Source organism: Paraburkholderia panacisoli (genome assembly GCF_008369935.1).
Classification (GTDB): Bacteria; Pseudomonadota; Gammaproteobacteria; order Burkholderiales; family Burkholderiaceae; genus Paraburkholderia; species Paraburkholderia panacisoli.
Map to the genome: position 1 here is coordinate 56,925 of NZ_VTUZ01000035.1, position 54,371 is coordinate 111,295.

Below are 54,371 nucleotides of genomic sequence, written 5' to 3' on the forward strand. Positions count from 1 at the left end.
GTGGCGGAGACCGGCGGGAATGATCATCGCATCGCCTTGCGCGAGCATGCGTTCGACGTCAGGCGTATCGGGGCGCACCTCGAAGATCGAGCACGAGCCAAGCACCTGCAGCGACGCTTCCTCGCCGTGATCGTGCGCCTTTGCGGGCAGGTTCCTGCCCTCCTGCTCGACGAACTTGATCACGGCGACGCTCATCGTCTCGCCGATCATCGTCTTCATATAAAGGCCATTTTCGACAACGGTCTGCAGGCCGTGATCGATGCCAAACACGCGGCATTTCGCCATTTCGTGGCTCCTTCAAAAACGGGCCGGACGCGCCGGCCGATCGCGCGTGAGCGCTCAGGGCAGCGGACGCATGACAAAGGACTCGTCGGCGCGAAAGCGCGCGGACTCGTATCCGTCGATGACGGCCGGCTGGTTATAGAACTCGATCGCCGGCGCGATCTCGGCCAGCGAGAGCAACAGGTACATCAACGTCATCGCATCGGCGTGCTCATCGAGCGTCGCGAGCGCATGGCGGTTCAGATGCGCCACGACGTCGTCCACCTGCGGCAAGATCGCGTCGCGAAACGCGAGAATCGCTTCCATGCCGACGGCGTGACGTTGCGCGTTGCGCGCGGTTTCGGTTTCGAGCGCCCATGTCTCGACGAACGGAGCCAGCGACTCGAAGCCAGCGGGCAGAGATCGCGCCACAGGTGCCTTCTTGCCGATGAAGTTGATCGGCCGGGTATGCATTGCGGTACTCATGTTCGATTCCTCGTTAAACCGTCGCGCCCGTCGCGACGCCTTGTGCCAGCATGCGTTCGACGACGTGATAGGCGTGGCGCACCAGCAGTTCGTTATCCTGTAGAACCATCACTTTCTTCGCACCTGTTTCCGCGGCGCGCTGCGTGCGCTCGAGCGTGCTGAAGTCCTCGAGCAGCACGTCACGCAGGGCGACCTTCATGTATTCGAGGAAGAAGCGCCCGCCGGGCGTCGTCATTTCGGGGTAGTACACGCGCGCGTCGACGAGCGTCTGGTTGTGCGAGATCGGACGGAAGTTGTATGCCTGGCAGTAGTTCGGACGCAGCGAAACGTAGAAGTCCGGGAACACGATGTTCATGTCGAACAGCCAGTTCGGGCTCTTCGTCCAGTTCACGCCGGAGGGCAGCGCGTCGAGGGGAAACGCGTGCCTGGCGCTGCCGATGCCCGCGCGCAACGCAGCGGCCGCGATAGGACGCTTCTGTCCTTGCTCCGACAACGCGTTCTTCGCGGCGGCGCCGCCTTCGGTTACAGCCTTCGGATTGCCGTACACGGACTTCTGGTTCCCGGCCAGCGAGAGCCGCCGATGGAACTCGCCACACAGCGCGTCCAGCGGCGGCATGCTTTCGTTCTCGGCCTTGTCGATGGCGTCCGCAATCGAATTGCCATGCACGTAGGCAACGTGATACGCCTCCTGGAATGCGTCGAGCGCGAGCTTCCAGTTGCAGTTCACGACCGTCTGCCAGCCGAATCCTGCAGTGAGCTTGTCGAACGGATAGCCCTCGATGTCGCCAAACATCGGCTTCATGTAATCCGCGAGCGAGATCGACGGAGTCGGGTCCATGTTCACGAATATGAAGCCTTGCCACACCTCGCACGCGACGCGTGCAAGCCCGAACTGCTCGCGATCGAGGCCGAAGAAGCACTTCTCGTCGGGCACGCCAGTCAGGTTGCCGTCGAGGTCGTAGGCCCAGCCGTGGAACTTGCAGAAGAACTTGCGGGTGTTGCCGCACTTGTCGTAGACGATCTCGTTCATGCGGTGCGCACAGACGTTGTGCATTGCGCGGATCTCGCCCTGGCGATTGCGCACCACGATGATCGACGTGTCGCACGCAGCCAGATCCTTGACGAAGTAGTCGCCCGGTTTCGGAATCTCCTCGACCCGGCCGACCTGCAGCCACGTCTTCTTGAAGATGTGCTCTTTCTCGCGCTCGTAGTACTCCGGCGAAATGTACGGCTCGACTGGGATCGGGCCCGAGCCGAGTTCGGGATAACGGCCGGTCAGCGTGCCGGCCGGTGCGGGGACTTCGGGGGGCAGCAAGGTCGTGGACACCATGGCTTCACCTCAAAAACGAATGTCGTTTAATAATGAATGGTATTCTGTTTTGAAAAAATTCGTCCGTCAAGGCTTTTTGTTTGCCTTTTGCAAAACGCGGGACCAGCCCGCACCAACACGAGCCGGAGTGATGCAATGAAGTGCGGGAAACGGGAGCAGATCGCGCAGGCCGCGCTCTCGCTCTTTCAGGAACAAGGCTTCACGGCGACGAAGATGGCGCAGATCGCCTCGGCAGCTGGCATGACCGCCGCCAACCTGTACGTGTACTTCGATTCGAAGCTCGCGATCCTCTATGAGGTGTATCGGCCCTGGCTGCGCTCGCGGCTCGACACGTTGAGCGCGCAGGTGCGTGCGCTCGATGGGCCTGAGCGGCGGCTGCGGCAGTTGCTTGTCGGCCTTTGGCACGACATTCCGGGTGCCGACGCGAATTTCGCCAATGCCCTGATCGACGGGCTCGCGCAACGGCACGCCCGCGCCGGGCCGTCGAGCGCTTTCCTGAACGAAGTGGAAGTCGCGGTCGGCACGCTGCTGCGGGAGTGCGTCGGCACGGAATCCGCCGCGCGCGGCTCATGCCTGGACGACGCGATGCTTTCGCGCCTGATCTGGATGGCGTTCGACGGCTTCGTGATCAACCGGCGGCTCGGCGATGTGCGCGACGTCGAGGCTGTCGCGTCATTGATGGCGCCTCTGATGCTCCGCGAGGCCCCCGGCTACACGCCCATGCCGCCCGCCGGTGAAGGCGTGGCGCCTTGATAGAATGGACCGAACCAGACCACCGCCCTTCCATTAGAGAGCCCTCAAGTGCCGCAAATCAAAAAAGCCGTCAAGCGGGAAGCCATTTTGACGGCCGCGTTCAACGCCTTCAGCGAAAAGGGATATTCAGCAACGACGATGACGGAAATCGCCCGTCTCGCGGGCACCACGGTTGCCAATCTCTACGTCTACTTCGACTCGAAGCTCGTCATCCTTTACGAAATCTACGAGCCGTGGCTGATCGAGCAACTGCATCGGCTGCGAAGCGAGGTGGCGCTGCTGAACGGGCCGCGCAAGAAGATCGAGCGCATCCTGACGGGCATCTGGGGCGACATCCCGGCCGCCGACAACGCCTTCGCGAACTCGCTGATCGACGCGCTGGCAAGCGCGCCTGCGGGGCTCGCGAAACCCAACAATCTGCTGGTGTCGGTCGAGAATTTCCTCACACAACTGCTCAAGGACGCGCTGCCCGCCGAGCGCATCGCCGCGCTCGGCGGCGACCTTTTCGCTCACGTGATCTGGATGGCGTTCGACGGCTTCGTCATCAATCAGCGTATCGGCGACCACCGCGACATTCAGCGCATCACGGCGCTGACGACCACGCTGCTGCTCGGCGAAGCGCCGCGCGAGGCGGCGTGACTTCGGTATGACTTCGACCCAGGACTTTCCCGAAGCCAGCACAAATTTATTTTGAAACCTTTGACGTAACGAAAATGGAATGACATTCTTTATTCGAGCGCAGACAGCAGAGATCGCCTGCGCCGGGCTGGCAAGCCGCGCAGGGCCGGAGGGGCATTCCATCCACGCCTTGGCCACAAGGTCACGCACGAGGACTGGCATCGCGCTTGCCTGATTCTTTCCGGTAGTTCGTTCGAAAAAGTCATCCCCCATGGCCGCCATCTCCCAAAGTCCTCACGGTATCGCCCTCGATCCACCCGCGAGCACGACGCGCCGCGTGCTGGCCCTTTGTTTCCTCACGATCGTGACCGAAGGCTATGACATCGGCGTCATGGGCACGATCGTTCCCTCCATGCTCGCGGACCCGGTCTGGAAATTGACGCCGATCGAGGTTGGCGCCATGAGCAGCGCGGCTTTGTTCGGCACGTTGTTCGGTTCGTATTTCATCAGCGTTCTCACGGACCTGATCGGCCGCAAGCGTCTGCTGATTGCGTGCGTCACGCTGTTCTCGCTGTCGATGCTGGGCGCGGCCGTCGCGCCTACGCCATTCATTTTCAGCGTCATGCGCTTCATTGGCGGACTCGGCCTCGGGGGCGTCATTTCCGCGGCGGCGGCGCTCACGGTCGAATATTCGCCGGCGGCGAAGCGCAACCTCAATTTCGCGATCATGTATTCGGGCTATGCCATCGGCGCGCTGGTATCGGCCGTGATCGGTATCGCGTTTCTCGCAACACACGGGTGGCGCTTCGTCGTCGCCCTGGGCGCGTTGCCGCTGCTTGGTGTCCCGGCGCTGCTCATGATGCTGCCCGAGTCCCTTGCCTACCTCGTTGCAAGCGGCAAGCGACGCGAAGCCGATCGGCTCGCGCAACGGCTCGGCCTCTCGATTGCGTCGCTCGACAGCGTTCCGGGCGAAGCGACCGCCAAGCCTTCGCTGCGCGTCGTATTCGGCGAGGTGTTCTCGCACGGCAACTGGTGGTCGACGCTTTGCCTCTGGGTGGCGCAGGTCGCTGCCGTGCTCGTGATCTATGGGCTCGGGACCTGGCTGCCGCAACTCATGCGCAAGCTTGGCTACGATCTCGGCTCGAGCCTGTCGTTTCTCGCGATCTTCATGCTCTCTTCGGCGATCGGCGGCATCCTGATTGGCCGTGTGGGTGATCGCTTCGGGCCGCGCAAGACAATCGTCGGTGGCTATGTGATCGGCGCGCTCGCCATTTGCGGACTCACCGTGAAGGGTGGCGTCATCACGAACTACGTGCTCGTTGCGCTCGCCGGCCTCGGCAGTATCGGCGTGGCCATGGTGCAGCTCGGTTACATCGCCAGCTTCTACAGGCCGTTCGCACGAGCGAGCGCGACGGGCTGGGCCGTCGGCATCGGTCGCGTTGGCGCGATGGCCGGTCCGATGCTCGGCGCGTGGTTCGCCTCCTCGCATCTCGACGTGCGGATGAATTTCGTCGCATTCGCGGCATCGGGTCTCGTCGCCGCGCTCGCAATCGGTCTGTGCAGGCCGCGTAACGGATGACACGCCGCTAGCCGGTGCGGACCGGCCTGCGGCCTGAGCATTTCCTCTTTCCTCTCCCGATATTTGTCATCGACATGAGATTTCTACGTCATCGTTTCTGATAATGAATAAGGAATGCTTACGTTTTGGCATAAGACTATCAACTCAACACACCAAAGCTTCACCTACATGAAAACGATAAATAAGGGATTCCTTGCTGTTTCGCTGCTCGGATCATGCACCTCAACGGCCTTCGCTCAATCCAGCATGACCCTATACGGCAGTATCGACGAAGGCGTAGGCTACGTGACCAACGTGAAAGGGGGTTCACAAACAGTCATGGGGCCGATCAGCGTGCCGGACCAGTTCGGGTTCAAGGGCTCGGACGATTTGGGCGGAGGTTTGAAAGCCCTATTCCAACTGGAAAACGGATTCTTCTCGAATACCGGGGCATTCGCGGCATCGGGCATTCTTTTCAGTCGCAAGGCGTTTATCGGCTTGACCGACTCCCGTTGGGGAACGCTCACGCTCGGCAGGCAATGGGATTTGACCGACGATGTGCTGCTTCCCAATGCGAACGGCGCGGTCCAGTACAACTATTTCCTCTATCACCCCGCCAATATCGACAACGCTGCGGTGACCACAGTCAACAATTCGGTGAAGTACGCGAGCAATCCATGGCACGGCGTGTCCGCGCGCGTCATGTACGGTTTCACCGATCCATCGACGGGACAAGGCCGCTATGTCGGCGGCGCGTTGCTTTACAAGTCCTCCGCCCTGCAACTGGGCGCAGTGTATAGCGATACGCGGAACAAATCGTACGCGCTGAACACATCGCTCGGCTACGCGAGTTTCCTCGGTCAGGACCTCTCGGGCGGGGTCGCTTTCAGGGCGCGGGATTCGCAGATCTTCGGCGTCGCCGGCACCTACACCCCGAACCGTCAATGGGCGTTCCATGCTATCGTCGATACGGCGAAAATCGCAAGCAATACCGACTCCGCCCATGCAACGACCACGGAACTCGGTATCGACTGGAATGTCACGCCATTCGACACCGTACTGCTCGGCGGATATCGAACGTGGTTCGCGGGCAAGAACTACACGACTGCCGGCTTATCGAATCTCTATCACCTTTCGGTGCGGACCACGCTCTATGCCGAGTTGACCTACCAGCGCGCGGGTGGCGGTGCACACGCGGCGCTCCTCTCTTTGTCGCCGTCGTCCAGCAGCGAACAGATGTCCGTGCGAATCGGAATGCAGCACTTCTTCTGAGCATCCAGGCGGGCGCGCAAAGCCTGGTTTCGATTCACGAAAAAACCGCACGCTTTGCTGCTCCGGATTTCGCTGTTCTGCGGTCCGAAATCACTCGCGCCGGATCATATCGACGGTCCTCAAAGGATCGGGCGATTGTCGCTCCCTGTAGCACGGAGCGGCAGTCCTCCGAACGTCGCCAACTGCTGCGCCCTCGGAATAAACCTCTGCGTTGGCAGAGTCGTTTCCCGACTCATGAAGGCACCGCCATGCCAACCGTTTGATATTGCCCCCGTGATCAATAGATTTGTGTTGGATAAACGCTCGCCTGGCAATCGCGCACTGCTTGCTCAGAGCTTGTGGGTAGAAAGCAGAATGCTTGTTTCCGTATTGGCGATTCCGTCAATCAACCGGATCGCTCCGAGCACGCGGTCGAAATTCTCCAGCGTGTCGGCTCGCAGCTCCGCGATCATGTCCCAACGCCCATTGGTGCTATGAATGGTCGCCACGTTAGGGTGTCCGCGCAGGACCGTCATCACCTCTTTCGCTCGATTACCATCGACGGCGATCGACATCAACGCGCGAATCTGATGCGGCTCTGCCGCCGGTTTTAGTCGCACGGTATAACCGACGATTACCCCGCTTTTCTCGAGCCGGGTTATACGGTTTTGCACCGTTGCGCGTGCGACTCGCAAGTGCTTTGCAAGCGTCACCACGGATGTGCGGGCGTCCTGCCGCAACAGCGCAAGCAACTGCTTGTCGACATCATCGAGATTGATCACCTTCCCCACCGATTTGAATGCGCCGGCGCGGACAAGCCGCCGTCAATTTAGCAAATTGCCACTGATCGCTAGCATTTTGCTATGCAACCCACCAAAAGCGCAAACTTTGCCATCTTTTTGTTGGCTGGAGGCCGATGAATAATTTCTCCAGCGTTTTCGCCATAGCGGCCACCAACAACCTGGGAGATTCGGCAATGACCTGCTTTCTAGACGTACCCGCAACCTATCGACTCGTCGCGGACATCGGCGTCCCGCGCTTCCTGAGGGAGCTCGCCGACACGATTCGCGCCGATTACCTTCGATGGCAGGAGTTCGACAAATCGCCACGCGTTGCCTGTCATTCGAACGTGGGCGTCATCGAGTTGATGCCCGTCGCGGACTCAAACCTGTTCGCCTTCAAGTACGTGAACGGCCATCCGGTCAATGCGCAACGCGGCATCCATACCGTGATGGCTTTTGGCGCGTTGGCGAATGTCGACACGGGCTACCCGGCTTTCTTATCCGAGCTGACCTTGACGACCGCGTTGCGCACCGCCGCAACGTCGGCGATGGTTGCAAAAGTGCTCGCACGGCCCGACTCTCGCACCATGGCTTTGATCGGCAACGGGGCGCAGAGCGAATTCCAGGCGATTGCGTTTCACACCATCCTCGGCATCGACGAGATCCGCGTGTTCGACGTCGATCCTCGCGCGACCGACAAGTTGATTGCCAATCTTGCGGGGTACCCGCAGCTGCGAGTGGTGCGCGCAAGCTCGACGGCTGACGCCGTGCGTGGCGCCGACATCGTCACGACCGTCACTGCTGACAAGGCGTACGCGACGATCATCACGCCCGACATCATCGAGCCGGGCATGCACTTCAACGCGGTCGGAGGCGACTGCCCTGGAAAGACAGAACTGCACGCAGACGTGCTGCGCGCGGCGACCGTATTTGTCGAGTTTGAGCCCCAGACCCGCATCGAAGGGGACATCCAGCAACTGCCGGGCGACTTCCCCGTAATCGAATTCTGGCGTGTGCTTCGGGGCGAAGCGGCCGGCCGGGAACGCGTCGACCAGGTCACGGTGTTCGACTCAGTGGGCTTCGCGCTCGAAGATTATTCCGCGCTCCGCTATCTGCATAGTCTCGCGCAGAGCCGGAAAGTCGGCACACAGGTCGCGTTAATCCCGCCTTCTGTGGACCCCAAAAACCTGTTCGATACGCTGGCAATATCGAACGCGCCCGAGAGTGGCCCTCTTGCGCTCAATAGCGAGGCCATGGCACTGAGTCAATAAGAAGCGTCGTCGAAACTCGAAACGACATACACAACGCACTCGTCATACCGTCACCGACATGAGCACTATTTCGATTCAGGCGCCCAGCGCTGTCATCGTGATCCGGCCGCACTGTTTTCACCCCAATCCCGAAACGGCGGCTGACAACGCCTTTCAGCGGGCCGAGCACGTGCAGGATCATGCGGCGCTGGCCACCGCTGCGCGAAACGAGGTCACGGCGGCGGCGGCAGCTTTGGAGAAAGCCGGAATCCGCACCCACGTTTTTGACGATCACGGAGAACGCCAGACGCCCGACTCCGTGTTCCCGAACAACTGGCTCTCAACTCATGCGGGCGGTCATATCGCGCTCTATCCGATGCATTGCGCGAACCGCCGGCGCGAACGACGTGCCGATGTCGTCGAGATGCTCAAAGCGGAATATCGTGTCCAGGACGTGATTGATTACTCAGGTCTCGAATACGACGGTGTTTTCCTGGAGGGCACTGGCGCCATGGTGCTCGACCACGTCGCTCGCGTTGCCTACACCGCGCGTTCGCGTCGCGCCGACCCCGTTGCCCTGGAGCGCTTCTGTACTCATTTCAACTTCGAGCCCATGTGTTTCGACACGGCTGATCGCTCAGGCAGTGCCATCTACCACACCAACGTCATGATGAGTATCGGCACCGAATTTGCGCTCGTGGGGCTCGACTTGATTTCCAATGCGTCCCGTCGTGAGGAAGTTAAGCGGCGACTGCTCGAAAGTGGAAGGACCGTGATCGCACTCGATCACGAACAGATCGACAGTTTTGCCGGCAACGCACTCGAACTCACCGGAAGTAACGGCCGTGTGCTTGCATTGTCCGAGCGCGCAGCTGAAAGTCTGAGACCACAACAACGCGCACAGATTGAACGATCCGCGCGCCTGCTGCCACTTCGGGTACCCACCATTGAAATGGCTGGCGGTTCCGTGCGCTGCATGCTCGCCGGCATCCATCTCGCGCGACGCCAACGCGTGTAATCGATCCTCCTTAAATACAGCGTTTCACCTACAACATCCGATGACCGGAGAGAGACAAATGCGATATTCATTCAACAGACGGGCCCACTTCACGATCTCCGCCGTACTTCGCGTCACGTCACCCTGCATCGCACTGGCGGCCCCGGACAACATCGTCGTGAAGATTGGGCACAGTAACCAAAGGGGAACAGTTGCGACATTGGAATAGTGCTATGCGGAATCAGCATGACATAGGTGCGGGACCCCGTCTATGATGCTCCGCTTTTCAGACGCAGATGGCACCGTCGTTTCGTTATGGCACGAGACATCGCCTGCTGAAACGTCGCCTTGACCCGAGGTTTAGACTTGAAGCCCCGAACCCCCACTTCGCTATTTCGACACATCCTGATGACAGCAGGAATCGCTTCATGCCTGAGTTCTTTAGCATCAGGAGCCACCACCGCACAGCCGCCACCAGCCGTCCAGGCCGTGTCCTGGATGGTGGTGGACGGCGAATCCGGTCAGACACTCGCGGAGCGAAACGCGGACGCGGAGCGTCAGCCTGCATCGCTCACCAAGCTCATGACCGCATACATCGTGCTTGGCGCCCTGAAGCGTGGAACTTTACGCTGGGATGAGAAAGTTCAGGTCGACGCCGCGGATATCCGTTACGTCGGCAACGATGAAGCGAAGATGTTCCTGGTCCCGGGACAGCGGGTGTCCGTCAAACAGCTTGTCCAAGGTCTGATTGCTGCCTCCGCCAACGATGCCGCACTTGTCCTGGCCGCGCGTGTCGGCGGGTCGCTTGCGGGATTCGAGCAGCTCATGAACGACACGGCACAGCAACTCGGCATGAAACATACCCATTACTCGACACCATCAGGGATTACCACGCCGGGCAATTATTCAACCGCTCGCGACTTGTCCACTTTGGCGTTGCGGCTCACTGCAGATTTCCCCGATTACTACGCATTCTCGTCGGAGCAACATTTCGCGTTCGGCAAGTTTGAGAAGCGGAACAAGAACTGGCTGCTGGGTAAGGACCCTTCAGTCGACGGGATGAAGACGGGGCACACCCAAGTAGCGGGTTATTGCATCGTCGCAACTGCAAAAAGAAGCCAGCCCTCGCCGCCGATGACAAGACGCGTTTTTGCTGTGCTGCTGGGTGCGCCAACGGCTAGTGCCCGGATAACGGGTGCCAGTAACCTGCTGAACTACGCATTCTCAGCCTACAAGGACTATCTGAATTCCGACAGCACTGGAGGTCACGTCGTCACCCGCATGTCCGGGCCGAAGATCGGAAGAGCGGATGGGACCTAAAGCGTAGGTGGTTGGAGCGCGCTGGTCTTTCCCGGCTCGATGACAACCGCTTCCTCCTGCATTGCCGAAGAAGCGGTCCGGCGTAGAATCTCTCGGTCTCGCAGGCGCTACCGCCTCGTCACAGGACCAGCTATGGAAATCAAGTGGATTGAAGACTTCATCGCGCTTGCCCGATATCAAAGCTTTTCACGGGCGGCGGAATTTCGGAATGTGACGCAGTCAGGGTTTAGCCGGCGGATCCAGTCACTTGAGCAGTGGGTGGGCGCTGACCTCATCGACCGGAGCAGCTTTCCCCCGACGCTGACGCCTGCAGGGCGTTTGTTCCAGGAAGCGGCCGAAGACATTCTCGAAAAGCTCTTCGATACGCGGGCCATCATCCGCACCGAGCAACGAATGGCCGGCAAAGGCCTGCAGATTGCGGCCGGCCACACAATCGCGCTGAGCTTTCTGCCTGCATGGTTGAAGACGCTCACCGCGCATTTTGGCGAGGTACGCGCTCGGGTCATTCCGGCGAACGTACACGATTCGATTCTGATGCTCGTCAACGGTAATTGCGAACTGATGTTTGCGTATCACCATCCGGAGCTGCCGCTGCATCTGGACCCGGCGCGATACCAGCATCTGACCGTAGGCGTCGACACGTTCATGCCGGTGTGCCGCCCCAATGAACGCTCAGCCCCGGCGTTCCGGTTGCCGGGAACGGCGAACCGTCCACTCCCGTTCATTTCCTATACGGAAACCAGCTATTTCGGCCGCTGCCTTGCGCTACTTCTTGGGCAAGCAACTGCTGCCCCGGCGCTGCAGCTTCATTACGAATCGGACATGGCAGAAGTGCTGAAGAAACTTGTGATGGAAGGTGAAGGGGTCGCGTGGCTACCCAAAAGTTCCATCATCGCCGAACTCGAGTCAGGCGAACTGGTGCCTGCCGGGCGCTCCGAATGGCATCTGGAGCTCGAACTGCGCGTGTACCGCGATGCCTCGAATCGCAGCGAGTTTCTGGAGAAGCTCTGGGGACACATTCGGGCAGCCTCGCAGCCCTCCTGATAGGGTTTTCACGAGTTATGCGAAACTGGCATAACCGCATGCAGTAGTAGCATCAACGCATTTTTGACGTTCCTTAAGATCCGTCCATACACAAAAACCTGCTGATTCAGCGACGTTTTTGCCATTCATGCGCAGGTGGGGCATCCCGCCGCCGGGCGCCATTCCTGGACGGATTCAAATGAAGAATCGCCTCACACTCTATATTTTTGTCGGCATGCTGCTCGGCGTTGTCGTCGGGTACATCTGCCACCGGTCGGTCGCGGATGCCGCTGAAGCGAAGACCATGGCCGGCTACTTTTCAATCATCACCGATATTTTTCTTCGCCTCGTGAAGATGATTATCGCACCGCTGGTCTTCGCGACGTTGGTCTCCGGCCTTGCCGGCATGGCCGGGACAAGCGATGTGCGCCGGATCGGGTTCAGGTCGGTGGGGTGGTTCCTGTGCGCGTCTCTGCTCTCCCTCGCGCTCGGCCTGGTGCTGGCGAACATCTTCCAACCGGGCGCAGGGCTGCATATGGTGCAGACCAGCGCCGATGTGACAACAGGTCTGAATACTGCTGGCCTGAACTTCAAGGACTTCATTACCCACGCGTTTCCGACCAGCATCATTGACGCGATGGCCCGAAACGACATTCTGCAAATCCTTGTTTTCTCCGTGCTGTTCGGCGTCGTACTGAGCGCCATCAAGAGCGATACGCGTGTGGCGCCGCTGATTGCAGGCGTGGATGCCCTCGTGCCGGCCATGCTGAAACTGACCGACTACGTGATGCGTCTCGCCCCAATCGGTGTCTTTGGTGCGCTCGCCGCGGCCATCACGGTACACGGTCTGGATGTGTTGACCACGTACGGCAAACTCATCGGCAGCTTCTATGCAGGGCTTGTGCTTCTTTGGACGCTTCTCATCCTTGTCGGGTATTTCTTTCTCGGGAAGCAGATCTGGACGCTGCTGAAGGCAATTCGCGAACCCGCGATGCTCGCTTTTTCGACGGCAAGCAGTGAAGCGGCTTACCCCCGCCTGACCGAAAAGCTCGAAGCGTTTGGGGTTGACAAGAAGGTTGTTGGGTTCACCTTGCCGCTCGGATACGCGTTCAATCTGGACGGCTCGATGATGTACCAGGCATTCGCGGCGATTTTCATCGCGCAGGCTTTCGGCATTGACATGCCATTGGGCGCCCAGATCGTGATGTTGCTCGTACTCATGGTCAGCAGCAAGGGGATGGCAGGGGTCGCCCGAGGCTCGGTGGTCGTGGTTGCTGCTGTTGCACCGATGTTCCATCTGCCACCGTCCGGAGTCGTGCTCATCCTCGCCATCGATCAGGTTCTCGACATGGGCCGAACCGCCACCAACGTAATTGGCAACAGCATCGCAACGGCCGTCATCGCGAAGTGGGAGGCCAAACGCTCAGCCAGGCACGCGAAACGTGCCAGCGACGTCGCTTTCGTTCAACTGCAAGGTGAGATGAAATGAAAGAAGTGAAGCAGGACAACGTGCGCAAGTTCGGGGTTGTGGGGGGCTTGGGGCCGTTGGCAAGTGCCGATGTATTCTTCAAGCTCGTCAAATCGACTCCCGCCACCAGCGACGCGGAGCACTTCGACGTGGTATTCGAGCAGCACCCTTTCGGCAACTCGGGTACCGGAAATGAGGCTACGACGCAACGGAAGCTGTATATCTTCGATCTGATTAGCCGCTTCGAGAAGCAAGGCGTGACGACAGTGGTGCTTCCCTGCTTTCTCAGCCACACGTTTATTGATGAGCTGAAGGCAAATTCACCGCTTCAGATTGTTAACATGGTCGAGGCTGTTCGCAGTCACGTTCGGCGGAAATTTCCTACCGTGCGTCGAATCGGTGTATTGGCGTCCGAATACACGCGTCGGAAAGGGCTGTTTGAGAAGTATTTTTCGGCACCTGAATTTGAGGTTGTCTATCCCCGCCACCGGGAGAATCTGGACCTCGTCACAGAAGCCGTATATGGGTCTGAAGGCGTCAAGAGCGGGAACCTGAGTGGCCGACCGGTGAAGCTTTTGCGCGAGGCGTGCGAGGACCTCATCTCGCAGGGCGTCAACATCATTGTCCCAGGTCTGACCGAAATCGCTCTGGTAGCCGGGGAGATTGGCCCGCTGCAGGTGCCGCTACTCGATTCCAATCTGGCCTATGCACAATACGTCGTATCGGGGCAGTATGCTTTGCCCGAAACGCTGTTCAAGGTCGGTATAGTCGGCGGGGTTGGACCGGCGGCGACCGTCGATTTCATCCATAAGATCGTGCGCAATACGCCGGCTAAACGGGACCAGGACCACATCAAACTGTTGGTCGAGCAGAACCCGCAAATTCCGGACCGCACAGAAAGCCTGATTGGCGACGGGCCCGACCCGACCATCTCCCTTTACGCGACATGCAAGAAGCTCGAATCAGGCGACGCGGACATCATTGCTATCCCATGTAACACCGCTCACGCGTTCGTCGAGCGGATCCAGCCGTATCTCGGCATACCAATCGTGAACATGCTGACGGTTACCGTCAGCTATCTTCGCGAGAGCTTTCCGTCGCTGCGGTCAGTCGGTGTGCTGGCGACCTCGGGTACGGTCGAAAGCGGTGTCTACGAAAAGGCGCTCACCTCACAAGGGTTACAGCAAATCGTCCCGGGCCCGGCTTTGCAGGCGCGAGTGATGGACGCGATTTACGGCAAGGAAGGCGTAAAAGCAGGGTTCACGACCGGGCAGTGCCAGTCCGATATCGCTGCTGCGATTGACGGGCTCATTTCCCGGGGCGTAGACGTCATCATCCTTGGTTGCACCGAGCTGCCGCTACTGCTTCAGCAGACGGATTTCGTCGGTACTAACGGAACATCGGTCCGGCTGGTCGACCCCACAGACGTACTTGCCAGGCAGTGTGTCGCCTACGCAACTGCAGCATCGGAATCGCACCGCCCCTAACCGACCGATTGAATGACTTCTTCCCCCGACCCGTGGCGTATACGGGCGTCGGGTGTCGCACTTCGCCCCGCATTTTTTGACAGATCAAGGAAGCTATGCTCACGACCATTGAACGCATCGAACACGACCTCCTCGGCGACCTCGCCGTACCGGCGGCAGCCTACTATGGTGTCCACACGCTGCGCGCACTCGAGAATTTCCCCATCACGGGAATTCCTATTTCGGCTTATCCGAATCTCATCAACGCGCTTGCGAATGTTAAAGAGGCAGCAGCGCTGGCGAATTACGACCTTGGGCTGCTCAGCGAGCTCAAGATGTCGGCTATCGTGCAAGCCTGCAGGCAGGTCCGCTCCGGTGTCGCACACGACCACTTCGTCGTGGACGTCATTCAGGGCGGCGCCGGCACTTCAACCAACATGAACGCCAATGAGGTCATTGCCAATCTTGCTCTTGAACACCTCGGGCACCAACGAGGAGAGTACGACATTCTTCATCCCAATGAGGACGTCAACCTTGGGCAAAGCACGAACGATGTATACCCGACCGCATTGAAAATCGCGACGTACGCGGGAATCATGCAACTGATAGAAGCAATGGCCGTGCTCCGCGCATCGTTCGAGCGCAAGGCTGAAGAATTCCGGGACGACCTGAAGATGGGGCGAACCCAACTTCAGGATGCAGTTCCCATGACGTTGGGGCAGGAGTTCAGCACCTTTGCCGTCATGCTCGGAGAAGACGAGGAGCGTCTTAGGGAAGCGTCAAGGTTGATTTGCGAGATCAACCTGGGCGCAACAGCCATTGGCACGGGCATCAACACCCATCCCGAGTATGCACAAGTCGTCTGCCGTCACCTGAGCGACGTAACCGGAATTCCGCTCACGACTTCCCCCAACCTGGTGGAGGCGACCCAGGATGTCGGGTCATTTGTGCAGTTGTCTGGTGTGTTGAAACGTGTCGCGGTGAAACTGTCCAAGACGTGCAATGACCTCCGTCTTCTCTCAAGCGGCCCCCGTGCAGGTCTCGGGGAAATCAACCTGCCACCGGTTCAGGCCGGCTCCAGCATCATGCCGGGCAAGGTCAACCCTGTCATACCTGAGGTCGTCAACCAGATAGCGTTTGAGGTCATCGGTAATGACGTGACCGTCAGCTTTGCTGCGGAGGCCGGGCAGCTTCAACTCAACGCGTTCGAGCCTATCATCGCGCACAGCCTCTTCAAGAGTGTGGCCCATCTGCGGGCAGGATGTTTGACGCTGGCGTCGAGGTGCGTCGACGGAATCACCGCCAATCGGGACCGGCTGCGGTCAATCATTGAAAATTCGATCGGTATCGTGACGGCGCTTAACCCATACATAGGCTATACCCACGCGACGGATGTAGCACAGGAAGCGCTTGCATCCGGTCGAAGCGTGGCGGAGATAGTGGTTGGAAGAGGACTGCTGAGCCAGTCCCAGCTCGACGAGATTTTGCAGCCCGCCATGCTGACCCAGCCGAGGAAAATCGCGTCCGCGGCTTGAGGCTGGGCTGATCAAGTCCGCCATTCGTACGTTTCATGCGTTCTAGAGCTGACACGCATCGGGAAAGGCGAAGGACGATAAAGCAGCAAACTCGACACGCCCCAGTTCGTCGCGGGCGGCGGCGACCGACAGTTGCGCTTCGGCGCGCTGCGCCGCGACCTCGCCGCGTAGCGCGCCGAGTGCGGCGTTCGCAGACGCGGAGACGCGCGCCCAGACAACCGGTTCGCGGTCGACGTGACGTCGCAGTCCGTTTAAGGGCACATCCGACTGCCGACTGGGGAATACCACTAAGCGAGCAGCTCAAGCCATCCTCTCCCGTCCCGCCTCAGTTCCAGCGTTCAGCCGAAACGATCATTACCCTTGGGATAACGGACTCGCCCTGAACGTGATTGAACCCTGTCCCCTCGCTCCATAGACTCGTTTCATGTCCAGAGCGAGAGCACCCATGTCCAGTCAAAGCCCGTCTCACTCCCGCTGGGCCACGCGCCGTGCGGAAAAACATCGGCGCCTCGCGCGCGTTGCGTCGATCGCCGATGGCGTGGTATTGCCCACTACCCGTATCGTCGAAGTCCTGCAAAAGCTGATCGTTCCCGGAGACCGCGTGGTCGTCGAGGGCAACAACCAGAAGCAGGCGGACTTCCTGTCGCGCTCGCTGGCGAAGGTCGATCCGGAACTCATCCATGACCTGCATCTGATCATCCCGAGCGTGAGCCGTGCCGAACATCTGGATCTGTTCGAACGCGGCATTGCCCGAAAGCTCGATTTCGCGTTCGCCGGCGCGCAAAGCCTGCGCATTTCGCAGTTCCTGCAAGACGGCATCCTCGAGATCGGTGCGATTCACACCTACATTGAGCTGTACGCGCGGCTCTATGTCGATCTGACGCCCAACGTCGTGCTGGTCGCCGGCTACAAGGCGGATCGCAATGGCAACCTCTACACCGGCGCGAGTACCGAAGACACCCCGGCGCTCGTCGAAGCCGCGGCGTTTCGCGATGGCATCGTGATCGCGCAGGTCAACGAGATCGTCGACGATCCGAAAGACCTGCCGCGCGTCGACATTCCCGGTTCGTGGATCGACTTCGTGGTCCAGTCGGACAAGCCGTTCTTCATCGAGCCGCTGTTCACGCGTGACCCGCGCCTCATCACGCCGATCCATGTGTTGATGGCGATGATGGCCATTCGTGGCATCTACGAGCGGCATCAGGTGCAGTCCCTCAATCACGGCATCGGGTTCAACACTGCGGCAATCGAACTGATCCTGCCGACCTACGGCGAAAAGCTCGGCCTCAAGGGCAAGATCTGCCGGCACTGGACGCTCAATCCGCATCCGACGCTGATCCCCGCGATCGAAACCGGCTGGGTCGACAGTGTGCATTGCTTCGGCGGCGAGATGGGGATGGAAGCCTATGTCGCGCAACGGCCGGATATCTTCTTCACCGGCCGCGACGGTTCGATGCGCTCGAATCGCGCGATGTGCCAGCTCGCGGGCCAATACGCCGTCGACATGTTCATCGGTTCGACGTTGCAGATGGACGGCGCAGGCAACTCGTCGACCGTCACGCACGGACGGCTCACCGGCTTCGGCGGCGCGCCCAACATGGGCCACGACCCGCACGGCCGTCGCCATGCGACACCCGCCTGGCTCGATATGCTGGAAACCGACGACCCGCTCGAGCGCGGCCGCAAGCTCGTCGTACAAATGGTCGAGACGTTTCAGGCAGGCGGTCAACCGACCATCGTCGAGTCGATCGATGCGGTGGAAGTCGGACGCGAAACCGGCATGCCGATCGCACCGGTGATGATCTACGGCGACGACGTCACGCATGTGCTGACCGAGGAAGGCATCGCGTACCTGTACAAGGCGCGTTCGCTCGAGCATCGCAAGGAGATGATCGCGGCCATCGCGGGCGTAACGCCTATCGGCCTCACGAGCAGCGCGGAGAAACGGGCGGCGCTGCGGCGCGATGGTTTCCTCGCGCTGCCCGAGGACCTTGGCATTCATCGCAGTGAGGCGACCCGGTCGCTGCTCGCGGCGAAGAGCATGGCGGACCTCGTCGACTGGTCGGACGGACTGTATGAACCGCCCGCACGCTTTCGGAGCTGGTGATGCGCGAGAACCTCGCAATGAACGAAGCGCAGCCGCGCCGCCAGGAGCCGGACCTTGCCGGGCGTTACGGCGCGCTGGTGGTCGCGGCGCTGATCGACGAAGTCACACTCGCCCCGAAACCCGGACTTGTCGATATCCGCAGCCAGGGCGCACATCACGATCTCGACTGGAAGCTGATGTGCACATCGGCGCTGGCACTGCAGCCTACCTTCGCGGAACTGGCGCGGGCCGGGCTCGAAACGCGGCCGCTGTTCGCGCTGCGTGAACGGATCGGCGCCATCGGACGCGACGGCGAAGCGCGCATGCTGGACGCAACGCACGGCGTGAATACCCATCGCGGCGCGATCTGGGCGCTCGGGCTGCTCGTGACCGCGGCGGCACGCGGACCGGACGACCTCGCGCCGGCAGCGGTCGCCGCGCGCGCCGGATCGATCGCGCGGATTGCCGACCGGCGCGCGCCGACGCGCACCGGCCACAAAGGCGAGCAGGCATGCCTCGACTACAACGTAGGCGGCGCACGCGGACAGGCACAGGCGGGCTTTCCGCACGTCGTGCAAGTGGCGCTGCCGGAGCTCGCTCGTTCACGCGGGCGCGGCGACAGCGAAACGGCCGCCCGCCTGAATGCGCTGATGGCCGTCATGGCGAGCCTCGACGACACCTGCGTGCTGGCGCGCGGTGGCCGCGGCGCGCTCGCCGAGATGCGGCGCGGCGCGCAAAGCGTGCTCGCGGACGGCGGCGCAGCGAGCCTCGCTGGCCGCCGGCAGTTGAAGGCACTCGACCGGCGTCTCGTCGAATTGCACGTCTCGCCTGGTGGCGCAGCCGATCTGCTCGCCGCCACCCTCTTTCTCGACCGGCTTCAAGCCAACGCCCCTCATCGGTCCAAGCCTCTTACGACCAGGGCATAGGAACGCACATGGAAACTATCGTCCTCGAATTCCCGGCCGGGCAACCCGCGCAAGGTCGCGCGGTGGCCGGCGTGGTCGCCTCGGGCGACCTCGAAGTCCTACTCGAAGCCAACACCGCGCAGCGCACCGTGGTGAACATCACCACTTCTGTCGACGGCAAGAGCCGCGTATGGGAAGCCGTGCTCGCGCGCATTTTCGGCGATAGCTCACTGCCGGCCATGAAGCTCGAAATCAACGATTCCGGCGCGACGCCCGGGGTCGTGCAAATACGTATCGGACAGGTACTCGAACAACTGCAATCAACCGGCGGAGCATAACGATGACCGATACCCAGCAATTGCTCGAGCGTCAGAGCTTCATCGAACTCGATGCGCGCAGCCGGGCCAGCAGGCTGCTTGACCCGGGCACCTTTCGCGAGCTGCTCGATCCGTTCGACCGCATACGCTCGCCATGGCTCGCCCGGCAAGGCATCGTGACCCAGGCTGACGACGGCACTGTTGTCGCCAAAGGCGAGCTCGATGGACAACCAGCGGTCGTGCTCGCAGTCGATGGCGGCTACCAGGGTGGCAGCATGGGTGAAGTGTCGGCGGCGAAGATCGCGGGCAGCCTCGAACTGGCCGCCGACGACAACCGCAACGGCATCCCGACCCGGGCGGTGATTCTCTTCGAGACGGGTGGCGTGCGCCTGCAGGAAGCGAACCTCGGGCTCGCCGCGATCGCGGAGATTCACGCGGCGATCGCCGACCTGCGGCGCTATCAGCCGGTGATCGGCATCACCGCCGGCCCGATTGGCTGTTACGGCGGCATGTCGATCTCGGCGGGACTGTGCAGCTATCTGATCGGTACGCGCGAAGCGCGTCTTGGACTGAACGGACCGGCGGTGATCGAGCAGGAAGCGGGCATCGTGGAATTCGACTCGCGCGATCGTCCGATGATCTGGAGCTTCACCGGTTGCGAACAGCGCCATCGCACGGGCCTCGTCGACGTGTACGCCGCCGACGACACCGATGCGATCCGCGCGGCCGTCATCGACCTGTTTCGCACGGGACGTCCGCAAACGTGCCGCAGCGAACGCGTCGCAGGCTTTTTGCAGCGGCTTTCGGAAATCGATCCGGGCGTGCAGGCGACGCCGGAACACGTGACCGCCATCTACGGCAAGGGGTTTTAGTCATGAGCACACCAGAGCTTTCCGCGCGCGGCGCAGTCTGGCTGGACGCACTCACCTGCAGCGCGCCGTTGCAGCCGGGCTATCCGCCGTCAGTGCGGGTCGTCGATGCGCGGCTTGGCGAGCATTCCGCGCGCTACGTCGCGGTGGTGCCGGACCCAGACAACCCGTTCCCTCGCGCACGTGGCGGCGAGGTCGGCCTTATCGAGGGATGGGAGATTGCGCGGGCGGTGCGCGAAGTGGTCGATGCCGATGCCGGGCGTAACGAGAAACGCGCGATCGTCGCGATCGTCGACGTCGCGAGTCAGGCGTATGGACGACGCGAGGAAGCCTATGGCATCCATCAGGCGCTCGCCGGGGCCGCTGACGCGTACGCTAGCGCGCGTTTAGCGGGTCATCCGGTGATCGGGCTGATCGTCGGGCGCGCGATGTCCGGAGCGTTTCTCGCACACGGCTACCAGGCCAACCGCCTGCTCGCACTCGGCGATTCGCAGGTCATGGTCCACGCCATGGGCAAGGAATCTGCCGCCCGCATAACGCTGCGCTCAGTGGCCGATCTCGAAGCGTTCACCGCGCACGTGCCGCCAATGGCCTACGACATCGACAACTATGCGTCGCTAGGGCTGCTGTGGAAGTTGCTTGGCGTGCGCAACGCCAATGCGCCGACTGCGGCCGATCAAGCCAGCGTCGAAAAAGCGCTGCAAGACGCGTTCGACGACATCCGCGCCGATCCGTCGCGCGGCCTCGACGGGCGGCTTCACAGCGCCCACCGCGCCGCGTCGGTAACGGTGCGCCAGAAGTTGCGCGAGCAATGGCGATGAATCCGCCCTGACCTCGGCCACATGCAGCGCAGCGCGTCGCAACTTGTTATCGATTCGCCGTAAGCCAATAGAGCAAATTCAGGAGACAGCACATGATCATCTACGGAACCGCACTGCTTGCGTTCTGCCATCTGGCGGGACTCTTTCTCGGCGATCTGCTCGGGCTCGCGATCGGCGTCAAGACGAATGTCGGCGGCGTCGGCATCGCGATGCTGTTGCTGATTTTCCTGCGCCTCTATCTGCACAAGAAGGGGCTGCTGCCTAAGGAAACCGAAGCGGGCGTGGGCTTCTGGGGGGCGATGTATATCCCCGTGGTGGTCGCAATGGCCGCCAACCAGAACGTCGTTGCAGCGCTCAAGGGCGGCCCGGTCGCGCTGCTGTCGGCACTCGGCGCCGCCGCCGTCTGCGCGTGCTGCATCGCCGTCCTTGCCCGTACCGGTCGCGACAACACCTCGTTCGTGAACGCCCCGCAACTCGAAGAGATCTGAAGCAGGAGTCCATCATGTTGCACATGCTCGAAAAAGTATTCGTTCAGAACGGCCTCGTGACTTCGTTCGCGCTGGTGGGTCTCATCATGTGGGTGTCGTCGTTGATTTCGCGCAAGCTGACGTTCGGGCGCGTGCACGGCTCCGCCATCGCGATCGTGATCGGCCTCGCGCTCGCCTATTTCGGCGGTCTCTTCACAGGCGGCCAGAAAGGTCTCGCGGACTTGCCGCTCTTCACGGGAGTGGGCCTGATGGGCGGCGCGATGCTGCGCGATTTCGCGATCGTCGCCACCGCGTTCGAGGTGCAGGCCGACGAGGCACGTAAGGCCGGGCTCATCGGCGTGGTATCGCTGCTGCTCGGAACCCTGTTGCCGTTCATTGTCGGCGCGAGCATCGCTCATGCGTTCGGCTACACCGACGCGGTCAGCATGACGACCATCGGTGCAGGCGCGGTCACTTATATCGTCGGCCCGGTGACCGGCGCGGCGATCGGCGCGAGCTCCGACGTGATTGCGCTCAGCATCGCGGCCGGGCTGATCAAGGCGATCATCGTGATGATCGGCACGCCGATCGCGGCCGGCTTCATGGGACTGAAGACACCACGCTCCGCGATGATCTTCGGCGGCCTCGCGGGCACGGTAAGCGGCGTGAGCGCCGGGCTCGCCGCGACCGACCGGCGGCTCGTGCCGTATGGCGCACTGATCGCGACGTTTCACACGGGCATCGGCTGCCTGCTCGGACCCTCGCTGCTGTTCTTTGCGACGAGGGCCTTGGTAGGCTCGTGATAGCAGGGGCAGAGAGAATCCTGATGTCCGCTCCATGAACATCCTCTTCACCTTTCCCGGCCAGGGCTCGCAAAAGTGCGGCATGCTGCACGCGCTACCGGATGACGTCGAAGCGGCTCGCACGATCGAAGAGGCCAGCGACACGTTGGGCTACGACGTCCGGTCCCTCGACGACGCGGACTCGCTACGCTCCACCATCGCCGTGCAACTGTGTCTGCTGGTGGCGGGCGTTGCCCAGGCGCGCATATTCAGCGCCAGTGGCCATGAGCCCGACATGGTCGGGGGGCTTTCGATCGGCGCGTACCCGGCTGCGGTGACCGCCGGCGCCCTGCCCTTCGCCGATGCCGTCAGGCTCGTCGCGTTGCGCGGCCAGTTGATGGAACACGCTTACCCCAGCGGCTACGGGATGATGGCGATCGTCGGCCTCGAGCAGCGCTCGCTCGAACCCTTGATCGCGCAAGTCAACAGCACGGTCACGCCCGTCTTTCTGGCCAACATCAACGCCGAGACGCAGATGGTGGTCGCGGGCAGCGACGGCGCGATGCGCGAACTCGCGGCCTTGGCAGTCGAACGTGGCGCGCAACGTTGCGAACGTCTCGACGTGCCCGTGCCGTCGCATTGCGCACTGCTCGACGAGCCGGCGGCCGCGCTCGCCGATGCGTTCGAAGAGGTTGTCCTGCGTGCGCCTCGCGCCGTGTATCTGAGCAGCAGCGCCGCCCGCCCGCTCTTCGACGGCCCACGCATCGCGGCCGACCTTGCCGGCAACATGGCGCGCCAGGTACGCTGGTCCGACACGATGCGGCTCGCGTGGGAGCGAGGCGCCCGCCTCGCGATCGAGATGCCGCCCGGCAACGTGCTGACCCGCTTGACCGGCGCGGCATTCAGCCAGGGCATTGCGGCAAGCTGCAGCGACACCGCGCTGCCGGACCTTCGCGTGCTGATTGAGCGCGAGCGGGCGCGCGACTGACGGCTCAAATCTCAGCCGGCGCTTCTGGTGCGCAGGCGGCAGACGGCCATCAGCGCGAGCAGATTCGGATCGCGCTCGCGTGCGCGCAGGAAGCTGACGCCGATGGTCTGGCGCATCAGGTATTGCGGCTTGAGCGGGATGAACTGCACCTTGTCGCCGAACACGCCGCGCACCCGGCCCGGCAATAGCGTACAGCCGACCCCGCCGCTCACCAGGTTCATCAGTGAGAAGATGTCGCCGACTTTCATCGTCACGTTCGGCGTGAAGTCCGCGACACGAAATGCGTCCAGAAAGCCGTGATAGGTGACGAAACCCTCGCCGAGCGAAACGAATGTCTCGTCGCGGCAGTCACGCAAATCGACCGCTTCAAGTTTCGCGTACGGCGAATCGGCAGGTGCGGCGAAAAAGATGTCGTCTTCGAAAAGAGGCAGCGCCTCGACTTCGGGTTCGGTCTCCGGCACGGCCATCAGGGCCGCATCGACGGCGCCTTGCTTGAGCTTGTCGAGCAGCTCGGCATTCGAACCGAGCACGAGTTCGACCTGAAGCGTCGGCCGCCGCACCTTGAGATCGATGACGATGCCGGGTACGGTCTTGATGGTCAGCGAGTACAACGAACCGATCTTCAGGCGGTCCGACGAATAGCCCGCGGCCTCGCGCGTCGCGCGAATGCCATCGGACATCAGCGTGAGCACTTCTTGCGCGACATCGGCGAGCATTTGCGCCGCTTCCGTCGACTTGAGGTTGCGGCCTTCGTGCCGGAATAGCGCACAGCGCACGCCCTGTTCGAGCGAATGCAGCGCCCGGTGCACGCTGACCGTACTCACGTTCAACGCCTCGGCCGCCTTCGACAGGTTGCCGGTCTCCATGAACGCGAGCAGAACCTCCAGCTTGCGGAAGGTAATCTCTTCATCGATTCGGTCGCGCATCTCAGGCTATCGAATGGTTGAATCGAGCCATTATCGGCGGATGACCGTGCGGGGCCAATAGCGACAACCCCGCATGTTTCGTGTCGGGCGCCCGCTGACCGTTGGGTCGTCTTGCATGTCGCGACGAAGCGGGGTATCGGACAGGCCGACGACCATGCGATGGGGTCGAGCCGGCAAGGCGTGCGCTGCAACGCGGTGGCACCTGGCCTCTTCCTGACCGAGACCGTGGCCAGGACCTATTCGGATAGCGCGGTGCTCGACCTCAAGCGCATGAACCGCATCTTCGAGGTCAGCGACACCAATTACTACGCGATCGTCGAACCGGGCATCAGCGACTTCGACCTGTACAACTACATCCGTGAGCGCGGACTCAAGGTCTGGCTCGACGTCCCGGATCCTGGTTGGGGCAGCGTGGTCGGTCGGCAATTCGCCCGATCATGAACTGTCCGAATTCTCGAAGCCACCTCTCCTACTATTCCCAGTTCAAACTGAGTTGTCGTTTACCCTCCTGAACGACCGTGCGGCAAGCTGGCAAACCGTGCGTCTGAATATCTTGAAACGCTTTACTGACGGGGCACCTGCTCACCTGCGGGCAGGTGGCGGCCCACCGCACGAACACAATCGTAGGGAAAAAGTTAATTCCCACATATTGATTATGCGGATGGGGAAACATTAAGATGGCTTCCCCGGCGCGCAGTCGGCTTCCGGTCAGCATGAATCATGCACAAAGTCCTATTTCGCTGGACGCATTCACGGTCGTCACGCAAGAACGGTTGAGCTTTTCATCAAATTGACGCCTATCAACAGGAGACAAAGATGCTGAGCCCTCATGAGTTCGCAACCTTGATGCTGGTCAAGGACGCTCCCGATCAACTCGGGCTGGATCGTGCAGATCTGGATATGTTGCTCGAACATCAACTCGTCGCATTGGAAGCACTCCCATGCGGCCAACAACGCCACCAGATAACCCGCGACGGCGTTTCCATGCTCAAAGCTGTGACGCGGTTCGGCTGATGACTTTCATTAGCGGATCAGCGTCCGCCCCATAGAATCCAGCGCTCACCTCCGAAAGCAAGCAGTGCGGTTCCTTACCACCGGAATAAGTGATCCAATAGTGCAATCAGTACTGCTATGAATTGTTCTGGTGTGTGCGATGCGCGGTCCGCATTGCACTCGTGCTTCCCGCCAGTCCATCCACGCAACCACCGCGCTCCGCACTGGGTGTCAACATCACCCAGTTCCAAACGAGACCGTTTTGCAGGACAGGGTCAGCGACGAACTCCCCCGGCCGAGCGGCGCCTTTTCGGCTTCCCATCTGGCTTGACGAGAGTATTGATAAAAACTGCGTCGCGTTCCAGCGCGAGCGGCAGTTCTGCCTTCAAAAGCTCGATCCACGCCCGCGTCTTCGCTTCGAGAAACTTCCTCGAAGGCATCAGCACATAGACACCGACATCAGGCGAGCGCCACTGAGGCAAGACATGCACGAGGTCTCCTCTGCGTAATTCGTCCAGCACAGCAAATCCCGGCAACAGTGCAATGCCTAATCCGCTGCAAGCCGCGCGCCGAACCACTTCCGGATGATCGCCGACCAGCGGCCCCGCAGGCTGAATCGAATGCGTCGTCCTCCCATCCGTCAACTGCCAATCGAGCGTGGTCGACGGGTTGACGAGGCGCAGGCATGCATGGGCCGCCAGATCGCTAATGGTCTTCGGCGCACCGTGCCGCGCAAGGTAGTCCGGCGCGGCGCACAGCACTCCGTGAACCGCGCCCAACCGTTGCGCAACGATGCTCGAGTCCGGCAGTCGCTGCGTGAGATAGACGCTTACATCCACGCCTTCCGCGAGCAGATCCGGCACGTATTGGGCGGTGCTGTACTCCACGCTCACCGCGGGATACATCGAACAGTACTTCGCCACGAGCGGCGCCACGTACCGATCCCCGAAACTCGCCATGCAGAGCACCCTCAGTCGCCCCGTCGGCTGGATGCGCGCCCCGCTCGCTTCGTTTTCCGCTTCCGTCACCAGTTCGAGGATCGTTCGGCATTGGTTCGCGTAGCGCTCGCCAGCTGTCGTGACCGACATGCGCCGGGTCGTCCGCTGGAGCAGCTTCGTCTGCAAACGATTCTCCAGCTCGGAAACGAGCCGCGATACCTGTGCTGTCGTCAACTCCATCTGCGTGCTTGCCGCCGTGAAGCTGCCAGCGTCCACTACCCGCACGAACGCCGTCATCGCGTGCAGCAATCCATAGTCGAGATTCTTGCGCATGACGTAACAATTTTTCGGATCAGACGGTATTTTCTCATGAAGAGCGAATAGTTAGGATCAGCCCGTACGTCGATGCACGACGTCTGGGCCCCTGAAACAAGCAGGGTGCAAAGCCTGATTGATTCGTTCGATATCGAGGTGATACTTATGAACGGCGCTGAAAGTCTGTTGCGTTCGCTGATCGCGAGTGGTGTGGATGTTTGCTTCGGGAATCCGGGCACGTCCGAGATGCATTTTGTGGCGGCACTGGATGAAGTCGACGGCATGCGCCCTATTCTTGGTCTGTTCGAAGGCGTCGTCACCGGCGCCGCCGACGGCTACGGAAGAATGGCGGGCAAGCCCGCCGCCACGTTGCTCCATCTCGGCCCCGGCCTTGCAAACGGGCTGGCCAATCTTCACAACGCACGCCGCGCGTCGAGCCCGGTCGTCAATATCGTCGGCGATCATGCATCGACGCATGCTCGCTTCGAAGCGCCGCTGACCTCCGATATCAAGGGCTTCGCGCGGCCAGTCTCGCACTGGATTCACTCGTCGAGCAGTGCTTTGACCGTCGGTGCCGATGCCGCCCGGGCGGTGCAGGCTTCCATGGAAGGCGCGGGCCAGATTGCGACGCTCATCCTGCCTGCCGACACGGCCTGGTCGCAAGCCGACGCCGTTGCCGCGCCGCTGCCCACGCCGGCGCCTGCGCTCGCGAGCGGCGAAGCCATCGACCGTATTGCCGCGCTTGCCCGCACCGGCGTGCGAACTGCTTTCCTGCTGCGAGGCAAGGCCTTGCAGGAACGAGGGCTTCGCGCGGCGGGCCGCATTGCTGCCAAGACGGGCGCCCGCCTGCTCTGCGACACCTTCGCTCCGCGTTTGCAGCGTGGCGCCGGACGTGTGCCGGTCGAGCGCCTGCCCTACTTCGCCGAACAGGTCGTCGACTTCCTCGCGGGCACGGAACTGCTAGTGCTGGTCGGTGCGCAACCGCCCGTCAGCTTCTTCGCCTACCCGGACAAGCCGAGCTCGCTGACGCCGCAAGAATGCCGCGTCGCGGTCCTGGCTCATCCGCATGAAGACGGCACGGCCGCACTCGAATCGCTGGTCGAAGCGCTTGGCGCACAACATGCCATCGCACGGGCAATCGATCGTCAGGATATCGAATTTTCTTCGAACGGCCCCCTCGACGGCGAATCGATCATGCGTAGCGTCGCGAGACACCTGCCCGAGAACGCCATCATCACCGAAGAGGCATCGCTGGCAATGGCGCATTACGCCCTGACCGAGTCGGCCGCTCCGCATGATTTCCTGACCCTCACTGGCGGCGCGATCGGCAGCATGATGCCCGTTTCGATCGGTGCCGGCGTTGCGTGCCCCGATCGCAAGGTCGTCAATCTCGTGGGCGATGGCAGCGCGATGTACACGCTTCAATCTTTGTGGACGATGGCGCGCGAAAACATCGACGTCGTGACCGTCATCTACTCGAACGGCGGCTACAGGATTCTCGCGAACGAGCTCAAGCGCGTGGGCGCCCGCACGGATGGCGCTCATGCCGCCTCCATGTTCGATCTCGGCAATCCGTCGCTCGATTGGGTCGCCCTTGCACGGGGCATGGGCGTCGAGGCCTTCCGTGCCGAATCGCGCGAAACCTTCGATACCTCACTCGCGCACGCGATGAAGCGTAGGGGCCCAATGCTGATCGAGGCGGTCATCTGAGCGGCCCGTTCGTGCCCAATCGTTTGCTTGGGTCATTGAAAACCAAGGAGAAGTCAATCATGCCGATTAATTTCAGGCTGCCGGCGGAGCCGTCTGCCGCCCGGATCCACGTCCAACTCGCTACCATGAAAGCGGCGCAGCTCAGGGACGGAGCGCCTTCGGCCGCACTGCGCAAGGACCGCATCGATCGCGCAATCACCCTACTGCGCTCGAACAAGGACGCACTCGTCGACGCGATCAACGCCGACTACAGCTGCCGCGGCAAGCAGCAGACCTTGCTCGCCGATATCCTCGCGTCGATCGAGGGATTGCGCTTCAATCGCGAGCATCTCGATGCATGGATGGCGCAGCCGGCCACGACCGAGCCGTTTCCCGGCGTCAAGGCAAAGGTCGAGTATCAGCCGCTTGGCGTCGTCGGGATCATCAGTCCGTGGAATTTCCCCATCGTGCTGGCATTCGGTCCGCTCGCGGGCGCGTTCGCGGCGGGCAACCGCGCCATCATCAAGCCGTCCGAACTGACGCCCGCCACTTCGAAGCTGCTGGCCGAGCTGATCGCAGGTGCCTTCGACAGCGACGAGTTGACCACCGTGCTCGGCGGGGCAGAAACCGGCGCGGCGTTCAGCGCGCAGCCGTTCGACCATCTGGTGTTCACGGGCAGCACGCAGGTCGCGCACCACGTCATGCGCGCGGCATCGGGCAACCTCGTGCCCGTGACGCTGGAGCTTGGCGGAAAGTCGCCCGTTCTCGTAGGCGAAGACGCCGACCTGCAACGCGTCGCGGAGCGCGTGATGACGGTGAAGACATTCAACGCCGGGCAGATCTGCCTCTCGCCGGACTATGTACTGATCCCCGCCGGGCGCACCGATGCGTTCGTCGAGCACGCGAAGGCGGTGGTCTCGCAGATGTATCCGTCCATTCGCGAGAATCCCGATTACACCGCGATGATCAACGTGCGAGGGTTCGAGCGCCAGCTCTCGCTCGTCGACGATGCGCGTCAACGGGGCGCCAAAGTCGTGAGCCTCGCCCCTGCGGACGAAGACCTCTCAGATGCCGCCGTGCGCAAGATGGCGCCGACCCTCATCACCGGGACGACCGATGCGATGCGCGTGATGCAAGAAGAGATTTTCGGTCCGGTACTGCCGGTAGTGACCTACGAAACGTTCGACGAAGCGCTGGCGTATATCAATGCGCGCCCGCGCCCGCTCGCACTCTACTACTTCGGCGATGACGCGGCCGGGCACGAGCAGGTTTCGACGCGGACCACGTCGGGGGCGCTCGTCGTGAATGATGCGATGACGCACGTGTTCTTCGACACGCTGCCGTTCGGAGGCGTAGGCGCATCCGGCATGGGCCACTATCACGGTGAGTACGGCTACCGCACGTTCAGCCACGCGAAACCCGTCGTGGTTCAAAGCGCAGGCGGCGAATCGAATCTCCTGATGCGCGCGCCGTATCTGGCGGCTACCGAGGCCGCTGTCAACGGCATGATCGACGGCTGAGGCCTGGTCCGGCCGCCACGATCACGCAGCGAGGGGCAGGTCTCCGTCCCGACCGCCCTCGTTGAAGCCCTGATCCCGCTATTGAGTCGCGACAAACCTCCCCTGAACGGGGGATCGCCGTGGCGACGCAAAAGCGCAGAAGATCGGAGTGCGAAGCGATCCGTCTTTCTGTCCGCGAAGATTTAGAAATCTCATCGCAGCAATGCGGCGCGATTGTTGGACAAGATCGGCGAGCCGCCTAAGATTTGCCGCAGCAATCTCTAAACGGAGTTTTCCATGCCAATGACAAATGTCTCGATGCGCACCGGTCAGTCTGCGCAATTCCGCACCGCCGTCCTGAAGGGCATTCATGAGTCGCTTCACGAGGCCCTGGGTATCCACCCGGAAGCGTTCTTCATGACGATCACCGAACATGAGGAAGCCAACTTCCTCGCGAACATGACGTTCCCGTTCGAACGGAGTCCGGACCTGCTGCTGATCCAGATCACGCTGACCGCCGGCCGGGACGCCGAAGACAAGAAGCGCTTCTACGAGCACCTCGTCGAGAAACTACAAGCCAGTCCCGGTGTAGATCCGGCGGATGTCTTCATCAACATCATCGAGGTCGCCAGCGAGAACTGGTCGCCCGGTAGAGGGCTAGCGGGCCGCAACTCCGTCATTCCCGCCACCGGCGCGCCGGCAACGACGGCCGCCAGCTAATCCGCGCACGCGCCCCCCTTTACGTCGTTCCTCATTCAATCTGGAGTCACCATGCCGAAGCAGTACGCCGTTCCCCTTTCGCCCCGTGGTCTTTCGAGCATCGCGCCCCCGCCGCCCTGGCACTATGCCGGCGACTTCATCCTCGTCGAGTTCTGGGCCGATCCCGCCGCTGCGGCGGCCGTGCTTCCCAAAGGTCTCACCGCCGATCCGGCCTCGCCAGGCCATGCAACGGCCCTCTTCATCGACTGGCAATTCACGGCCGGTGACGATGAGATGCTCGATCCGGCGCGCTATCAGTACCGCGAGTTCTTCATCCTGATCGACGCCCTCCACGACGGCAAGCCGGTCTCGTATTGCCCATATATCTTCGTGGACAACGATTCCGCCATGATGCGCGGCCTGATTCAAGGCTTCCCGAAGCGCTATGGCCAGGTGCATCAGACGCGCACGTTCGCTGCGCGAAGCGCGGCAGCTGCGCCGGTCGCTGCCGGTACGCGCTTTGCCGCCACGGCATCGGCCGCGGGCCAGCGTCTCGCACGCGCCGAGGTGAAGCTGGAGTCGGCTGTCGAAGACGTGTCGAAGCTGAGCCTCGCCGGCCGCCCGGTGGTCAATCTGCGCTACTTCCCGCGCCTCGCCGCCGGCCAGCATGAAATGCCGGCCGTCAACGAACTCGTGCTTTCGATCATGGACAATGCGCAGATCGCCGACGTGTGGACCGGAGAGGGCAAGCTCTCGCTGCCGCTCGCTGAAGGCGAGGAGATTTCGGATCTGGCGCCAGTGCGCGTGGGCGCCGGCTTTCGCGGCTCGATGGCGTACAGCGTGACGGACCTCAAGACGCTCGTCGACAACTCGAAGTAAGCCGCAAAGGCAATCCGAGGGCTTGGCGCCTCCGTTCACGCGGGGGCGCCTTTTTGATTTCTCCTGCAATGCCCCTCTCCACGATCAAGAACGTGCTGCCGTCGTACCGAAGCGGAGGTAGCCAGAGACGCGCAGGACTTTTGACGGCGTTCGCAGGATAATATGCCATTGGCGCAGGCGAATGGCACCGCGCTTGAACATCGATACGCCCTCATCGCCTCAAATGGCTCTCATGACCGACATGTCCGAAGCAATGCGGACGAACCAGTGGTTCAGCGCCCTGCCAGTTGCGGAGCAAGAGGCACTGATTCGACGAAGCGAATCGATCACGCTGCACCCAGGGGAATATCTGTTCCACCGGGGCGATGCGCCAACTGGCTTCTACGGGATCGTGAGCGGCCGGCTAAAGGCGTTCACACTTCGCGAAGACGGCAAGGAGGCGATCCTCTCCGTGATCGAAGCGGGTAACTGGTTTGGACAGACGTCCTTGACGAGCCGGCAGCCTCGGCCACGCGATGTCGTGGCGCTCGAACGTTCCTCTCTCTTGGTGGTGAGAGCGGCCGCCTTCGAAGAACTGATGCGGAGCACCGCATTCGTGCGTGCGATCGCCGAGCTGCAGTCGATTCATATGAACTGGCTGTACCGCATGGTCGAAGACGCCACGCTTCATTCGACGCGCGCACGCATCGCCCGCCGCCTGCTGCTGGTGGCCTCAGGCGACGTCACGCTCTCACCGCAGTGCCGACAGGACGTGAGCCTTTCGCAGGACACGCTGGCGATGATGCTCGGCATCACCCGCCAGACGCTTTCGCTGGAGCTCAAGGTCATGGCGGAAAAAGGCGCAATCATGTTGCGGTACGGTCGAATCGAAATCTGTTCGAAAGACATACTCGCGTCCTTTCAGGACGATTAATGATTGCGCCCGGCAATCGCATCCAGCGCTCAAAGCCAAAGAACTTTTGCCGGCCTAGAAGAGGTGCCGCAAGCCAGCCGTCACGCCAAGCTGCGTGGTCTTGAAGGCCGAGCTCAAGGCGTTGATCCCCTGGAATTGCGCGCCGACCATGCCGCCCCGGTACTGGGAGTAGTCGACCTCCAGATACGTATCCGTGCGTTTCGACCAGTTATAGTCGGCGAGAAGCTGGAATTGCGTCGCGTTGCCGTCCGCGGACGGGGTCTTGCCGGTCTGGATCGTGCGCCAGACATTGGCCGAAAGATGCGTCGCAAGGCCGATTTGCTGGGTCACACCGCCAAAGAACATTTGCCGCACGCTGAAAGTGTTGAACTTCAGTGCGGTCAACGCGGGCTCCGAGAACGGGCCGTTCGGGAAGTTCCCGACAAAGCCCGCATCCTGCCGATTGACGGCCCAGCCGGCGGACACCGTCGTCGAGTCGAAGGTGTATGACCCGCCGGCGGTCCACGATTTGAGGTGCGCCGAGGCGTTCACGGCGTCGCGCGAGTCGAGATAGGCGACAGCCAGGTTCAGCGGCGCCCCGGGCAGATACAGGAGCGACGCGCCAATCTGACTGCCCGCGCCGAAGTGGCCCGCCGTGCCGCCGAACGCATAGGAGACTTCACCGGTCAGGTACTGCCAGCGCGCTGCGTATTTGACCATGTTGCTCGCCCATACGCCTTGGGCCATCATGACTTCGGGACGGAACTGATAGAACGTGGGCAGCCAGCGGTTCGTCGCGAAGGCGCCGACCACAGCGTCGGACAGGGGATTGGTCTGGCGTCCCATCGTCAGTTTGCCGAAGGTGTTCGACTGGAGCCCGACAAAGGCGGTGTTGAAGAACGGATAGGCCGGGTCGGTCTGCCCAGAATTCGGGAAGAACCGGTTCTCCATGTTAAACACAACCTTGGTGCCGCCCCCTATGTCTTCCGCGCCCTTGATGCCGAAATTGCTCTCGCTCGCGCCACTCACCATCTGAACCTGAGAGTCGCCTGCCGGATTCGCATGCGTCGTATAGCGGACGCCGGCATCGACCAATCCGTAGAGCGTCACTGACGACTGTGCAGCCGCCGAAACGGAATACAGCGCCGCGACCGAGATTGCGCCGGCCAGTGCGTGCTGGCGCAGCCCTGCTGTATGGCCGCGATTTCTCCTCTCGTTACGGTTACGCCTTCCCGGAACAGCGCTGCACAACAATCTCCCTGCCTTCCTCATGTGAAATCTCCAACCTTATGTTTATATTGGACTACGAATCATTCAGAATCGAATCTTCGCTCACGCACCTGGACTCGGTGCAAGGTGAGCTTCGCTAGCGCGCGTCGCTCCCACGGACACACCTTGCCCGGGAAGTCGCGCTCAAACCGTCAGAAAATTTACATTTCTCGACAGGCTTGCGCTGCGGTCCGCGACGCAACGCGCGCACTGGGACGGACTCGGTCGGGATAACCCCGAAAAGGCAAGAAATCTGGCAGAGTTCGACGCAAGCAGCGCGGTACCCTTCGGGGCCGTCCGGCACACACGTCGAGGCTGGTGTGGCGCAACGGCGACAACGCGTTTCAAGGCGCGCACTCTTTACGCGCCGTGCGTCGCGAGAATCGCGGGGCCGACCGCAGCAATATCCGTGCATCCGCATAGCGCCATGGTCGTATCGAGTTCGGCCGCGATGATCTCGAGACTCTTGTGCACGCCGGCTTCTCCCGCTGCCGCGAGGCCATACAGGAACGCCCGGCCGATCATCGTGCCGCGTGCGCCCAACGCCACGGCCTTCAGTACGTCCTGGCCGGTCCTGACGCCGCTGTCGAGCCACACCTCGACGCGCTCGCCCACGGCGTCCACGATGGCGGGCAACGCCTGAACGGAAGAAACCGCGCCGTCCAGCTGGCGCCCGCCGTGATTCGACACGACGATGACATCGGCCCCGGCTTCGACGGCACGCCGCGCATCGCGCGTATCGAGAATCCCCTTCACGATCAGCTTCCCCTTCCAGAGCTTGCGGATCCATTCGATGTCCGCCCAGGTCATGGTCGGGTCGAACTGGTCTTTCACCCAGGAGGCCAGTGAAGACATGTCGTCGACACCCTTGACATGGCCGACGATGTTGCCGAAATGACGGCGCTTCGCCCGCACCATGCCCCACGACCAGGCAGGTCGCGCCGCCATGTTCAGGAGATTGGCGAGCGTGATGCGCGGCGGCGTGGAAAGGCCGTTCCTGACGTCCTTGTGGCGCTGGCCGCCGACCTGCAGATCCATCGTGACGACGAGCGCGGTGCAGCCCGCGCCAGCGGCGCGCTGAATCAGGCGCTCGATGAACGCCCGGTCGCGCATGACATAGAGCTGGAACCAGAATGGCGCGGCAACACTCTGCGCGACGTCTTCGATCGAGCAGATGCTCATGGTCGACAGCGTGAACGGCACGCCAAAGCGCTGCGCGGCGCGCGCCGCGAGGATTTCGCCGTTCCCTCTGATCATCCCGGCAAGCCCGGTCGGCGCGAGCGCGACCGGCATCGCGACCTGGCGGCCGGCCATCACGGTCTCGAGTTTCCTTGCGTCGATGCTGACGCCGACACGCTGGCGCAAGCGGACTTGTTGTAAATCGGCCTCGTTGGCGCGATAAGTCGACTCCGTGTACGAGCCGGAGTCCACGTAGTCGTAGAACATACGCGGAATGCGCCGCTCAGCCACGGCGCGAAGATCTTCGATGCATGCGATCGGGTTGGACATTTGTCTCACTCCAGTTGAATCGGAGTGATGCTACTTGCCCGCCTCGCTCGCACCCGCGACATTTTTTCCGGAGCGCCCCGAAAGATATTCCGAGGCCTGCGCGCTCGCCCGCGCGCAAATGCCAACCAGCCAGTCCGCGAACTCGCCCGCGGCCCCGTACGATGAGTGAGGCATCAGATAGTACGGCGGCACGGGGCACGTGATCTCGGGAAAGAGGGGCACGAGTGAGCCCGCCGCCAACCAGGGAAGCGCCAGCGTCGGCCTCCCAAGCGCAATGCCCTGGCCGCTCACCGCAGCTTCGAGCAACAAGCCCAGATCCATCAGCCTTGGGCCACTCTCCGGTTCCGCCCAGTCGAGACCTGCCGCGTGAAGCCATGGCGTCCAGGGTTCCAGCGAGGTTCGCAGCAGAGGCGCCGACGCCATATCCGGCGGCTTGCGCAGCGGCCCGATCGAGCTCAGGAGCGTTGGCGCGATCAGCGGTGTCGCGCAATCGCACATCAAGATCGTGCAGCCCGCTTCGACGGGGTCGCCGCCGCGAATCCACAAATCGGTATCGCCGGGCGGGCTGTCCGGATAGGGCGTACTCAGGACGAGTTCCAGGTCCATTGACGCGTACCGCCCCGTGAACTCCTGGAGCTTCGGGGCGACGATCTGGCGTGCGAAGGTAGGCGGCGCGCACACGCGCAGGCGCTCTTTGCGCTTGTCATCGGGCTGATGCAACGGCACCGCCGCCAGCAGCCGCAAAGGTCCAACCACTTGTTGAAGATATTCTCGCCCGATGTCGGTCAGCACCAGCGTTCTGCCGCTTCTGTCCAGCAGTTGCACGCCAAGCAACTGCTCGACCGCGGCGACGCGCTTGGCGGCCGCACTGCCAGTCACGCAAAGCATCTCGGCCGCGCGCTCGAACGTGCCATAACGGGCGGCGGCCTCGAATGCCAGAAGCCCATCGAGAGAGGGAACGCGAAGTCGGGCGAGGTTCATATCCGAGGATCCAGCGGAACGATCCATAAGATTATCGACGCAAAGCGAAACGGCAGGAACGGCAACGCGTCAGCAGAAAAACCCCGAACTGTTGGATTTCTTGCAGTCTGGCTGTTGACGTCAGGGTAACTTCCTCGACTTGCTCTCCCATTGTATGCGGCAGGCTCGACATGAAAAAGCTGTTCTCCCCAGACCCAACCCGTATTGGCCGCCCCAAAGGTCCGCCTACCGATGACGCCCTGCCCGAGGCGCTACTCGATGGCACGCCGGCCCCGTTGAAGTCCGCGCTGGAGAATCTGCTGGGAAACGGGCGCGTGCTCCATCGCGTGGTCGACCTCGTTCGCTACGCGTCGGACGCAAGTCCCTACCGGCTCATCCCCCAGGTGGTGATCGAAGCGCACGATGCCAACGACGTCGCGAAGGTGCTGAAGTTCTGCAGCGAAGCGGGGCGCCACGCGACCTTCCGGGCTGCCGGCACGAGCCTCAACGGACAAGCCCAGTCAGATGACATTCTGATCGACGTTCGCAAGCATTTCGCCGGTATCGTGTCGATTGCGAAAGACGGCACGCAGCTCAAGGCGCGTGCGGGTACCATCCTTGCCCACGCGAACGTCCACCTCTCATGCCACGGACGCAAGCTCGGCCCCGATCCCGCCAGCGCCAATGTCTGCACGCTGGGCGGCGTCGTGAGCAACAATGCGGGCGGCATGCGCTGTCGCGTCAGTCAGGATGCCTATCACACGGTCAGCGCGATGAGCTTCGTGCTCGCCTCCGGCACGAAGATCGACACGGCAAGCGCCGACGCCGAACAGCAATTCGCCGCGCAGGAGCCCGCGCTCGCCGCCGGCCTGATGACCCTCAAAGCCGAGATCATGGCCGACCAGGCGTTCGTCGAACGAATCCGCCAGAAGTACGCTATTCGCAACACGCACGGATTCAGGCTCGACGCCTTCCTCGATGGCGATACGCCGCTTGAGATCTTCCGACGCCTGCTGATCGGCTCGGAAGGGACGCTGGGATTCGTCTCCGACGTGACCTTCGAGACCGTTCCGAGCGCGCCCGTCACAAGCGTAGCCTGGCTCGCGTTCCCGTCGATCGATGCCGCCATCGCCTTGGTGCCGGAACTCGTGGAACGCGGGGCGCAGGCCGTCGAGTTGATGGTCGCTCCCGCCTTGCGCGCCGCCGCCGAGGCCTTTCCCGGCACGCCGGATTATTGGCGGACGCTCGACCCCGAAGCCGCGGCGCTGCTGGTGGAAATAGGCGCCCAGGACACCGCGGCGCTGACGGCCAGAGCAGCGAATATCATCGAATTGGCCTCGAAAGCGAACCTGATTGCGGACCCGATCCTGACGAACAGCGCGGAGGCGATCGAGCTTGCCTGGTTCGTGCGCGAAGGATTGCTCGGCCTCGTCGGCAAGCAGCGCCCCGTCGGATCGATGCTGATCGTAGAAGATGTCTGTTTTCCGCCGGCGCGACTCGCGCATGCCGCGCGCGACCTTCAGGCGCTGCTGCGGCGGCACGGTTTCATTCCCGGCGTGGCAGGTCATGCGGCGCACGGCAATCTGCACTTCACGCTGACCGCAAAGCTCGACGAAGAAGAAGGACGGGCGCGATACTCGAGGTTCATGGAGGAACTGGTCCAACTCGTCGTCAAGCAATACGACGGTTCGCTGAAGGCTGAACACGGAACCGGGCTCAACATGGCGCCGTTTCTCGAGCAGGAATGGGGCGAGCGCGCGACCGCGATGATGTGGCGGGTCAAGCTGCTGGCCGACCCGCATGGTGTGCTCGCGCCCAACGTCATCCTCACACGGGACAAGCAGATCCATCTGAAGGGCCTGAAGACCCAGCCCGGCATCGAGAGCACGGCCAACGCGAGCTTGTGTATCGAATGCGGCTTTTGCGAGTCGGTCTGCCCAAGCCGCAACGTCACGATGACGCCGAGGCAACGTATCGTTGTACGAAGGGAAATGGCGCGCCAGCCGGAGGGGTCGGCGTTGCTTCAACGCCTTCAGGAACAGTACCAGTACGACGCGATTCAAACGTGCGCGGGAGACGGCACCTGCGCGCTCCCCTGTCCGATTGAAATCAATACGGGCGAACTGATGCGCGAGTTCCGTCACGCGACGCAAACCCGCAGGTCGGAAGGCGCCGCACGCTTCGTCGCGCAGCACTGGGATGGCGTCGAACGGGCGAGCAAAGTCGCCCTGCGAGGCGCCCGCTACATGGGCGAAGCGCTTGGCTGGAAGACCGTGCGAGCCGTGGCCGACACGGCCCGCCGGGTGGCCAGCAACGACATCGTGCCGACCGTGCCCGGCCCGCTGCCGAAACCGGCCCGCGCCCTGCCGGCCACGCGTCGCGACAACGCGGACGCCGTCTACTTCACCGCGTGCGTCAACCGGATGTTTGGCCGTGATCCCGATGCGCCCGACGACGCCCTCTCGATCCAGCAGGCGCTCATCGCCGTATCGAAGCGTGCGAGCAAGAAGCTTTGGATTCCCGAAGACATTGCCGGCACCTGCTGCGCCACGCCCTTCAGCTCGAAGGGCTTCTCGTCGGCCCGACAGCTCATGGCCGAGACGGTTCTCGAGCGCCTCTGGCGGTGGAGCGACGAGGGACGACTGCCGGTCGTGGTCGATGCTGCGTCCTGCACGCACGGCCTCGTCGGCGGGCTGGACGACGCGCTGCCGCCGGCGTTGCTCGCTCGCCGGCAACGGCTCGACATCATCGATTCGATTACCTGGTGCGCGAATCTCCTGCCCGATCTGAAGGTCGTTGCGCCGCTCGGAAAGATAGTGATTCACCCGACCTGCGCGATGTCGCATCTCAAGCTCACGCGGGATCTCAAGCGCATCGCGGAGCATATGTCTGCGCAAGTCGAAATCCCCGTTGGCGCGACGTGTTGCGGAACGGCTGGCGATCGCGGCCTGCTCCACCCGGAGCTGGTGATCTCGGCGACGCGCGATCAGAAGGCCTATCTCGAGAATGTGCACGCAGACGCGTACGTTTGCGCGAACCGCACGTGTGAAATGGGATTGAGGCACGCCATGGGCCGCCCCTACGAGTCTTTCGTTTTCAGCCTTGAAGCGGCCACGCGATCATGAGCGCGGGATCCCGGCACTCTGGCCGCCTGCTCGACCTCGATGCCGTTCAGGCCTTCGTGCTGGTCGCCGATCTCAGCAGCTTCACGCGCGCGGCCGAAGTGCAGGACACGACTCAGTCGGCGATCAGCCTGAAAATCAAGCGGCTCGAAGAACGGCTCGACCGGCGTCTGCTCGAACGAACGCCGCGCCACATCCAGCTGCTGCCCGAAGGCGTCGCTTTTCTCTCGGCCGCGCGCGACCTGCTGAGCGCCCACGACCGTGCGGTGGCGACCGATGTCCGCGAGCAGCGCAGTCTGCGCCTTGGCATCATCGATCACACCACCGCCGACGACCTGATTCCGCTGCTCGCGCGCGTCTCGAGTTACGACCCCACGTTGCGCGTCGAACTCAGGATTGGCGCTTCCAGCCAGATGATCGAGGCATACGACGCCGGCGAACTCGATGCGGCCTTCGCCAGGCACGACCCCGCGCGGCGCGATGCGCAGCGTCTTTTCGTCGAGCGGTGCGGATGGTTCGCGGCGCCGCAGTGGACCCGCCATCTAAACGAACCGCTGCGCGTTGCTTCGTTGTCGGCGCCCTGCGGCGTACGGGCCAACTCACTCAAGGCGCTGGACGAAGCGGGCATCAAATGGACCGAAGTCTTCGTGGGCGGTGGAATCGGGACAGTCGGCGCGGCCGTCATGGCGGGCCTTGCCGTCGCGCCAATGACCCGCCACGGCATTCCGGCGCGAGCGGTGGAGGTGGGAAGCCGCTTTGGACTGCCAGTGCTCGCGCCGATCGAGATTGCCGTGTATACGCGGGTGCGGGACGCGTCGATGAAGGAAGCCATCCGACTCTTCGGTGCGGCTCTGAGCAGCGCGCATGCCGCGTTCTGACGGAAGCCGGACGTGAAAGACGTGACTGGAAACCGCGCTATCAAGACAATCCTTCTCATCCGCGACACTCTTATGGATTCCTACGCGTACAGTGTCATCGCCGCACTTCCCGTCACGTCAACGCCACCAGAGTTCAGGGTGCAGGGATAAAGCGTTGCCTGGTTCGGCATCGGAACACCAGATTGCGCCGAATCGACGGGGCGCACGACGTGCGGCAAAGTCGAGGCGGCAACGCCGCAACCCTGGAAGAGAAAACGCCCCCTCATCGGTGCTGCACTTTCCGCGTCGCCATATACGTGTCAAACAGGCCTGCATGCAGCCGGCTGAGTTCCTGGCGCAGGTTCACCAGTTCGCGCTGTTCACCTTCATGCTCCCGGCGCAGGATCTTGCCCAGCAGCGCCATCGCCCGCGACCCCGCCTGGTCGCGCTGCACGCGCGCCTCGCCCAGCCGGCCCGCCAGTGCGGGCTTGACCACCAACAGCCACGCCGGAAACCACGCGTAATCGTCCGTCTCGCCCGCGCCCGGAAACTCTGCATCGAAGCGCCGGCGTAACGCGTCAAGCGAAGCGTCGCTGAGCATCGGCAGTAATGCCGCGAACCGCGGAGGTGCCAGCCACGCCAGTTCCGCGAGCAGCGGCCATGCGGCCTCCAGTCCACCTGTCCGGTAGCGCGACTCGGTCATCCACGCGAGTGGCGCCGGGATGCGCCACCACGATTCAATGCTCCCGATCGCGTCACTCGCGGCCGCCCAGTCGCCCGCCAGCAGCCACAGCGGTGCAGAATGGCTGTCGGCATCGGCACGGAGAAAGGCCAGGGTCGCGGCCCGGTCGGCGAGCGCTCGCCAGCAGGGTGCGAGCCATGCATGACCGGTCTGCGCGGGCAGCACCCGCCGGGCGGCGGGCACCACCTCGTCCTCCAGGTGACGGCGGGCGATGGCGAGCGCCGCGTGATCCGCAAAGGGCGACGTCGATCCGCGCTCAAGTCCGCGTTCGAGTTCGCACACCAGCACGCTCATCGCGGGCAGCGCGCCATCGTCCGGGTATCCGGCAGCCAGCCGTTCCAGTGCGGTGCGAGCGGACACCGCATCGCGCTTCTGCAGTTGCTCCAGCACGTCGTTGCGCAACATCACGTCGCGGCTGTCGGCGAAGATATCCAGTTGCTTCACGGTCCGCTGCATGGTCATCGCGCTCAGAAAAGTTGCCTTTCAGGACGGGCCAGATTAGCCCACTTCACCGTGCTACGGAAGGTGCGACCGTCGTCGTCGACTGACTCGATGATCACGCGCTGGCCGCTCGCTTCGGCGATCACGCGCACAGTGCGCTCGCCGTAGCGCATCAGCGCGCCGATCGGCGGACAGGCCGGGGCCTGACGACGGGTCCGCCTGGTTCGTCCTTTCCCCTCTTTCGGCGGGCGGCGGCTGCCTGCCATGCTGACTACCCCCGCTTGCGGCGTGCCGCCGTCTTGCCGGATGGCATGGAGACGGCCGGCGCCTTGCGCGGCGGGCCCGGTGTCCGTGCCGGACGGGTCGCGGCTGGGCGTGCCGTGACGGCCTTCGCGCGAACGGGTCGTATTTCGTGGGCATCGGCCTCGCGCCGTGCCGCCAGTTGTTCTTGCAGCGTCGCGTTCGTGGCCTGGACGGCATCGAGCCGTCCCTGCAGCACGCCCGCCTGATGGCGGGCGTCACCCAGTTGCGCCTGCATGGTTTCCAATGAACGGCGATGGTCGGCGTCCTTCCGGTCCGCACGACGCGTGGCTTCTTCCAGTTCCTTCTGCAGCTTCGCGACGGCGCCGCGCTCGCGGTCGATCTCGAGCAGCGCCCGTTTCTCCGCCGCACGCAGTCGTTCCTCCGCGCGTTCGGCCGCTTCCCGCAGCTTCTCCAGATCCCGCGAAAAAGCTTCTCTCACCTCCACGATCTCGCGATCGCGCGCCGCCAGCGCCGTGCTCCTCCGCCCGAGTTCCGCCTCCAGCGCCTGTCGCTGCGCGTGGCCTTCGGCCTGCGCCTTGTCCAGATTCCGCACCTCGACCTGCGCGGCCAGCAGCGCGGCGGTGCGCTGCTCGAGCGCCGTCTCGACGCGAGCCAGTTCGTCGCGGGCGGCGGCGACCGCCTGCTGCGCCTCCGCGCGCTGCGCCTCGACCTCGTCGCGCAGCGGGTCGAGCGCGGTCCCGGCTGATGCGCTCGCACGTGTCCAGAGGGTAGCGACCAGTTCGCCGGCGGCCGCGCCGAGATCGGCCGGCAGATCAGGATGCTCGATGCGCACCCGGCTCTTTTCGCGCAGTTCGGTCCAGAACTCCCCCAGCACCTGGGTGGGCGTGCTCATGCTCCCCCGCTTCACCAGCTGGTACAGCCGGTTGGCGGTTGGCGTGATGCCGAAGCGGAAGAACAGCAGCGCGCAGGCCTCGCGATAGAGCTCGCGCGTCTTCGGGAATTCGGCCTTCAGGCGCTCGATTTCTGCTGCCAGGCGGGTTTCATCAGGAACTGCGTCGGACATCGGGATCGGTCTCGGTTATTTCGACAAATAATATAACGTAAACCGACTGATTTCTAATGGACTTTGGCCGAGATTTTGACATTATTCGTATAATGTTGAAATTAAAACCCGACGATGGGACAATCAGCACGTCACCCTCCATTCCGACTACTCATGCAGATCATGCTGAGCGCGCCGCGGCCGCTCGACACGCTCGTGCTGCCCGCTGCGCTCGACGGCCAGCACGGCGTCAACCGCGTTGACGGCCGTCGCCAGATCGCCGCCAACGACGACCTCAACGCGATCCGGGCATGGCTCGCGCGCGTGGCCGACACGCCGACCACGTTCGGGAGCTACCGCAAGGAAACCGAGCGGCTGCTGCTGTGGTCGGTCGTCGAGCTGGGCAAGCCGCTGTCGTCACTCACCCACGAGGATCTGCTCGTCTACCAGCGTTTCCTGGCCGACCCGCAGCCGCGCGAGCGCTGGGTCGCCAGCGGTCGCAAGTGCCCCCGCGACGATCCGCGCTGGCGCCCGTTTCACGGGCCACTGGCCGCCACCAGCCAGCGCCAGGCGATGGTGATCCTCAACGCCCTCTTCGCCTGGCTGGTCCAGGCGGGCTATCTCGCCGGCAATCCGTTGTCGCTCTCGCGCCAGCGGGCCCGGCGCGCCCCGCCCCGCGTGACACGCTTTCTGGAGCGGGACCTGTGGCAGGAGGTCAAGCACCATATCGACAGCCTGCCGCGTGACACGGACCGCGAACGCGAACGCTACGCGCGTGCGCGGTGGCTGTTCACCCTGCTCTATCTGGGAGGCTTGCGGATCTCGGAAATCAGCGGCAACACGATGGGCCGCTTCTTCTGCCGGCGTGACGCCGACGGGCACGAGCGCTGGTGGCTCGAGGTCACGGGTAAAGGAGAAAAGGACCGGCTTGTGCCCGTCACCGCGGAGATGATGGTCGAGCTCGGCCGCTACCGGCGTGCGCGCGGACTTGCGCCACTACTGTCCCAGCATGAGGACACGCCGCTCGTGCTGCCCCTCGGACAATCCATGAAGCCGCTCACACGCGCCGCCCTGCACGGGATCATCAAGGACATCTTTGCGGGCGCTGCGAAAAAGCTGCGCCTGCGCGGCGAGGACCACGCTTCCCGTGCGGCGCAACTCGAGCGGGCCTCCGCGCACTGGCTGCGCCACACCGCGGGGTCCCACATGGCCGACGGCGATGTTGACCTGCGTCTGATCCGCGATAACCTCGGCCATGCCTCGCTCACCACGACCAGTCTCTACCTGCACGCCGATGACGACCAGCGACATCGGGAAACGGAGCAGAAGCATCGCATCGACTGGTAGCCGCTTGGACGAAGGTGGCCACGAAGCGACGTTCGACCGCGTAGTCGCGCGGTGGTGGCCAGTTGTGACAGGGCAATGGCATGCTGCACATGTCCCGCCGCCGCTCAGGCTGCCTCACTCTTTCTCCAGGTCAATAGAATCTGCTGCTTCGCCTTGACCAGCGTTGCCACGTGCTCGTGCAAATGCTCACGGATTCGCTCTGTCGGACCACCGATCGAAAGCCCGTACAGGTCGCCGCCGAAATCGAGCGCCACGGCCACCGCTGAAAGCTCGGGCGCGCTTTCGCCAATATTCGCGTACCAGCCGCGCTCGTGCGCAGTGCTGATCTGATCGATGAATGTCGCGCGATCAGGGGCGGTCGCACTCGTGTAGCGCTCGAATTGAAGCTTGGCACCGAGTGCCTCCTGCGTCGGCAGATCGAGTTCGCCGAAAATCACCTTGCCGATCGAGTTCGCGTGTAACGGCCGCAGCGTGCCGGGTGCGCACGAATAGCGCACTGCCTTCTCCGATTCGACTACATCGAGGTACACCACCGCTGCGCCGTGGATCTTGCCAAGCACGATGGTTTCGCCAGTCGCGTCGCGCAGTTCCACAAGTCGGGGATGCAACATTTCGACCACGGGATCGACTGCGTTGATCGCGTTCGCAAGCAGTTGCAGACGCCGCGTGGGATAGTAGCCGCCCCGCTTGCGCACTTCGTAGAGATAGCCGCGGCTCACGAGCGTGCGGGCAAGCGCAAGGCAACTTGACGAGGGCACGCTCAGGAGCCGCGCCATTTCGGCGAGCGGCAGCGGCCGCTGTTCGGTGGCGAAGAGCTCGAACAGGTCGAGCGTGCGGGCAACGAGTTTGACGTCCATGGGGGCAGGCGGTTGATCGCAAGGTGGCGCGGTGCCTCTTGCGCTGATCAGTACGACTTCGGCAGCCCGAGCACCTTTTCCGCGATGAAGCACATGATCATCTGCGGGCTGACGGGCGCGAGCCTTGGAATCATACACTCCCGCAGATAGCGTTCGACGTGGTACTCCTTCGCGTAACCCATGCCGCCCAGCGTTGCAATGGCCGTCTGGCACGACTGGAACGCAGCTTCGGCGGCGAGGTATTTCCCGGCGTTGGCTTCCGCGCCGCACGGCTCGCCCGCGTCGTAGAGCGTGGCGGCTTTCATCACCATCAGGTTCGCTGCCTCGAGCGCCATCCACGCCTGCGCGAGCGGATGCTGGATTGCCTGATTCTGTCCGATGGGGCGCCCGAACACGACGCGCTCCTTCGCATACTGCGTTGCGTGGCGCAACGCCGCCTGGCCGAGACCCACAGCCTCCGAGGCGATCAGGATGCGCTCGGGATTCAGGCCATGCAGCAGATAGTGAAAGCCCTTGCCCTCTTCGCCGATGCGGTCCTCCACCGGTACGCGCAGCCCATCGATGAACAGCATGTTCGAATCGACGGCCTTGCGGCCCATCTTCTCGATCTCGCGGACTTCGACGTGCGTGCGGTCGAGATCGGTATAGAAGAGGCTCAGACCTTCGGTGGGCTTCGTCCCCTGGTCGAGCGGCGTCGTGCGCGCGATGATGAGCATTTTGTTCGCGACCTGCGCCGTCGAGATCCAGATCTTGCGGCCCGTGAGCACGTAGTGATCGCCAATGCGCACGGCCTGCGTTTTCAGGTGCGTCGTGTCGAGGCCCGCGTCGGGCTCGGTGACAGCGAAGCAGGCCTTGTCCCGGCCCTCGATCAGCGGTGGCAGGAAGCGCTGCTTCTGCGCCTCGCTGCCGAACACCTGCACCGGATTGAGTCCGAAGATGTTCATGTGCACGGCCGATGCACCCGAGAGCCCCGCGCCGGAAGCGCTGATCGTGCGCATCATCAGCGCGGCCTCGGTCATGCCGAGCCCGGAGCCGCCGTAGTCGGGCGACATCGCAATACCAAGCCAGCCCGCGTCGGCGAGTGCACGGTGAAAGTCGTGCGGGAAGCGACCCTCACGGTCACGTTCGAGCCAGTAACTGTCGTCGAAGCGTTCGCAGATCTTCTCGATTGCCCCGACAATCGACTGCTGGTCTTCATTGAGGTTGAAATTCATCGGGGACTTCCTCTCAAGGCATAAACGAAAGCATGATCAAAGCGGAAATACACCTACCAGCAAGGCGGTGAATACCATCAGCACAGAGGCGGCAAACAGGAACGGAATCGTGAACTTCTGATGCTCGGCAAGCTCGACGCCCGTCAAGCCGACAATCAGGAAGGTCGCCGGCGTGAGCGGGCTGACGGGAAAGCCCGTCGTCATCTGGCCGAGCAGAGCCGCCTGCGCCATCTGCACGGACGGCACACCCAGCAGTTCCCCGCTCTTCGCCAGGACAGGCAGAATGCCGAAGTAAAACGAATCGGGGTCGAAGAGCAGGCTGAGCGGCATCGAGACGAGCCCCAGCACGAATGGCATGTGGCGCGCGTTCTCGGCAGGCACATGGCGCACGACTACTTCGGCCATGGCAGTGAGCATGCCGGTGCCGGTCATGATGCCGGTAAACGCACCTGCCGCAAGCAGCACGCTCGCCATCATCAGGGCCGCCTTCGCGTGCGCATCGACGCGTTCGCGCTGCTGTTTCACATCCGGATAGTTGATAACCAGGGCGAGCACCGTTCCAATCATGAACATGACCATCGGATCGACGATGCCTGACACCAGCGTGGTGAGTACAATCAGGATGAGCACGAGATTGATCCAGAAACGCTGGGGCCGGCGCAGCGCAAGCTCCTCTGGCGTGAGCACCCGCGGCGTGACGGCGATGCCGGCGGCATGCTCGCGCGTGAGACCGAGACGCTTCTCCTCGCGCTTGCCGAGCACGTATGCCGTGCCGAATACGAACACAAGCCCGACGATCTGCACGGAAATCATTGGATAGAAGATCATGGTGCCGGGAATATGCAAAGCCGCGGAAGCGCGCAGCATCGGCCCGACCCAGGGGAGGAAGTTGACGCCCGCGGCCATTGACGCGACGCAGGCGAGAATGCGGCGGTCGAGACCCAGGCGGGTATAGAGCGGCATCATCGCGGGCAGTGTGACGAGAAATGTGACTGCGCCCGAACCATCCAGATGGATGAGCAACGCAAGCAGTGCCGAGCCCATAACAATGCGCGGCGGATGGCAGCCCACCACGCGCAGCACACCGTTGATGATCGGGTCAAGCATCCCGGCGTCAGTAAGGACTCCAAAGAAAAGAATCGCAAATACGAACATGCCCGCAACCGGACCGATGTTCTGCACCCCGTGAACGATGAATTTCGCGGTGGAGAGTCCGAAACCCGCTGCGAGCGCCGCGACGATAGGCACAGAGATCAACGCGACGAGTGGCGAAAGCCGCTTCGTGATGATCAACGTGAAGAGAGCAACGATCGCCGGCGTACCGATTAGCGCGAGCATGATCCAGTCTCCCTGTGCGCGAGGCATCTTGCCTGGTTGGTAGATGTCACTGTTGTCTCCTGCGCGGCGTCACGTATGCCGCAGTTGTGGTTATATCGAACTGCCGGTTGATGTGCGGGCTACGCGTCGCCTGACAGTTCTCCGAAGACCTGCGTGGAGTGTTCGTCGAGTGCCGGTGGCACGCTTCGGTAAGTGGCCGGTGTGCGACCCAGCTTGATGGGCGACGCGATTCCGCAATAGGAACCCATCTCAACCTTCATCCCGCGATGGGCCGTGTGGGGATGCGCGAGGGCCGCACCAAGTCCGAGCACCGGCGCACATGGCACACCGTGGCGCACGAGTGTGTCGGCGAGCTGTGGTCCATCCCAGGCGGCGAAACGTTGTTCAAGTTCCGCGCGCAGATCGCTCCGGTGCTGGCTGCGCAACCGGTTGTCGGCGAAATGCGGATCGGCAGCAAGCTGCGGTGCCTCGATCAGCCGGCAAAGCGCCGCGAACTGCGTGTTGTTGCCAACAGCGAGGAAAATGTCGCCACTGCCGGTATGAAACATGTCATAGGGCGTGATGTTCGGATGCGCGTTGCCAGTTCGTCGCGGCTCCTTGCCCGAATAGAAGTAATTGGGGGTGTGCGGGTGCAGGATCGAAAGCGCACAGTCGAACAGCGTGGATTCGACAAACTGGCCGCGGCCGCTTGTCTCGCGCTCGCGCAGTGCCATGAGGATACCGAGGGCGGCATTCAGGCCGGTCACGAGATCGACAATGGGTACGCCCACGCGTAGCGGCGCACCACCCGCCTCGCCGTTGACACTCATGAGGCCTGTCATCGCCTGGATCGCCGCGTCATAGCCTGGCAGCGCGCCGAGTGGGCCGTCCGCACCGAAACCTGAAACCCGGCAATGCACGAGCCTCGGAAAGCGTGTAGCGAGCACGGTGTCGTAACCGAGCCCCCATCGCTCGAGGGTGCCGATCTTGAAGTTCTCGACCAGTACGTCAGCGGTTTCGAGCAGCGCGAGCAGACGCTCTCGCTCCGATGGCTGCGTAAGATCGAGCACGACGCCCAGTTTGTTGCGATTGAGGCCCTGGAAGTACGAAGCTGTCTCGCCGTCGAACGGCGGCCCCCAGCCGCGCGTTTCGTCGCCACCCGGCGGTTCAATCTTGATCACTTCTGCGCCGTGGTCGGCGAGGATCTGCGTGCAGTACGGGCCGCCGAGGACACGGGACAGATCCACAATGCGCAAGCCGTGCAACGATCCTGCTGTTGAAGGTAAATGGAAGCCCATTATGATCTGCACTACTGATTGATTAAAATTGAAATGGCAAAGCCACCCTTGCAGCACGAACAGCTACCGAGCTGTCAATAGCCATCTGACGTCGCCCACGTCCGGATTCGACGTGAGCGTGCGGTCTTTATTTCACCGCCATGAATGAATATTCACACACAGGAATATGGAAGGTCAAGCTGGATACTGGAAACCTGCCCCAGGAATGTCCCTGGTACCGGGTGGCCAGCGTGAAACCTGCAATAGTAGGCCTTCTGCGGACGGGATGCGCTCTCTTGCCGCAGTTCCAGGAATTGGGGGACACGGTTGTTTCGGACTTGATCCGGTACCAGCCGGAGCCCCGCAGGTTCATCCTCTCATTGAACATTTTTGAGACCTACACGGAGACTGCTCTGAGCGCCTTTTTCCTGAATGCAGCGAGTGAAGCGATGCGTCAGCACAGCCGCGCAGGCATTACGCGCCACAGCCACTTCCGCCTGAACCCATCGCGCCTGTTTTCCATGCTGCGAAAGCTGTTCGCTTCACAGCGCCCGGCCTGCAATTGCCGCTGAATAAGGCAGAACACAATATGAACCCCTACTCGTAGTAGCCTTGCTGGATGAGGAAAGACGCGGCTTGTCCCCGTTTCCGCGGAGATGATGGAGGAACTGGGTCGTTACCGGCGCGAACGTGGCCTGCCAGTGCTGCCTATGCAGCACGAGGACCTCCCGCTCGTGCTGCCCCTCGGAAAATCCGTGAAGCCCCTCACGCGAGCCGGCCTGCACACGATCATCAAGGAGATCTTCGCGGGCGCGGCTGCAGCGCTACGTCTGCGCGGGGGCGACCACGACGCAGGGGCGGTCCAGCTCAAGAGTGCCTCCGCGCACTGGCTGCGCCACAGCGCGGGCTCCCACATGGCCGAATCGTCTGAAAAGCGGGTTCTAATCTCACGGATGGTTTTGTCGAGTGTCGCGACGTGACTGCTATCTGTGATCGCCACAATGCTGTCAAGGTCATGCGCGCGTCGACGCCATAGAGTCCGAGAAACGTCGTCACCACCGAGACCGGCGCCAACGGATTGTCGGCGTCGTAGCGGACCGCGTCGATCTCGCGCCCGGGAAAGCCCAGTTGTGCGCGCGAGCGGAACCGGATGAGTTCGCCGTCGGCCCAGTCGTAGAGCGCGAGCGAGCCGCGCAGGATCTCCGCATCAAGTAGCGACAGGTAGTTCGGGGCGAGGTGCGAGAGCACGCGCCACTGGAACCGGTCGCCGGTGGGTGGATAGACCGGCAGGGTCGGCGCCGTGAGGTTGCGCACCGCGCCGATGTTGGTGAAGCCGCCGCGCATTCGCGTGATGCCTGCTTCGCGCAGGGCCTTGCGGGGCAGCATCCCGTTGGTGCCGGTGACCGACAGCGACAGCGTCTCGGTGGGCAGCGTGTTCGCCTGATCCCAGGCGTGGCCGCCGAGCACAATCCAGGTATCGAAGCGGCCTGACGGACCGCGGCGCATCCTTGTGTGGTAGTACCGTTCAGGCATGTCGTGGCGCAGCATGCCGCCGCGATGGCGAAACGCCGCGAAAGGCACATATTCATAGCGCCGGCCACGCTCGAAGTAGTCCACGGCATCAACCGAATAGATGTCGACCAGCGAGCCGTGTTCGGCTCGCGCACGTACCCGGTACTCGGTTTCGTGCTGCGTGACCGTGACAGGATCGGCGCCCACCGGGAAAAGATTGATGACGGGCGTGCAGTTCAGGCGAACGTTGTCCACAGTGAAACGCATGTCATCCGGATACGGCCGCTCGAGCACGACCTCGACATCGAGCGACGTCGCCGACGCGGGAATCGCCTGAATATCGAGCCCAAGCAGGTCGACGAACATGAACTTCTCGGGGAACGTAAAGTACTCGAGCAGCAGCTGGTATCCGCCGAATGCGTTGTCAGCCTTCGGCCAGAGCCGTTCTTCGGCCGCAAAGCCTGCGGGTGCGAGGCGCAGTCCCGGCATCGGCATCGGGGCACCGGGCCGGTCCTCGGGCCAGCCCGGCACACGAACCTGCAACGCAACCGGCTTTGCCGTGAGCGCGGCGTATAGGGCAAGCGCAACGGGCCGGTCTGCATTCAGGTACAGGCGCAAGCGTGGCACCTGCAGCCGCTCGCGTTCGGCCTGGGTCTGGATGGCCAGCCGCAGGCGGATCACGGACCGTCCATCCTCGCGCGCGTAGACCCCCGCTTCACTCAGGGCGAGCGGATACAGGTCGACTTCCTGCGTCGTGCGATAGACGCACTCGATCGCGGCATCGCCCATATTGGACCCTGCTTCCACCCGGTCAGACGTGGCCTCTAGACCCGCTTCGAGCGTTTCATGTTTCTGCAACGCGCCCTTCTCCGGGATGAGCTCGAGAATTGCGAGCGACGGGATCATGCGCAGGTAGTGCGGCCACAACATGCTGACGAGCCCTTCGGTCAGTTCAGGCAACTCGTCGTCAAGCTTGTGACGCAGGCGCCCCATCAGGAAGGCGAAGCCTTCGAAGAGCCGCTCGACATGCGGATCGCGTTCGCCGACGCGATCGAGATCCAGTTCTCGAGCGCGATCGGGGAACGCCTGCGCGAATTCCTTGCCGGCTTCGCGCAGGTAGCGCATTTCCGCCTCGTAGTAGCGCAGGATCTCGTTATCTCGGGTTGGCTCTGTCATGGTAGGGGCAATCAGTCTGGCAATGTGCGGGCTTGTCCTGCGGCTGCGCAGGCGCTTCTGAGGATTTACGTTGAGGGCCTCGGGGCAGTCGGCTAATCCGGCGATTGGCCCGGCCCGAGGCCCAGGCCAGGTAGGTGCCGCTGCCGAGCGCCCATCCCTTGAGCGTCGCGGCCATGAGGGTGGCGATCTCTCCTTCATCGAGCGGCTGGCCACACAGGTGCTTCCAGGCACGGTGGCGCTCGAAAGGCGTGCTGCCAAGCGCTTCGAAGAGAGCGTGCTCGCTCACAATCGGATCGGTGCAAAGGCCGGCATGGTGCCGGTAGCTGGACCAGCGGTAGTGCTCAGGTGCAGTCGCGAGGCCGGCGCGCACCGGAGCAAGCTCGACCAGCCGGCTCGCCATCAGCAGGTAACGCTCGGGCTCGATGACTGTTGCCCGGTAACTTCCTGCCCAGAGCGGGCCGCTCCTGTCATACCGTGCGTTATAAGCGGCAACGTACCGTCGGCCAATTGCCTGCATGGTCAGGCGATCGCGCGCGTGGTGGCCGAATGGACCGGCGTGCCGGTCGGCAATCTCCTCGAAGATGAGCTGCAGGGTCTGCTCACCCTGGAAGACCAGCTCGCGAAGCGCGTCGTTGCCCAGGACGACGCGCTGGCCGCACTTGCGGAAAGCCTGCGCACTGCGAAGGCCGGCCTGAAGAACGAACACGCCCCGCTCGGCGTATTTCTGCTCGCGGGTCCCTCGGGTGTCGGCAAGACGGAAACCGCACTCGCCCTCGCGGACCTGCTCTTTGGGGGCGAAGCCGCCCTTACGACGATCAACATGTCGGAGTACCAGGAATCGCACACGGTATCGCAACTCAAGGGCTCGCCGCCGGGCTATGTCGGCTACGGACGCGGCGGCATCCTGACAGAAGCGGTGCGTCAGCGCCCGTACAGTGTTGTACTGCTCGATGAAGTGGAAAAGGCTCATCGTGACGTGCTGGACATCTTCTATCAGGTCTTTGACCGCGGCACGATGCGCGATGGCGAAGGACGCGAGATCGACTTCCGCAACTGCGTGATCCTGATGACGTCCAATCTCGGCAGCGCCCAGATTGACGAGGTAACCGCAGACAGCCCGGATATCGCGCAGGCAGCACTCCTCGAGGCGATCCATCCGCAACTCGTCGCACAATTCCAGCCCGCCCTGCTCGCGCGCTTCCAGACGTTGGTGTACCGGCCGCTTGATGTGACCGCGCTCGCCGCAATCGTGCGTCTGAAGCTCGAGAAGGTCGCCGAACGCCTGCGCCGGCAGCACGATGTCGAGTTGGTCTGTGACGACTCGCTCATCGGCGCGATGGCCGAACTGTGCCTGGCGCGAGAATCCGGCGCACGCAACGTGGACGCGTTCCTCAACCAGTGCATCCTGCCGTCGGTTTCCCGTGAGCTGCTCACGCGTATGGCTGCCGGCAACGCGCCCGCGAAGATTCGGCTGTCCAGCTCAGCCGAAGGCAATCTGACGATCGACTTCGTCGATCATGGCGAGCCGGTCGTAACTGCGGCAGAAGTATCAACTGCCTGAGGAAAACAGGACCATGCCGGCGCGACAGTTCGATAAAGAACTGCCTGCCGGCAGCGTCAATAGCAGGATGAATAACATGAAACGACGCTACACCACGTCCGGGATAATTTTTGGCCTGCTGTCAGTGCTGAACACCGGTGCTTATGCTGCATACCAGGAAGAATGGTTGAGCCCGCAGGCATTAAAGAAGGAAGAAGCAGCAAGGGCCAGCAGTCACACATCGGCTCATGTGTGTAAAAGCGCAGACAGCCACTGCGCTAGCGTTCGCCCAAAGTCAGCAGCCGCCAAACCGCGTTCTGAAATTCGCGGTCGTCCGGCAGGTCGTTCAGCCGACCCTATCGCGGACTTCGCAAAGAAGGGCAATGCCGCCAGACCAGCGCGCGTCGCGGCCAGGTGACCTGATGCCCACTGTCAACCGAACCTGACCCGATGCGACCACCGGACCTTTGGCGCTGTTTCCTGGCATCCGTAGCGGCCCTCGCAGCTGCATCGATTACGCCTGAACGCCTCTTCATACACCTCTTCGTCGCCGCAGACGGCAGACCCGGCGGTCAAACGAACTCGTGATTCCGGACTTTCCCATGACACCAGATACCACGCCCGCGATAGCCAGTGACCCTAACGGATACTCCATCGAAATCGGAGACAATCTACATCTCGTTCTGAAGGGCATTCAGGGTAAGTTTCCTTACGGTGTCTTCATGGTGACGCTCGGATCATCAACAATCCGCGGTGGACTCAATCATGATTTTTGATCACTCCGGGTCATCCGCAGAAGGGGCCAGCGAACGTTGGCTGACGTTCGTTGCTCCCAGGGAGAGCATGAAGAAAAAGAACAGGCTGTCTTTTTCCCAGATGCGCATACAGATCGACGACGAGTCCATGACGATCCGCCAGGCCGCCGGGAGATATTTTCGTTCGCCCGATGACGAGCTGGATGATGATGACGACGACGGACCTGGATTCTGGACCAGGGTGCTGAGCTATGCTTTCAAGGTCCTGTTCTACCTCTCGAGCGAACAACCACGGATCACCCAGGACAATGCCTACAGCAACGCACCGAGGAATTTCAGCGGTCTTGGGAAGCGCAAGAAGAACGAACGCCTGCAGGAGATCGAACAGCTTTACGATCGTTATATCGTGTGGCCAGAAGTTTTACCTTCACTGCATCAGCGCGGCGCGGCGCACACGGATACCGGCGAGGGTGGAGAACTCTCCCCACACTGGCGGCGAGGGCACTTCCGCGTGCAGCGCCACGGACCCGGTCTTTCCATGCGTCGCGTGGTCTTCATCATGCCGATCATCGTCCGGGCCGATCTGCTGAATCCCGATGGCGTCCACCGACAAGCGGTAGAAAAATGGACAGAAATACTGCCGCGCTCGAGTGAACCGGGAACTGACCACTAAACCACGATGACATCGACGTGTTTTCGGCGCGCTGGTGCGATCACGGCCGCAGCCGCCGTGAGAAGGAAAAGCTGAAATGGAAATGAATCTTGCAACACGGACGCGATGGGGACGGGCAATCCTTTTGGGCGTACTGTCCACGATACTGGTCGCCTGCGGCACTGTCGATAGCACTGCCCCCGGTCCGATGCCAGCAGACGCCCAGTTGAATGTATGCGGTCCTTTACGGACGCCCTAGCAATGAACGAGTGATTCTCTGATGCTACCTGTCCACGTGGACAGCTGGGATGAGAGTACATGTCAGAAGATCGAGATTTGCGTAGCCGCCTGGTAG

53 protein-coding genes and 1 pseudogene (1 of these 54 only partly in view) are annotated in these 54,371 nt (G+C 62.4%); 35 read left to right on the forward strand and 19 right to left on the reverse strand.

The window, feature by feature from the left end; genetic code table 11:
• The 3 genes in view from FVF58_RS36315 to FVF58_RS36325 are tightly spaced (at most 54 nt apart) and all read right to left on the reverse strand, a layout consistent with a single transcriptional unit that may run on beyond the window.
• Positions 1-285: the 5' portion of a cupin domain-containing protein gene (locus tag FVF58_RS36315; protein ID WP_149674539.1), read on the reverse strand. 120 nt of this gene lie to the left of the window's left edge; the window shows 285 of its 405 coding nt (coding positions 1-285); it begins with the start codon at positions 283-285; its stop codon lies beyond the left edge, outside the window.
• Positions 286-339: 54 nt separating this feature from the next.
• Positions 340-747 (reverse strand): hypothetical protein, encoded by a 408-nt coding sequence (locus FVF58_RS36320; RefSeq protein ID WP_149674540.1) that lies wholly within the window; start codon positions 745-747, stop codon positions 340-342.
• A 13-nt stretch (positions 748-760) separates the two neighbouring features.
• A complete protein-coding gene (locus FVF58_RS36325) occupies positions 761-2,077 on the reverse strand; it encodes an aromatic ring-hydroxylating oxygenase subunit alpha (protein WP_149674541.1) in 1,317 nt (438 codons plus the stop codon).
• A gap of 135 nt (positions 2,078-2,212) precedes the next feature.
• On the opposite strand from FVF58_RS36325, the gene FVF58_RS36330 reads away from it, so the two are divergent.
• The 4 genes from FVF58_RS36330 (at position 2,213) to FVF58_RS36345 (ending at position 6,278) form a co-directional block, all read left to right on the forward strand.
• The gene (locus FVF58_RS36330; protein WP_188131031.1) at positions 2,213-2,830 is read left to right on the forward strand and encodes a TetR/AcrR family transcriptional regulator; all 618 of its coding nucleotides are present in this window, start codon (positions 2,213-2,215) and stop codon (positions 2,828-2,830) included.
• Positions 2,831-2,878: 48 nt separating this feature from the next.
• Entirely contained in the window at positions 2,879-3,469 is a 591-nt protein-coding gene (locus FVF58_RS36335) for a TetR/AcrR family transcriptional regulator (RefSeq protein WP_149674543.1), read from the forward strand.
• A gap of 250 nt (positions 3,470-3,719) precedes the next feature.
• Complete coding sequence (locus tag FVF58_RS36340; protein WP_149674544.1) at positions 3,720-5,027, forward strand: MFS transporter; 1,308 nt, start codon at positions 3,720-3,722, stop codon at positions 5,025-5,027.
• 168 nt (positions 5,028-5,195) lie between these two features.
• A complete protein-coding gene (locus FVF58_RS36345) occupies positions 5,196-6,278 on the forward strand; it encodes a porin (protein WP_188131032.1) in 1,083 nt (360 codons plus the stop codon).
• 329 nt (positions 6,279-6,607) lie between these two features.
• Here the strand turns inward: FVF58_RS36345 and FVF58_RS36350 are convergent, their stop codons facing one another.
• Complete coding sequence (locus FVF58_RS36350) at positions 6,608-7,039, reverse strand: Lrp/AsnC family transcriptional regulator (RefSeq protein ID WP_149674546.1); 432 nt, start codon at positions 7,037-7,039, stop codon at positions 6,608-6,610.
• A 194-nt stretch (positions 7,040-7,233) separates the two neighbouring features.
• Here FVF58_RS36350 and FVF58_RS36355 point away from each other — a divergent pair, with 194 nt between their 5' ends.
• The 7 genes from FVF58_RS36355 (at position 7,234) to aspA (ending at position 16,098) form a co-directional block, all read left to right on the forward strand.
• Positions 7,234-8,310 carry an ornithine cyclodeaminase gene (locus FVF58_RS36355; protein ID WP_149674547.1) on the forward strand — a complete coding sequence of 359 codons (1,077 nt, stop codon included), beginning with the start codon at positions 7,234-7,236 and terminating at the stop codon, positions 8,308-8,310.
• A gap of 58 nt (positions 8,311-8,368) precedes the next feature.
• The gene (ctlX, locus tag FVF58_RS36360) at positions 8,369-9,307 is read left to right on the forward strand and encodes a citrulline utilization hydrolase CtlX (RefSeq protein ID WP_149674548.1); all 939 of its coding nucleotides are present in this window, start codon (positions 8,369-8,371) and stop codon (positions 9,305-9,307) included.
• Between the two features lie 387 nt (positions 9,308-9,694).
• Positions 9,695-10,606, forward strand: a complete 912-nt coding sequence (locus tag FVF58_RS36365) for a D-alanyl-D-alanine carboxypeptidase family protein (protein ID WP_149674549.1) — start codon at positions 9,695-9,697, stop codon at positions 10,604-10,606.
• 132 nt (positions 10,607-10,738) lie between these two features.
• Complete coding sequence (locus FVF58_RS36370; RefSeq protein ID WP_149674550.1) at positions 10,739-11,650, forward strand: LysR substrate-binding domain-containing protein; 912 nt, start codon at positions 10,739-10,741, stop codon at positions 11,648-11,650.
• A 178-nt stretch (positions 11,651-11,828) separates the two neighbouring features.
• A complete protein-coding gene (locus FVF58_RS36375) occupies positions 11,829-13,118 on the forward strand; it encodes a dicarboxylate/amino acid:cation symporter (protein ID WP_149674551.1) in 1,290 nt (429 codons plus the stop codon).
• Positions 13,115-14,584, forward strand: a complete 1,470-nt coding sequence (gene cuyB / locus FVF58_RS36380) for a cysteate racemase (protein WP_149674552.1) — start codon at positions 13,115-13,117, stop codon at positions 14,582-14,584. The genes FVF58_RS36375 and cuyB overlap by 4 nt, the downstream gene beginning before the upstream one ends.
• Positions 14,585-14,679: 95 nt before the next feature.
• Positions 14,680-16,098 carry an aspartate ammonia-lyase gene (gene aspA, locus FVF58_RS36385; RefSeq protein WP_149674553.1) on the forward strand — a complete coding sequence of 473 codons (1,419 nt, stop codon included), beginning with the start codon at positions 14,680-14,682 and terminating at the stop codon, positions 16,096-16,098.
• 42 nt (positions 16,099-16,140) lie between these two features.
• On the opposite strand, the gene FVF58_RS51755 is transcribed toward aspA, so the two are convergent.
• Positions 16,141-16,359: a hypothetical protein gene (locus FVF58_RS51755; RefSeq protein ID WP_188131035.1), complete on the reverse strand. Its 219-nt coding sequence runs from the start codon at positions 16,357-16,359 to the stop codon at positions 16,141-16,143.
• On the opposite strand from FVF58_RS51755, the gene cas5 reads away from it, so the two are divergent.
• From cas5 to mdcH, 9 genes are all read left to right on the forward strand, one after another.
• Positions 16,278-16,481: a CRISPR-associated protein Cas5 gene (gene cas5 / locus FVF58_RS54925; protein ID WP_149674554.1), complete on the forward strand. Its 204-nt coding sequence runs from the start codon at positions 16,278-16,280 to the stop codon at positions 16,479-16,481. The genes FVF58_RS51755 and cas5 overlap by 82 nt on opposite strands.
• Before the next feature lie 62 nt (positions 16,482-16,543).
• Entirely contained in the window at positions 16,544-18,205 is a 1,662-nt protein-coding gene (gene mdcA / locus FVF58_RS36400) for a malonate decarboxylase subunit alpha (RefSeq protein WP_149674555.1), read from the forward strand.
• Positions 18,205-19,110 carry a triphosphoribosyl-dephospho-CoA synthase gene (locus FVF58_RS36405; protein ID WP_149674556.1) on the forward strand — a complete coding sequence of 302 codons (906 nt, stop codon included), beginning with the start codon at positions 18,205-18,207 and terminating at the stop codon, positions 19,108-19,110. The genes mdcA and FVF58_RS36405 overlap by 1 nt, the downstream gene beginning before the upstream one ends.
• 8 nt (positions 19,111-19,118) lie before the next feature.
• Entirely contained in the window at positions 19,119-19,427 is a 309-nt protein-coding gene (locus tag FVF58_RS36410; protein ID WP_149674557.1) for a malonate decarboxylase subunit delta, read from the forward strand.
• Between the two features lie 2 nt (positions 19,428-19,429).
• Positions 19,430-20,278, forward strand: coding sequence for a biotin-independent malonate decarboxylase subunit beta (locus tag FVF58_RS36415; protein ID WP_149674558.1), 849 nt, complete (start codon positions 19,430-19,432; stop codon positions 20,276-20,278).
• 2 nt (positions 20,279-20,280) lie between these two features.
• On the forward strand, positions 20,281-21,096 hold the full coding sequence (gene mdcE / locus FVF58_RS36420; RefSeq protein WP_149674559.1) for a biotin-independent malonate decarboxylase subunit gamma: 816 nt from the start codon (positions 20,281-20,283) through the stop codon (positions 21,094-21,096).
• A gap of 92 nt (positions 21,097-21,188) precedes the next feature.
• Positions 21,189-21,584: a malonate transporter subunit MadL gene (gene madL / locus FVF58_RS36425; RefSeq protein ID WP_149674560.1), complete on the forward strand. Its 396-nt coding sequence runs from the start codon at positions 21,189-21,191 to the stop codon at positions 21,582-21,584.
• Positions 21,585-21,598: 14 nt separating this feature from the next.
• Positions 21,599-22,366, forward strand: a complete 768-nt coding sequence (gene madM / locus FVF58_RS36430) for a malonate transporter subunit MadM (RefSeq protein WP_149674561.1) — start codon at positions 21,599-21,601, stop codon at positions 22,364-22,366.
• A gap of 34 nt (positions 22,367-22,400) precedes the next feature.
• Positions 22,401-23,333 (forward strand): malonate decarboxylase subunit epsilon, encoded by a 933-nt coding sequence (gene mdcH / locus FVF58_RS36435; protein WP_149674562.1) that lies wholly within the window; start codon positions 22,401-22,403, stop codon positions 23,331-23,333.
• Positions 23,334-23,344: 11 nt separating this feature from the next.
• On the opposite strand, the gene FVF58_RS36440 is transcribed toward mdcH, so the two are convergent.
• Positions 23,345-24,259 carry a LysR family transcriptional regulator gene (locus FVF58_RS36440; RefSeq protein ID WP_149674563.1) on the reverse strand — a complete coding sequence of 305 codons (915 nt, stop codon included), beginning with the start codon at positions 24,257-24,259 and terminating at the stop codon, positions 23,345-23,347.
• A gap of 111 nt (positions 24,260-24,370) precedes the next feature.
• Between FVF58_RS36440 and FVF58_RS36445 the strand changes: the two genes are divergently transcribed.
• Both FVF58_RS36445 and FVF58_RS36450 read left to right on the forward strand, forming a co-directional pair.
• A complete protein-coding gene (locus tag FVF58_RS36445) occupies positions 24,371-24,700 on the forward strand; it encodes an FAD-binding protein (protein ID WP_246217332.1) in 330 nt (109 codons plus the stop codon).
• A gap of 375 nt (positions 24,701-25,075) precedes the next feature.
• Entirely contained in the window at positions 25,076-25,273 is a 198-nt protein-coding gene (locus FVF58_RS36450; RefSeq protein ID WP_149674564.1) for a hypothetical protein, read from the forward strand.
• 254 nt (positions 25,274-25,527) lie between these two features.
• Here the strand turns inward: FVF58_RS36450 and FVF58_RS36455 are convergent, their stop codons facing one another.
• Positions 25,528-26,523 carry a LysR family transcriptional regulator gene (locus FVF58_RS36455; RefSeq protein WP_149674565.1) on the reverse strand — a complete coding sequence of 332 codons (996 nt, stop codon included), beginning with the start codon at positions 26,521-26,523 and terminating at the stop codon, positions 25,528-25,530.
• 147 nt (positions 26,524-26,670) lie between these two features.
• On the opposite strand from FVF58_RS36455, the gene FVF58_RS36460 reads away from it, so the two are divergent.
• The 5 genes from FVF58_RS36460 to FVF58_RS36480 all read left to right on the forward strand — a co-directional run bounded on the left by FVF58_RS36460 (position 26,671) and on the right by FVF58_RS36480 (position 32,184).
• Complete coding sequence (locus tag FVF58_RS36460) at positions 26,671-28,215, forward strand: acetolactate synthase large subunit (RefSeq protein WP_149674566.1); 1,545 nt, start codon at positions 26,671-26,673, stop codon at positions 28,213-28,215.
• A gap of 59 nt (positions 28,216-28,274) precedes the next feature.
• On the forward strand, positions 28,275-29,714 hold the full coding sequence (locus FVF58_RS36465; RefSeq protein ID WP_149674567.1) for a coniferyl aldehyde dehydrogenase: 1,440 nt from the start codon (positions 28,275-28,277) through the stop codon (positions 29,712-29,714).
• 276 nt (positions 29,715-29,990) lie between these two features.
• The gene (locus FVF58_RS36470; RefSeq protein WP_149674568.1) at positions 29,991-30,413 is read left to right on the forward strand and encodes a tautomerase family protein; all 423 of its coding nucleotides are present in this window, start codon (positions 29,991-29,993) and stop codon (positions 30,411-30,413) included.
• A gap of 51 nt (positions 30,414-30,464) precedes the next feature.
• A complete protein-coding gene (locus FVF58_RS36475; RefSeq protein ID WP_149674569.1) occupies positions 30,465-31,271 on the forward strand; it encodes an acetoacetate decarboxylase family protein in 807 nt (268 codons plus the stop codon).
• Between the two features lie 193 nt (positions 31,272-31,464).
• A complete protein-coding gene (locus tag FVF58_RS36480) occupies positions 31,465-32,184 on the forward strand; it encodes a Crp/Fnr family transcriptional regulator (RefSeq protein ID WP_246217333.1) in 720 nt (239 codons plus the stop codon).
• Positions 32,185-32,238: 54 nt separating this feature from the next.
• Here FVF58_RS36480 and FVF58_RS36485 read toward each other — a convergent pair whose 3' ends face one another.
• From FVF58_RS36485 to FVF58_RS36495, 3 genes are all read right to left on the reverse strand, one after another.
• A complete protein-coding gene (locus tag FVF58_RS36485; protein ID WP_149674570.1) occupies positions 32,239-33,435 on the reverse strand; it encodes a porin in 1,197 nt (398 codons plus the stop codon).
• Between the two features lie 357 nt (positions 33,436-33,792).
• Positions 33,793-34,941 carry an alpha-hydroxy acid oxidase gene (locus FVF58_RS36490; RefSeq protein ID WP_149674571.1) on the reverse strand — a complete coding sequence of 383 codons (1,149 nt, stop codon included), beginning with the start codon at positions 34,939-34,941 and terminating at the stop codon, positions 33,793-33,795.
• A gap of 30 nt (positions 34,942-34,971) precedes the next feature.
• On the reverse strand, positions 34,972-35,922 hold the full coding sequence (locus tag FVF58_RS36495) for a LysR family transcriptional regulator (protein WP_149674572.1): 951 nt from the start codon (positions 35,920-35,922) through the stop codon (positions 34,972-34,974).
• A gap of 170 nt (positions 35,923-36,092) precedes the next feature.
• Here FVF58_RS36495 and FVF58_RS36500 point away from each other — a divergent pair, with 170 nt between their 5' ends.
• Together FVF58_RS36500 and FVF58_RS36505 are read left to right on the forward strand one after the other, a co-directional pair.
• Positions 36,093-39,026, forward strand: coding sequence for an FAD-binding and (Fe-S)-binding domain-containing protein (locus FVF58_RS36500; protein WP_149674573.1), 2,934 nt, complete (start codon positions 36,093-36,095; stop codon positions 39,024-39,026).
• Positions 39,023-39,901, forward strand: a complete 879-nt coding sequence (locus FVF58_RS36505; RefSeq protein WP_149674574.1) for a LysR substrate-binding domain-containing protein — start codon at positions 39,023-39,025, stop codon at positions 39,899-39,901. The genes FVF58_RS36500 and FVF58_RS36505 overlap by 4 nt, the downstream gene beginning before the upstream one ends.
• A gap of 262 nt (positions 39,902-40,163) precedes the next feature.
• Here the strand turns inward: FVF58_RS36505 and FVF58_RS36510 are convergent, their stop codons facing one another.
• The 3 genes from FVF58_RS36510 to FVF58_RS36520 are packed head-to-tail and all read right to left on the reverse strand — an operon-like array spanning position 40,164 to position 42,390.
• Positions 40,164-41,066 (reverse strand): hypothetical protein, encoded by a 903-nt coding sequence (locus FVF58_RS36510; RefSeq protein ID WP_246217334.1) that lies wholly within the window; start codon positions 41,064-41,066, stop codon positions 40,164-40,166.
• A gap of 23 nt (positions 41,067-41,089) precedes the next feature.
• Entirely contained in the window at positions 41,090-41,329 is a 240-nt protein-coding gene (locus tag FVF58_RS36515; protein ID WP_149674576.1) for a hypothetical protein, read from the reverse strand.
• Between the two features lie 5 nt (positions 41,330-41,334).
• Positions 41,335-42,390 carry a DNA-binding protein gene (locus FVF58_RS36520; protein WP_149674577.1) on the reverse strand — a complete coding sequence of 352 codons (1,056 nt, stop codon included), beginning with the start codon at positions 42,388-42,390 and terminating at the stop codon, positions 41,335-41,337.
• Between the two features lie 153 nt (positions 42,391-42,543).
• On the opposite strand from FVF58_RS36520, the gene FVF58_RS36525 reads away from it, so the two are divergent.
• Positions 42,544-43,716, forward strand: coding sequence for a tyrosine-type recombinase/integrase (locus FVF58_RS36525; protein ID WP_149674578.1), 1,173 nt, complete (start codon positions 42,544-42,546; stop codon positions 43,714-43,716).
• Positions 43,717-43,820: 104 nt separating this feature from the next.
• On the opposite strand, the gene FVF58_RS36530 is transcribed toward FVF58_RS36525, so the two are convergent.
• The 4 genes from FVF58_RS36530 to FVF58_RS36545 form a co-directional block, all read right to left on the reverse strand.
• Positions 43,821-44,573, reverse strand: a complete 753-nt coding sequence (locus tag FVF58_RS36530; RefSeq protein WP_149674579.1) for an IclR family transcriptional regulator — start codon at positions 44,571-44,573, stop codon at positions 43,821-43,823.
• 47 nt (positions 44,574-44,620) lie between these two features.
• Positions 44,621-45,787 carry an acyl-CoA dehydrogenase family protein gene (locus FVF58_RS36535; RefSeq protein ID WP_149674580.1) on the reverse strand — a complete coding sequence of 389 codons (1,167 nt, stop codon included), beginning with the start codon at positions 45,785-45,787 and terminating at the stop codon, positions 44,621-44,623.
• Positions 45,788-45,823: 36 nt separating this feature from the next.
• Positions 45,824-47,125, reverse strand: a complete 1,302-nt coding sequence (locus tag FVF58_RS36540; protein ID WP_149674581.1) for a CitMHS family transporter — start codon at positions 47,123-47,125, stop codon at positions 45,824-45,826.
• Between the two features lie 119 nt (positions 47,126-47,244).
• On the reverse strand, positions 47,245-48,402 hold the full coding sequence (locus FVF58_RS36545) for a CaiB/BaiF CoA transferase family protein (RefSeq protein ID WP_149674582.1): 1,158 nt from the start codon (positions 48,400-48,402) through the stop codon (positions 47,245-47,247).
• 275 nt (positions 48,403-48,677) lie between these two features.
• On the opposite strand from FVF58_RS36545, the gene FVF58_RS36550 reads away from it, so the two are divergent.
• Positions 48,678-48,953: a hypothetical protein gene (locus FVF58_RS36550; RefSeq protein ID WP_149674583.1), complete on the forward strand. Its 276-nt coding sequence runs from the start codon at positions 48,678-48,680 to the stop codon at positions 48,951-48,953.
• A gap of 295 nt (positions 48,954-49,248) precedes the next feature.
• Here FVF58_RS36550 and tssF read toward each other — a convergent pair whose 3' ends face one another.
• Positions 49,249-51,069, reverse strand: coding sequence for a type VI secretion system baseplate subunit TssF (tssF, locus tag FVF58_RS36560; protein ID WP_149674584.1), 1,821 nt, complete (start codon positions 51,067-51,069; stop codon positions 49,249-49,251).
• Positions 51,047-51,586 carry a transposase gene (locus tag FVF58_RS51760; protein ID WP_188131036.1) on the reverse strand — a complete coding sequence of 180 codons (540 nt, stop codon included), beginning with the start codon at positions 51,584-51,586 and terminating at the stop codon, positions 51,047-51,049. The genes tssF and FVF58_RS51760 overlap by 23 nt, the downstream gene beginning before the upstream one ends.
• Positions 51,587-51,589: 3 nt before the next feature.
• Here FVF58_RS51760 and FVF58_RS36565 point away from each other — a divergent pair.
• The 4 genes and pseudogenes from FVF58_RS36565 to FVF58_RS36575 all read left to right on the forward strand — a co-directional run.
• Positions 51,590-52,630 (forward strand): annotated as a pseudogene (locus FVF58_RS36565) (AAA family ATPase); the annotation flags it as partial.
• A gap of 13 nt (positions 52,631-52,643) precedes the next feature.
• On the forward strand, positions 52,644-53,027 hold the full coding sequence (locus FVF58_RS36570) for a hypothetical protein (protein WP_149674585.1): 384 nt from the start codon (positions 52,644-52,646) through the stop codon (positions 53,025-53,027).
• 184 nt (positions 53,028-53,211) lie between these two features.
• On the forward strand, positions 53,212-53,385 hold the full coding sequence (locus FVF58_RS51765) for a hypothetical protein (protein WP_188131033.1): 174 nt from the start codon (positions 53,212-53,214) through the stop codon (positions 53,383-53,385).
• Complete coding sequence (locus FVF58_RS36575) at positions 53,375-54,037, forward strand: AcrVA2 family anti-CRISPR protein (RefSeq protein WP_149674586.1); 663 nt, start codon at positions 53,375-53,377, stop codon at positions 54,035-54,037. The genes FVF58_RS51765 and FVF58_RS36575 overlap by 11 nt, the downstream gene beginning before the upstream one ends.
• Positions 54,038-54,371: the final 334 nt, after the last annotated feature.

Excerpts from the sequence above, each read along its gene's own strand:
- FVF58_RS36515 (WP_149674576.1), bottom strand. The coding sequence starts at position 41,329 with ATGGCAGGCAGCCGCCGCCCGCCGAAAGAGGGGAAAGGACGAACCAGG.
- cuyB (WP_149674552.1), top strand. The coding sequence starts at position 13,115 with ATGAAAGAAGTGAAGCAGGACAACGTGCGCAAGTTCGGGGTTGTGGGG.
- madL (WP_149674560.1), top strand. The coding sequence starts at position 21,189 with ATGATCATCTACGGAACCGCACTGCTTGCGTTCTGCCATCTGGCGGGA.
- madM (WP_149674561.1), top strand. The coding sequence starts at position 21,599 with ATGTTGCACATGCTCGAAAAAGTATTCGTTCAGAACGGCCTCGTGACT.
- FVF58_RS36495 (WP_149674572.1), bottom strand. The coding sequence starts at position 35,922 with ATGAACCTCGCCCGACTTCGCGTTCCCTCTCTCGATGGGCTTCTGGCA.
- aspA (WP_149674553.1), top strand. The coding sequence starts at position 14,680 with ATGCTCACGACCATTGAACGCATCGAACACGACCTCCTCGGCGACCTC.
- FVF58_RS36340 (WP_149674544.1), top strand. The coding sequence starts at position 3,720 with ATGGCCGCCATCTCCCAAAGTCCTCACGGTATCGCCCTCGATCCACCC.
- FVF58_RS36570 (WP_149674585.1), top strand. The coding sequence starts at position 52,644 with ATGCCGGCGCGACAGTTCGATAAAGAACTGCCTGCCGGCAGCGTCAAT.
- FVF58_RS36405 (WP_149674556.1), top strand. The coding sequence starts at position 18,205 with ATGCGCGAGAACCTCGCAATGAACGAAGCGCAGCCGCGCCGCCAGGAG.
- FVF58_RS36365 (WP_149674549.1), top strand. The coding sequence starts at position 9,695 with ATGACAGCAGGAATCGCTTCATGCCTGAGTTCTTTAGCATCAGGAGCC.
- FVF58_RS36410 (WP_149674557.1), top strand. The coding sequence starts at position 19,119 with ATGGAAACTATCGTCCTCGAATTCCCGGCCGGGCAACCCGCGCAAGGT.
- FVF58_RS36345 (WP_188131032.1), top strand. The coding sequence starts at position 5,196 with ATGAAAACGATAAATAAGGGATTCCTTGCTGTTTCGCTGCTCGGATCA.
- ctlX (WP_149674548.1), top strand. The coding sequence starts at position 8,369 with ATGAGCACTATTTCGATTCAGGCGCCCAGCGCTGTCATCGTGATCCGG.
- FVF58_RS36505 (WP_149674574.1), top strand. The coding sequence starts at position 39,023 with ATGAGCGCGGGATCCCGGCACTCTGGCCGCCTGCTCGACCTCGATGCC.
- mdcA (WP_149674555.1), top strand. The coding sequence starts at position 16,544 with ATGTCCAGTCAAAGCCCGTCTCACTCCCGCTGGGCCACGCGCCGTGCG.
- FVF58_RS36355 (WP_149674547.1), top strand. The coding sequence starts at position 7,234 with ATGACCTGCTTTCTAGACGTACCCGCAACCTATCGACTCGTCGCGGAC.
- FVF58_RS36520 (WP_149674577.1), bottom strand. The coding sequence starts at position 42,390 with ATGTCCGACGCAGTTCCTGATGAAACCCGCCTGGCAGCAGAAATCGAG.
- FVF58_RS36415 (WP_149674558.1), top strand. The coding sequence starts at position 19,430 with ATGACCGATACCCAGCAATTGCTCGAGCGTCAGAGCTTCATCGAACTC.
- FVF58_RS51760 (WP_188131036.1), bottom strand. The coding sequence starts at position 51,586 with ATGCAGGCAATTGGCCGACGGTACGTTGCCGCTTATAACGCACGGTAT.
- FVF58_RS36470 (WP_149674568.1), top strand. The coding sequence starts at position 29,991 with ATGCCAATGACAAATGTCTCGATGCGCACCGGTCAGTCTGCGCAATTC.
- FVF58_RS36575 (WP_149674586.1), top strand. The coding sequence starts at position 53,375 with ATGATTTTTGATCACTCCGGGTCATCCGCAGAAGGGGCCAGCGAACGT.
- FVF58_RS36525 (WP_149674578.1), top strand. The coding sequence starts at position 42,544 with ATGCAGATCATGCTGAGCGCGCCGCGGCCGCTCGACACGCTCGTGCTG.
- FVF58_RS36500 (WP_149674573.1), top strand. The coding sequence starts at position 36,093 with ATGAAAAAGCTGTTCTCCCCAGACCCAACCCGTATTGGCCGCCCCAAA.
- FVF58_RS36440 (WP_149674563.1), bottom strand. The coding sequence starts at position 24,259 with ATGCGCGACCGAATCGATGAAGAGATTACCTTCCGCAAGCTGGAGGTT.
- FVF58_RS51765 (WP_188131033.1), top strand. The coding sequence starts at position 53,212 with ATGACACCAGATACCACGCCCGCGATAGCCAGTGACCCTAACGGATAC.
- FVF58_RS36460 (WP_149674566.1), top strand. The coding sequence starts at position 26,671 with ATGAACGGCGCTGAAAGTCTGTTGCGTTCGCTGATCGCGAGTGGTGTG.
- FVF58_RS36375 (WP_149674551.1), top strand. The coding sequence starts at position 11,829 with ATGAAGAATCGCCTCACACTCTATATTTTTGTCGGCATGCTGCTCGGC.
- FVF58_RS36325 (WP_149674541.1), bottom strand. The coding sequence starts at position 2,077 with ATGGTGTCCACGACCTTGCTGCCCCCCGAAGTCCCCGCACCGGCCGGC.
- FVF58_RS36545 (WP_149674582.1), bottom strand. The coding sequence starts at position 48,402 with ATGGGCTTCCATTTACCTTCAACAGCAGGATCGTTGCACGGCTTGCGC.
- FVF58_RS36320 (WP_149674540.1), bottom strand. The coding sequence starts at position 747 with ATGAGTACCGCAATGCATACCCGGCCGATCAACTTCATCGGCAAGAAG.
- FVF58_RS36530 (WP_149674579.1), bottom strand. The coding sequence starts at position 44,573 with ATGGACGTCAAACTCGTTGCCCGCACGCTCGACCTGTTCGAGCTCTTC.
- FVF58_RS36490 (WP_149674571.1), bottom strand. The coding sequence starts at position 34,941 with ATGTCCAACCCGATCGCATGCATCGAAGATCTTCGCGCCGTGGCTGAG.
- FVF58_RS36330 (WP_188131031.1), top strand. The coding sequence starts at position 2,213 with ATGAAGTGCGGGAAACGGGAGCAGATCGCGCAGGCCGCGCTCTCGCTC.
- FVF58_RS36450 (WP_149674564.1), top strand. The coding sequence starts at position 25,076 with ATGCTGAGCCCTCATGAGTTCGCAACCTTGATGCTGGTCAAGGACGCT.
- FVF58_RS36370 (WP_149674550.1), top strand. The coding sequence starts at position 10,739 with ATGGAAATCAAGTGGATTGAAGACTTCATCGCGCTTGCCCGATATCAA.
- FVF58_RS36535 (WP_149674580.1), bottom strand. The coding sequence starts at position 45,787 with ATGAATTTCAACCTCAATGAAGACCAGCAGTCGATTGTCGGGGCAATC.
- FVF58_RS36485 (WP_149674570.1), bottom strand. The coding sequence starts at position 33,435 with ATGAGGAAGGCAGGGAGATTGTTGTGCAGCGCTGTTCCGGGAAGGCGT.
- mdcE (WP_149674559.1), top strand. The coding sequence starts at position 20,281 with ATGAGCACACCAGAGCTTTCCGCGCGCGGCGCAGTCTGGCTGGACGCA.
- FVF58_RS36465 (WP_149674567.1), top strand. The coding sequence starts at position 28,275 with ATGCCGATTAATTTCAGGCTGCCGGCGGAGCCGTCTGCCGCCCGGATC.
- mdcH (WP_149674562.1), top strand. The coding sequence starts at position 22,401 with ATGAACATCCTCTTCACCTTTCCCGGCCAGGGCTCGCAAAAGTGCGGC.
- FVF58_RS36455 (WP_149674565.1), bottom strand. The coding sequence starts at position 26,523 with ATGCGCAAGAATCTCGACTATGGATTGCTGCACGCGATGACGGCGTTC.
- tssF (WP_149674584.1), bottom strand. The coding sequence starts at position 51,069 with ATGACAGAGCCAACCCGAGATAACGAGATCCTGCGCTACTACGAGGCG.
- FVF58_RS36475 (WP_149674569.1), top strand. The coding sequence starts at position 30,465 with ATGCCGAAGCAGTACGCCGTTCCCCTTTCGCCCCGTGGTCTTTCGAGC.
- FVF58_RS36540 (WP_149674581.1), bottom strand. The coding sequence starts at position 47,125 with ATGCTCGCGCTAATCGGTACGCCGGCGATCGTTGCTCTCTTCACGTTG.